We start from the raw sequence: 57,671 nt of genomic DNA on the forward strand, positions 1-57,671 counted from the left end.
TGATCTTGGGCGCGGTGAAGCCGGTCAGCGCGATGTTGCCGGTGAGTTGAATGAGGCGCTGCTCGCCGAGCCGCTGCGTGATGATGTCGCATTCGGCGGCGGTGCGCTGATCGTTCCAGAGAATCGCCGGCCGGATCACCTCGCCCGCGGCATCGAGCGCGACCAGGCCGTGCATCTGCCCGCTCAGGCCGATGCCGGCGATGCGGGCCGGATCGAGGCGCTCGCTCTCCATCACCTGGCGCACGGCCGTTGCCGTAGCGCGCCACCAGTCGTGCGGATCCTGCTCGCACCAGTTGGGCCTTGGCATGTGCAGCGGATACTCGACGGTGCGGTGCGCGATGGCGTTCGCGTCGCGCGCATCGACGAGCAGCACCTTCGCGCCCGTCGTGCCGATGTCGATGCCGAGGAGAAGCGGTGCGTGATTCGATTCGATCACCAGGCGGACCTCCGGCGACGTGATGCGCTTGCAGGCAGCCGGCGACCCATGACGGCTGCCTCACATCGTACCGGAATCGCGGCGCGAAACACCTGCGCGCCATGAGCAGAACGAAAGCGACCCGCCGGGCGGCGGGTCGCGTTAAAAAGTGCATTCGGTTGTGGCACTGGTCGAAGGTCAGCGGGCCTCGAGTCCGACGTACAGGTGCCGCGGATCGGGTCGGTAGTACTCGACGGTTCGCGCGATGAACCCGGCCTTGTACGCGCTCTTGAGGCGGTTGAGCACCGCGTCGTACTGGTAGACGTACATGCCGTCGAAGCGCGAGCCCCACGCCCACGCGAGCGCCGTCTTGCGCGTCGGGTGGCAGGTCATCTCCGGACCGTTGGTGATCGTCACGCCCGGGCCGTTGTCCACCTTCGGTTCAAACGTGACGCCGCCGTCGGTGGAGAGATAGAAGTGCCGCCCGCCGGACGGGTGGCCGGCGTCCGCCTGGTCGAGATCGAGCGCCATGACCCAGACGTAATCGGAATCGACCGAAGAGATGACCGCGTTGAAGAGGTTCACGGGGCCGTTGGTTTCGGAGAGTCCCAGGCAAGGCGTCCAGTTCTGACCGCCGTCGAACGTGACCCAGCCGCCGCTGGTCGCGCCGCCGAACAGGGCGTGATCCAGGTCGTTGGGATCGAAGGCCATGCGATAGGTCAGGTTGCCCGCGGGCGGCGTCACGCCAACGGGGTTCCACGAAACGCCGCCGTCGATCGAGTCGTAGATCTGCCCGCGGTCGGAAGAAAGGCGGACGTGGCTGGGATTGAACGGATCGGCGCCGAGGCCGAGGATGCTGCCGGTCGGCGAGCGGAGCGGCGTGGCGCTGAAGTCCTGGCCATCGTAGTCGACGCGATACAGCGTGCTGCGATTCACGCCGAAGGCGTACGCCCCGCCGCCTGGCGTGGGAGCAATGTTGAGTGGCCACTGGTCGATTCCCAGCGTGGCCACGAGCGACCACGAGCAGCCTTCGTCCTTTGAGGCGATGAGGTTGCCGCCGCTTTCCATGAGCATGAAGCCCGGGATGTCGAGGTTCTTGAGCCCCATCGTCACGAAGTAGTTCGGGTATGGCGTTCCGCGCCAGGTGAGCAGGCGACTGCCGTCGAGCGCGAAGGCGAGAAATGGATTACCGCCCTCGGGGCCGCACGGAGGCAGGGCGGCCAGAGTGCCAGTGGCGCCGGCGAGCGCGATGACACCGGCGGCGACGAGGGACAGATTCTTCAATGGCATATCAGGGGTTCTCCCATCAGAAGGTTGATCGAATGGTGTTCTGGAGGCCCGCCGCAAGCGGACCGGCTCGACGGCGCCGGGCGCTGTCGAACGCTCTTCATTCGCATTTGATGGGAGATGCGCTGCAGATGTCTCGGCGGTTTCGTGGTTTTGGAAGATGTACAGGGATTCACCCTATGCCATCGCCGCGCGACGATGCAGCCGCGCGTCTCATAATGGCCGCTTCACCGGCCGCAGTGACGCGGCGTGGCCCGCCCGCGCGCGGATCAGGTGCGCCTCCAGCCAGCCGCGCGACTCATCCGGGTGCTCGTGCGAGAAGAGAATCGCCTCATGATCCAGCCCGTTGATGCGATCATTGGCGGCCCGCAAGGCATCCATCGAGTTGCGCAGACCGATTTCGACCGGCATGCGCTCCGGGTTGATGTCGATGCCGAAATACCCGGTATAGCCGTACATCTTCATCGTGTACAGCAATGCCTCGGTCTGCTCGGGTGAAAGCACACTGACGTTGAGATCCTGGTCGTAGTTGCCAAGCGGCTGGCTGTTCCAGTGACTGTGCGCGAGCCTACCTTCGCTGAGCGGCCAGCTGAACGCATACGCGAGGTCTTCAAAGCCCATGAGCACGTGGCCGACTTCGGGATTCATGCAGACGAGTTTGTGGCCATCATCGAGCAGGCGGCGATTCTCTTTCGCCTTGAGCATCAACTCAACCTGTTGGCCGAGCAGCACGCCCTCGGGCGTCGTGCCATAGAGAATCCGGCCGCGCGGCTCGTAGGGTTTGGGCTCGAACGCAATGCGCACGCCCGGCTCGGCGTCCATCGCCTCGGCCAGACCTTCGGCAAACCGATCGCGCATCGCCGCAAAGTCCACGCCGAACGGATTCTCATACCCGTCGATGCCCGGCCACACCACGGCAAAGTCCGTGTCAAGTTGACGATTCATCCGCAGCGCACCCTTGGTGCGCTCGATCGCATTGCGCCGCGGCTCTTTGAGCGGGCTCGAAAGCGAACCCCACTCGAACTGCTCATCCCAGAAGAGCAGCGGAATGACGGTCAGCAATCGAATGCCCGTGTCGCGGCTGAACGCCTTCCACAGTTCGACGTTGTCTTCGTTGATCTCGTTGGGGTAATGCGCTTCGAGCGCGCCCAGGCCGTGGTCCGCGAGCGTCGCCGCGATGTCCAGTCGCTCCTCGATGGTGCGATCCGGCTGGTACTTCGCGTGAAAGCGGCTATGTGCCGGCGAGAAAAACCAGATCCCCGCGGAGAACTTGAGATCGAGATTGAACGACTGAAGATGCCTGAGCATCGCCGCCGGGTCCCGACGAACAGCCTGCGAACGCAAATCGAGCATGGGCATGGCGCTTCCTCCTGCCGGCGGCGTCGTGCCGCAAGGGGCGCAGTATACTGGCTGCGGCTGGGCGATTCCGGCGGACGTTTCCGCCCAATCTGACACTCACGTGGAACCGCGCCGCCGCGCGCGGGCGAATGGGAGTTCGTGGCGGGGCCGAATTCTCGAGCCCCGGCCGTGGGGGTCCGCTTTTCTCTTGCGGTTTTTGCGACAATCCAGTATCATGGCCAGGAGCCGGCGGGGCGCGCTTTGCCTCGATGGCGCCTGGCAGGCAAATTCAATCGGAAAGAAGGAGTCGGTCATGGCGGCGACCCTGCAGTCTCATGCGGCCAAGCGAATCGGCAACAGCATGGCGGCGCTGGTCTTCGGTGCCGTGATCGCCGGGCCGGCCCTCGGCCAGGGCGGTCTGCCGTACACGATCGAGCCGCCCCAGGATTCCGTGGACTTCGGCCGCTCCGTCGCGAGCGGCGGCGATATTGATGGCGACGGGCTACCTGATATCTTCGTGAGCGATCCGGCGTACGCGAATCAGAACGGAGTTGTCGGCCGGTGGTTCGTCTTCAGCGGCGCGGATGGGTCGATGATCTGGAGCGTGACGGGCGAGCGGCCGTGCGAGAGCTTTCAGGAGTACAACATCGTGGGCGCGTTCATCGATGATCTCGATGGAGATGAGCGCGCCGAACTGATCGTCGGGGTGCCAACGGCCGACTCGCGCGCCGGCGTCGCGTACGTCTTGTCCGGACGCACCGGCGATCGGATCTTCGAATACGCCGGCGCGGGGCCTGAGCACAAATTCGGAAAAGACGTCACCGGCCTGAGCGATCTCAATGGCGATCGGGTTCCCGAATTCGCCATCATCACTGATGCGCAGACGCCGGGGTCGGTCGTCGTCTACAACGGCGCCACCGGCGTGCCGCTGCTGCAAAGCCCGGCCAGTCGATACCCGGCCAGTCAGGTTCGCGACGGCGGCGACCTCGATGGCGACACGATTTCGGACATCGTGGTCGGTACGCGAAAAATCCCAAGCGGCAATGCGATGGCGGGAGAGGTGTTCGCCTTTTCGGGTCGAACCGGCGAACTGCTGTGGAACAACGTTCAGGCGGACTGGGGGTTCGGATTCAACATCACTACCGGAACCGACTTCACCGGCGACAACGTTCCCGACGTGCTTTCGCGTCGGTGGCCCGACGAGAAGATCGTCGTCATCAGCGGCGCCAGCGGCCACATCGTCGCATCACATATCCCACCGAGCATCGGCAACAAGTGGGGTTCCAACATGGCCCTCGCCGACGTCAACGCCGACGGCAAACTCGACCTCGTTGGCATGCGACTGTCGGACGGGCGATTCGGCCTGGATGTCGTCAATCCGCGCACGGCCCGCATTCTCCACTGGGCGGAGGGATTGAATCCGAGTCATTGGTTCTCCTACTACTTCGGCAACGAGATGGCTGTGGCCGATGTGAACGGCGACGGTTCCGCCGACTTCGTCATCGGCTCAGTCGGAAGCGGCGTGCAGGTGTTCGGCGGCAGCCCCCTGCTGCTCAACCTGGTCAGCCGCATCACGAACTACGACCTTACTCGCGGCGAGCCCTACGGCTTCACCGTCGGCGGGGGCACGCCGGGGCGCACGATGCACCTGCTTGGCTCGATTAGCGGCAACGGGTGCACGTTCATCCCGCAACTGGGCATCTGCATCGATCTCGATCAGTGCATCTACCGACTCGGCGCGGCGGTCACCGACCCCGAGCGCGTGGCCCACTTTTCGGTGCAGGTGCCGCTCAACATTCCACTCGGCCCTGTCTGGCTCCAGACCGTGGATCCCGCCGACCCGAGTCGCGGCCCGATCACCAGCAACGTGATGCGGCTCGAAGTCGTCGACTGAAATTAACTCTTGACGGAGACAACCATGAAGAGCAGACTTCAGCGCACGGCATGGCATGATGGACTGGTGTCCAGCCTTCTTGTTCTCATTGGATCGTCCGCAACGGCAATGGCGCAGGACGGCCTGCCGTACACCATTACGCCACCCGAAGGCGCAGTCAGTTTCGGACGCGTGGTTGCCAGCGGCGGCGATGCGGACGGAGACCAACGGCCCGACATATTCGTCGGCGATCCCGGCGTAATGGAAAACGGCCTTTGGATCGGCCGCTGGGCGATGTACAGCGGCCGCGACGGATCGCTCCTCTGGTCCGCGGCGGGCAATCGGCCGCAGGCTCAGCAGGATGAACCGTACACCCGCGCCGATTTCATCGGCGACATCGACGGCGACGATCGCGATGACGTGATCATCGGCCTGCGCCAGGCGAATGAATCGCGCGGTCTCGTGCAGATCTACTCCGGCGCGACGGGAGTCCTGTTAGCCGAGTACATGGGCGCTGAACCACTCGACCAGATGGGCCGCGATGTCGCGGGCGTGGGTGACATCGATGGAGATCGCGTACCCGACTACGCCTACGTCGCTCGCGCGGAAGATGCGGGTTTTGTCATCGTGCGCAGCGGCGCCACGCGCGAGGTGATTCGACAGATCACCCCACCACCGCCATGGAAACCGCGGCGCATCGTCGATGGCGGCGATATGGACGGAGACGACGTGTCGGACCTCGTCATCGGCACGTTCATTGGAGGCTATCCGGGGGCCCCGACCTACGGCGGGCTGTTCGCCGTCTCCGGCCGCACCGGGCGATACCTCGTCAAGCAGCTCAATCCGCGCGCCGTGAGCAGTTTCGGCTGGTCGATGGCGGCCGGACGAGATCTGAGTGGCGATGGAATACCTGACATTGCCACCTGGCAGCAGTTCTACGAGATCGGCGTCGCCGTGTTTTCGGGAGCGGACGGAGAGCGTCTTGGGCTTATTCCCCTTCCCGACAACGAATACTCGCATTACTGGGGCAGCACGCTTGCGTTGGCGGATGTGAATGGAGACGGGCGAAGCGAAGTCGTTGGCATGTCTCTCGGCATCACGTATTTTGCCGTCGATGCCCTGATCCCATCGACAGCAAGGGTCATCCACTCGGGAGTCGGCGTTTGGGCAAGAGTGATCAACTTGTGGGCGGGAAACGAGATGACGGTCGCCGACGTGAATGGCGACGGGGCGGATGAGTTCATTATCGGCTCGCGCGGCGGCGGCGTGCGCGTCATCGGCGGCAGTCCGCTGCTGCTCGACTTCGCCCAGCGCGTCTTCACCTACGACATCACCCCCGGCCAGTACTACGACTTCACCGTCGGCGGCGGAAAACCGGGCCGCGTGATTCACCTGCTCGGCTCCATCACCGGCAACGGCTGCACCTTCATCCAGCAACTGGGCATCTGCATCGATCTTGATCAACGCATCTACAACCTCGGTCATGCAACGACTGATTCCGATCGCGTCGCACACTTCACCGTCGACATTCCGACCCGCATCCCCCGCGGCCCCATCTGGCTCCAGGCCGTCGATCCCGCCGACCCGACGCGCGGCCCCATCACCAGCAACGTGATGCAGCTCGAAGTAACGGACTGACCAGCACCGCTGACGGAGACAATCATGAAGTACACGCTTCGGCGCTCTGTTTCGCTTGCCGTGTTTACATACGGGGTTCTGGTTCTCATCGGATCCTCCGCATCCGCACTGGCGCAGGACGGACTGCCATACACCATTACGCCACCCGAAGGCGCAGTCAGCTTCGGGCGCGTACTTGCCAGCGGTAGCGATGCCGATGGCGATGACCTCCCCGACATCTTTGTTGGCGATCCGGGCGTCAAACGGGATGGCGAGTGGGTCGGCCGCTGGTCCATGTACAGCGGCCGCGACGGCTCGCTGCTCTGGAGCGTGCTCGGTTCGGAGCCCCATGGCGGGGTATTCGAGCCCGACGCCAGTGTGACCTTCATTGCCGATCTCGATGGCGATGGTCGCGACGATGTGCTTCTCGGCCTGCACGAAGCAAGGCAATTCGCTGGCGTCGTGCAGATTTATTCGGGGCGGACGGGTGAGTTGATTCGCCAGTACGTCGGCGAGCGTGGGGAAGACCTCGGTTACGACGTGGCGCGAATCGGCGATCTCGACGGCGATCACGTTGATGACTTCGCCTATACCGGCAAGCTCGAATCGCGTGGACTGACCTACGTGCGCAGCGGCGCCACAGCTGATCTGCTGCTTGCCATCGACCCGCCGGGCGACTGGTCGACGCGCCGATTGGCTGGAACCGGCGATCTCAATGGCGATCACGTACCCGATCTCATCCTCGCGACCTACCAGGGAGGCTTTGGCAACTTTCTCACAAGCCGGCAGTTTGCCGTCTCCGGCGCCAACGGCAAGGCGCTGTGGCAGGTCATTCAGCCTGTCGGGCTGGTCGCTGGCGCGGGGCTTGCAGCCGGGGTCGACCTCACCGGAGATGATGTGCCCGATGTGGCTTTGTGGGTGTCGAGTCGTGACACGATCATGATCCTTTCCGGCGCAACGGGTGAAACGGTCGTCTCGTATCTGGCACCTCTCCCTGGAACGGACTGGGGACGGACTTTGCTGTTCTGCGATGTGAACGCCGATGGTCGCCCGGACCTCGCCGCCGCACGATACGGCAGCAGCTTCGGCATCGATGTGGTCAACCCGCTCACCGGCCGCGTGCTGCACTCGATCGTCGGAACGGGCGGTGACCTCAACTCGGCGGATCAGATTGCGATGGCCGACGTGAACGGCGACGGAGCGGACGATCTCATCATCGGTTCGGGTGGAAATGGAGTGCCCGTCTTCGGCGGCAGCCCCCTGCTGCTCAACTTTGAGCGGCGCCGCGACAACTACGAAGTTTCCGTCGGTGAGCCCTACGACTTCACCGTCGGCGGGGGCACGCCGGGGCGCACGGTGCACCTGCTCGGCTCCATCACCGGTAACGGGTGCACGTTCGTGCCGCAACTGGGCATCTGCATCGATCTCGATCAGCGCATCTACCGCCTCGGCGCGGCCATCACCGACCCTAAGCGCGTGGCGCACTTTACGGTGCAGGTGCCGCTCAACATGCCACTCGGCCCCGTCTGGCTCCAGGCGCTGGACGTCAACGACCCCGGCCGCGGGCCCATCACGAGCAACGTGATGCAGCTGCAAGTTGTGCAGCCTTAGGAGCGCATCACATGTGCCGCGAGCTCAATTCACTCCGGTCGCGCCTCATCGTTGAGTTGCCTCACGAGGCGCAGCGCTTCTTCAACGTGCGCCGTCGGGCGGAACTGTGAATCGAAGATGTGCCGCACGACGCCGCGGCGGTCGATGATGTACGTCGTCCGGCCGGGCAGCAGGCCGAAGGTGCGCGGCACGCCGAACAGGCGGCGCACCTTGCCGCCGCGATCGCTCAACAGCGTGAAGGGCAGGTGGTGGCGCTGGGCGAAGCTCTCGTGCGACTGGCTCGTGTCGCTGCTGATGCCGATCACCGTCGCGCCGGCGTCGGCGAAGGCTTCGTGCCCGTCGCGAAACGAGCAGGCCTGCCGCGTGCAGCCCATCGAGCCGTCCCTTGGATAGAAAAAGAGCACCACGCAGCCCGAGTCGAGGTAATCGTGCAGGCGCACGGCCCGTCCCTGCGCATCGGGCAGGGTGAAGTCCGGAGCCGGATCGCCGACTTTGATGCGCGGCCGATTGGACATGATGAATTCCTTGTCATCTCGAAGCCCGGGGCGTCCAGTTTCTGACCGGAACGTGCTACCGTGAACTTGCTCGGCCGAGGCATTCAGGATAGGCTCCGGACGAGCGCGGCCTTTCGTCCGGCACCCCCTGCCGGCAACACCGCCCGGGCTGAGCTTTCGGCCCCAACCAATGCGGAACCACCACAGACCTGGCCGCGCAGAAGGAGCCATCTCATGTTTTTGCGCAGGCTGTTCCAATCGTTGTCGCATCTGATGGTGTCTGTTGTGTTGGCGGCGCTGGTCGCGCCCGCGCTGGCTCAGTCCGGCATGCCGCTGGTCATCGAGCCGCCGGGCGGGTCGGTTCAGTTCGGCGTGAGCGTGGCCACGGGCGACGCCGACGGCGACGGCTGGGCGGATCTGTTCATCGGCGACCCCGGCTTTGTCGCCGACGGCGCCACGGTCGGAAGGTGGTTCATTTATTCTGGACGCGAGCGGACCACGTTGTGGAGTCGCGCCGGCGAAGATGTGTTTGACGGGGGCACGGCCTATGCGTCAAGTCTGATGGGAGTGTTCATCGACGACATCAACGGTGACGGCGCGGATGATCTTCTGATTGGTCGCCCCGATGTGAACGGCGCCACCGGAGTGGTTGAAGTGTTCTCCGGCCGAACGGGCGATCAAATCTACCGCTTCCAAGGTGCTTCAGCCGGGGATCTGCTGGGCATCGATGCAACCGGACTGGACGACGTAGACCAGGATGACGTGCCGGACTTCGCGTACGTCGCACGCCACGCCCAGAGCGGGTCGATCGCGGTGCGCAGCGGCCGAACCGGCGAACTGATCGGCGAAGCAGCGCTGCCCTGGCCGCGCCGAATTCGAAACGCCGGTGACGTGAATGGAGACACCGTCGGCGACATCGTCGTCGGCCAGCGCGAGGCGCAGCCCACGTCATACGGTCTGACCATGCTCTCGGGCGCAACACTGGACGAACTCTGGCACTCGGATGCGCCGGGTTGGGGCAATGAAGGAGATTTCGGCTACGCGCTCGCCACTGGTGTCGATCTCACAGGTGATCTGGTGCCCGATGTGATCACGCCGTCAGACGTCCATGGCGAGTTCGTCTACGTCTGCTCGGGCGTCAACGGGCAGGCCGTAGATCAGCTACGGGTGATCCAGGGTTCGACCTCGTTTGTCATCCCCGGCACATTTGCCGACGTGGATGGCGACGGCCGTCCGGAGCTGCTCTTCGAGACCTACAGCGACTTCGAACGGACGGGGATTGATGTCCTCGATCCGATTTCGGACCGCATGATTCACTGGGTGCAGTCCAGCAGCGCGGTCTGGCCATCGTACGGCAACGAAATCGCTGCAGGCGATATCAACAACGACGGTCGCGACGACCTGGTCGTCGGTTCGCCGGCGGGCGTGACCGTGCACGGAGGCAACGACCTGCTGCTGCACCTGTCCGTTCCGAGACGACTCTATGAAGTTGCTCGCGGCTCCGTCGCCGGCCTGCAGGTGTATGTCCGCGAGACGGACCGCCGCGTCCATCTGCTCGGCTCGATCACCGGAAATGGCTGCACGTATGTCCAGCAACTGGGCATCTGCATCGACCTCAATCGCCGCATCCACCATCTTGGCGCTGCGGTCTCTAACGCGCAGGGTGTGGCGGAGTTCGCCGTCGAGATACCGCAGGAAATCCGTCCGGGACCGTTGTGGCTGCAGGCGGTGGATGTAAGCAATGCATCAGGGCCGGCTGCTTCCAACGTGGTTGAACTCGTGATCATGCCGTAACCGCCCCGCGCCTGGCACTTGCGGCCACTGCGCTCGATGGCTACGGTCAGACTGGGTGATGAGCGTGGCTGCATACATCATCGGATCGTTTGTCCACGGAGAGCGCCGTGGCCGCTGATGCCGCGCTCTCGGCGCCGGCGGAGGCGAGCGCGGTGAAGGTGTCGCGGCGGCCGGTGGTGGTGCTGGCGCTGCTCGCGGCCGGGGTGCTCATCGCCAATGTCTTCGAGATCCGCTCGCTCTGGCTTTGGCTCACGCCTGCCGCCGCCGCGGCGGGGATGGTCCTGAGCGCCTTCTGGCGCCGGCGCGAGCCGATTCTCCCCGCGCCGCTGCTGCTGGGCGCGGCCCTGATCGCGCTGAGCGCGTGCTGGGCGACGCTGCTCGAGCATCGCGCGAGCCCGTCATCCATCGCCGCGATGGTGACGGACCGCGATCATCTCTGGCACATCGAAGGGCGCATCGCCAGCCCGCCGACCGTCAAGACGCCCGGGCGGGGCTCGCTGGGTCGCTACGGCTTTCAGGAGCCCATCACGGTTTTCCGATTCGATGTGCAGCAGGCCATCCGCAGCGATGGTACGAGCCAACCCATGGGCGGCGTGGTGCTCGTGCGCGTAAGCGGGCCGGGCTATCACTGGAACATCGGCGACCGGCTGCGCCTCATCGGCATGGTGCGAGCCTTTCCCCCGGCGATGAACCCGGGTGAGACGAATCTCGCCGAAATTGCCCGGGCCCAGGGCCTGGCGGGCCTCTTCGACGTCGCCACGGAAGAGAGCGTGGTCGAACTCGGCGTGGAAAGCGAGTGGGTGTGGCGCCTGCGCCGCTGGCAGAGCGACCTGCGGCAGCGCGCCGCGGGATGGATTCGCCAGGACCTGCCCGAGACCGACGAAACCCAGCGCGATGCGCTGCTGGCGGCGCTGATGCTCGGCGAGCGCGGCCCGGGCCTCGACGGGCTCGACAAGTCGTTTACGCGCGTGGGCCTGGCGCACCTGCTGGCGATCTCGGGCATGCACCTGGCGATCCTCGTGCTGACCGGGCTCATGCTCGTGCGGCTCTTCTCCTGGCCGCCGGCGGTCGAGCGGCTGGTGATCGCGCTGCTGGTGGTGGCGTACCTTTCGATCGTGCCCGCGCGCGTTCCGGCGTGGCGCGCGGGTGTGATGTCGCTGGCGTTTCTGGGCGCGGGCGTGGCGGGCCGGCGGCTGGATCACCTCAACCTCTGGGCCATCAGCGCCATCGTCGTGCTGCTCTGGAAGCCCAGCGAGATCGCGGCGCCTGGCGCGCAGTTAAGTTTCGGCGTGGTGCTGGCGTTCATCACGCTCACGCCGCACCTGCGCCGGCATTTCTTCGGCGAAACGCGCGACACCGAACTGCTCAGCCCCGCCGATGAACTGTTGGAGCAGGGCAAGACCATCGTAACGGCCACCGTGGTCGCCTGGCTCGTGGCCACGCCGCTGGCGGCGCATCACTTCGGCGTCATCTGCCCGCTGGCGCCGCTGGCCACTTTGCCCGCCATGCTGCTCACGCACATCGCGCTGACCGCAGGCTATCTCAAGGCGCTCACGGCCGTGCTGCTGCCCAGCGTCGGCGTACTGATTGCGCCGGTGCTGGCCATCGCGACCGACGGGCTCATCGGGCTGGTTGATCGCGTCGATCGCCTGCCGCTCTCGACCATTCCCGTCCAGCCGCCGGGCGTGCTGTGGACCGTTGCGGTGACGGCGGCTCTGGTGTGCTGGATCCGCTTCCCGGCCGGGGCGTTTGCCAGCCGGTGGCGGCGCTGGGCCATGCCGTGCCTGGTGCTCGCGTTCACGGCGTGGCTGCTGCGGGCCGAGTTGCCGCAGTGGTTCAATCCGATGCGCCAGCGAGACCGAATCATCATGCTCGCGGTCGGCAACGGCTCATGTTACATCGTCGAGAGCGGCGGCGAGGCGGTGATGTTTGACGCCGGCTCGGGCAACTACCTCGGCATCGGCGACTCGACCATCATCCCCGCGGTGCGGCGGCTGGGCATCCTCGAAGTGCAGACGCTCGCGCTGAGCCACGGCGACGTCGATCATTTCGCCGCGGCGATCGAAGTCATGAGCGAACTGCACACGAGGCGGCTGCTCATCACCTCCGACATGATGAACCAGGCCGCGAGCGATCCGCTCGGCCCGATCGCGCTGGTGGTGAATGAGGCCGAGCGGCTGGGAGTGCAACTCATCATCGCCGACGCCGGCTATCAGGCCGACTTCGGCCAGTCGCACTGGACGTGGATGCACCCGCCGGCGGACGGCGTGTACCGCGCGAGCAACGAAGCCTCGATGGTCGTGCGCGTCGAATGCGGCGCGCACCGCCTGCTGCTCACCGGCGACATCCAGGGCGCGGGGCTCGTCGAACTCATGCACAGCCGCGACGCCGGCGAACTGAAGGCGACGATCATGGAACTGCCGCACCACGGCAGCTGGTCGGAGATGAGCGCCGAATTCGTCCGCATGGTCGATCCGCAGATCGTGCTGCAGAGCACGGCCGACGGCCGGCTCATCGGCGACCGCTGGGTGGATGAACTTGCCTCTCGGCAGCGCTACATCACCGCCGTGCACGGCGCGACGGTCATCGAACTGGATCGCGGCCAGCCGCCTCGCGTGCACACCCACCTTGCTCCATCGGAATCTTCCGAGCCGGGTCAGTCGCCTTCGCGGTAGTCGGCAGGGTCTTTGCCCTCTTCGACCAGGCGGACCTTGCGCAGGCGGCGCTCGTGCCGGCCGGCTTCGAACTCGGTCTCGATCCACTTGATGACGATCTTGCGCAGGTCATTGGGACCGACGAGATCGGCGGGGATGCAGAGGACGTTGCAGTCATGATGGGCGCGGCTGATTTCGGCGGCCCAAGAGTCGTAGCCCACGACGGCGCGGATGCCCTTGATCTTGTTGCAGGTGATGCAGGTGCCGATTCCGCTGCCGGTGAGCAGCACGCCGCGGTCGGCCCGGCCGGAGGCGACGGCCAGAGCCACCAGGTAAGCCTGCTCGGGGTAGTCCACGCTCGTCTGGTCGAGGTGGCCAATGTACTGCACTTCGTGGCGCAGCGAGCGCAGGATCTCGACAACCTCCAGCGCGCCCTTAACGCCTCGATGATCGGCACCGACGAATATCTTCACCGCGCCAGTTCCTTCAATCTCGCCTGCAGCAGCCGCTTGATCTCTCGCGCGGTCTGATCGTAGACCTCCTGCGTCTGGCCGATGGGATCCTGGATGTCCTGGTCGGGGTTGAGGCGCCGCAGCTTGGGCGCCGCCGCGGGATCGATTTCGAGCACCTGGTCCAGGTGCGACTGCGACATGCCGATGATGACCGACGCCCACTCGATGAGGTCGCGCGTGAGCGGCTGTGAGCGGTGGGTGGAGATGTCTACTCCGATGTGCTGCATGGCGGCAATGGCCTCGGGCGTGGCGGGGCTGCCCAGCGACGCCCACGCCCCGGCGGACTGAATCTGCCAGTGGCGATCGCCTTCGAGCAGCCCGTGCGCAAGGAGATGCCGGGCCAGACCCTCGGCCATGGGCGAGCGGCAGGTGTTGCCGGTGCAGACAAAAAGGAGGGTCCGGCCTTTCATCGACGTAGCTCCAGCGCCTGGGACTTCCCTGCGACCTTGAACGATATGGCCAGAGGCGGGGTCTTGCGCATCCTGTCTGACGAAGTGAAATGACTGTTGGCTCCGGGCGCGGGCCACGATAGACTGTCTGTAATCGGCCGGCGCGCCGTCGGCCGCAGACGCGCAAAAGACCTGTGTTGCGGAGATTGCCTGGTGGAGTTCGTCCAGTACCGTGAGGTTCTGCCCGGTCTTCAGGAACATGGACTCATCGAGGCCACGGACGAGGCGGGCCTGACGCGCCTTGAGATCGAACCGCAGCCTCGCCTCAAGACGCTGCACGTGCGCGATGCCGCCAGCAAGGTGCAGCCGTATCCCGATGCCGTCGTGGTCGAGCATCCCAAGGCAGAACTGGCCGAGTTCCTCGAGCAGGCGCTCGATCGCATTCACCTGAGCGAAGTGCTGGTGATTCCGGTCGGCCAGTGGCGCGCCGTGATCGATTGCGTCGCCTTCGATCTCGCCGCGGATGAAGAATGGCGGGAAATCGACGCTCTGGCCGCACTGAACCAGAACACCCGCAACGCCCTGGCCGTGACGCGCGGCGAGACGCGGCTGCTCATCGACATGGTCCGCTCGCTGTTCAATAACGGCAGCGAGCCGAGCCAGGATATCGCCATCACTTCGGATGTCGCGCCGCTGCTGGTCGAGGTGTTTCACGACGGCGCCATCAGCCTCACCTGGGATGGCGCGATCATCGATGCCCTGCTCAAGCATCTGAGGGAATAGGCACCGAGGCATCGAATCAGAGGCGTGCCCAGTCAGCCTCCCTTCGGTCATGAGAATCTGGGGTCGAATGACGACGCGAAGGCTCCCGCAGAACCTCAGCCCCGTGGAAGGCTGCGCCGCGGAGCGCTTGGCCCGCGACGCGTACCATCCCCTGGTTCGGCTGCCGACGCAACATCCGGGCGACCCGTTGGTTAAAGAGGCAGCCGACTGCTGAAGGGGACCGAGTCGATGCGCCACGCGCGGGGTTTCACGCTGCTCGAACTGCTGGTGGTGATGGGCTTGATCAGCCTGCTCATCGCCATGCTCATGCCCAGTCTCTCCTGGGCCCGCAAGAGCGCCCGGCGCACCGCCTGCGCCTCCAATCTCCACCAGATCGCCATCGGCCTGACGAACTACCTCGGCGACAGCGACGGGATCCTGCCCTACTTCATCCCGCTCTCGAAACAGAATGGCGAGGAAGACCAGTCGGACATGCTCAAGGCGCTGCGGCGCTACATCGACGGCGATCCGGTCTGGACGTGCCCTGACGACAATACTGGTGTGGCCGAGCAGCTCGGCTCAAGTTACGACTACTGGCCGGGCTGGATCATGTGGGCGCGCGAGTTGTTTAAGGGCGATCCGCCGCGATCCGTGGCCCGGGTGGTGACGAAGTTCTATGAGTTCTCGCCGGAGAAGTATCCGGTGATGGCCGATGCCGAAGGCTGGCACGTGCCGCTGGATGAAACGGGTAAGAACGCGTCGTGGTGGGATGGATCGGTCTCGTCGCTGCGCGACTGGACGAATCCGCGCTGGCGCCAGTGATGATCGAATCTTCGCATGCAGGTGATCGATGAGTTGGCGTGATGCAATCTCCGGCTGGGGCGAGGCGCTGCGAAAGCAGGGCCGCTTTCTGCGCGAGCCGCGCGCCATCTGGGCGATGAGCATCAGCGGCGGCCTCGTGCTTGCGGGCGGGGCCGTGCTGGGCATTCTCGCGATGCTCCCCCTGCCCGAGCCGGATGTGATGGGCGACGATCTGCACGAGGTCGCGACGTTCGCGATGGCGGAAGACTTCAACCGCCTCACGCCTCGGGAGCGGATCAGTTACCTCCAGAAGTTCTTCGATCGATTCCGCGACTTCGACGAAGAGGACGCGGCCGAACTTTCGGAACTGATCGCCGATCTGAACTTCAAACTGCGCGAGCAGATCGAAGAGAACATGCGGCGACTGGCCGTCGATTTCCTCGCCGAGTCGGCGATGGAGTACACGAACGTGCCCGCCGACGAGCGCGAGGCCTTTCTGCGCAACCTGCTGCTGGAGTTGGACAAGATCGGCGACGGCTTCTCCGGCCGGGAGCGCGACATCAGCGACGCCGAGCGCATGGCCGCGATGGAGCGCCAAGGCAAGCGCGAGCAGGAGCACGCCAGCGAAGAGATCGGCTCGACCGTCGATCCGCGCGGGGTGAACATGATCTTCAACCTCTACGAGACCGAGGTCTCGGGCAAGGTGCCCGCCGTGCAGCGCGGCGCCATCGCCCGGCTCATGCTCGATCTCACGAAGATCCGCCGCGGTCAGTCGATCAATCCTCGCAACTGAAGACGGCACGTGCGGCGCTGATTGAGCGCCCTACTGCTCGGTCAGCGCTTTGCTCAGATCGCTGATCGACTTCTTGGCATCGCCGAAGAACATGAGCGTGTTGGGCGCGAGGAAGAGTTCGTTTTCGACGCCCGCGTAGCCTGCGGCGAGCGATCGCTTGCAGACGATGACGGTCTGCGCCTTATCGACGTTGAGAATCGGCATGCCGTAGATCGGGCTCGACTTGTCGTGGCGCGCTGCAGGATTGACGACGTCGTTGGCGCCGATGACCATCGCAATCTCGGCCGTCTCGAACTCGGGATTGCACTGATCGAGATCGAGCAGCCGGTCGTAAGGAATGTCCACCTCGGCCAGCAGCACGTTCATGTGTCCGGGCATGCGGCCGGCGACGGGATGGATGCCGAAATAGACCTCAGTACCAGCCTTCTGGAGCAAGTGGTACAGATCGCGCACGGCGTGCTGCGCCTGGGCGACGGCCATGCCGTAGCCGGGCACGATGATGACCTTGCGCACCCCATCTAGCATCATGGCGAGTTCTTCGGCGTCCACGGTGCGCACGGGCCGGTCGTCGTGCTGCTGGCTGGCGGCGCCGGTGCTGTCATCGGTGCCCACCCCTCCGAAGAGCACGTTGGCGAGGCTGCGGTTCATCGCCTTGCACATGATTGACGTGAGGATGATCCCGCTGGCGCCCACGAGCGCGCCCGACACAATCAGCGCCTTGTTGGGCGGGTCGAGGATGAAGCCCGTGGCGCACGCGGCGATGCCGGAGTAACTGTTGAGCAGGGCGACCATCACGGGCATGTCCGCCCCGCCGATGGCGATGGTCAGCGTCACGCCGAGGATGGATGACAGAGCCGCGATGATCAGCAGCGTCCAGCCGGCCGTGTTGTCCAGGCCGATCCAGAAACTGGCGACGACCGACAGGCCGAACATCAGCGCGTTGCCGATGAGTTGCCCGGTCCACTGGCGCGGCCGGCCGGCGATGAGGCCCTGCAGTTTGCCGTATGCGACCATGCTGCCGGTGAAGGTCACGCAGCCGACGAGCACGCTCAGGCCCATGGTCAGGCCCTGGTCGAAGGTGATGGGCAGCGTGATGTCATCCGAGCGGCGCAGGTATTCGCTGCCGACGACGAGCACCGACGCCAGACCGCCGAATCCGTTGAAAAGCGCCACGAGCTGGGGCATGGCGGTCATCTGGATGCGGATGGCCAGAACAGCGCCGACGGCTGAGCCCACGACCATTCCTGAGATGATCCAGATGAGGCTCATCGCGCTCTGGATGTAGAGGGTGGCGACGATGGCCAGGAGCATGCCGACGCCGGCGGTCATGTTGCCGCGCCGCGCGGTGCGCGGCGAGCTGAGTTGCTTGATGCCGAAGATGAACAGGACCGCCGCGACGAGATACGCGATGTCCTGAGTCAATTCAACCCACAGCGGCATGGGCGTGACGATAGTGGCGAGGTGGAGCATGTGGTGGAATCCAAACCTGCAAGACCCGACGCCGCACTGATATGCGGCCGGCTGTCAAACTCGGGATCACTTCCTCTTGAACATCTGCAGCATGCGATCGGTGACGAGAAAGCCGCCGACGACGTTGATCATCGCAAACACGATGGCGAGAAAGCCCAGGACGGTGACGGTCCAGTGGCCCGGCTCCATGTGAATAATGCAAATGAGCGCGCCGACGATGGTGATGCCTGAGATGGCGTTGGAGCCGCTCATCAGCGGGGTGTGCAGCGTCGCCGGCACCTTCTGGATGATCTCGAATCCGTAGAGCGAAGCGAGCACCAGGATGAACAGCACCGCGATCAGCAGCGCCGAGCGCGTCGTGGGCGTCGCGTCTTGCGCGAGCAGCACTGACATCATGTTCCATGCACCGGTCATGTGGCGGCTCCTTGAGTCGCGGTGGCCACGGCGCTCAGGCCCAGTGCCTGGCGCACGCGAGGCGAAACGATTTCCCCGTCGTGCGTCACAGTCATGCCCGCGACGACTTCATCCTCGAAGTTCAGGGTGAGGTTCCCCTGTTTGTCGGCAATTGTTCCCAGCAGCGTGGTGAGGATACGGCTGAGCATCTGGCTCGCGTGGTACGGGATCGTCGCAGGCAGGCCGGTCAGTCCGATGATGGTGACATGGTGCCTGGTAACGATGCGGCCGGGCTCAGTAAGCGTGCAGTTGCCGCCCGTCTCCGCGGCGAGATCGACGATGACTGAGCCGCGATTCATGCCGCGCACCATGTCTTCATCGATCAGTTTGGGCGCCGGCCGGCCGGGGACGGCGGCAGTGGTGATGACCACGTCGGCCCCGATCACCACGTTGTGCATCTGCTGGCGCTGCTGCTGCTGTTCGGACTCGCTCTGGGCGGCGGCGTACCCCCCCTGCCCTTCCTTCTTTTCGATCTGGAACTCGATGAAACGGGCCCCGAGGCTCTCGACCTGCTCCTTGACCGCCGGGCGGAGGTCATAGGCTTCGACGACGGCGCCCAGACGCTTGGCGGTCGCAATGGCCTGCAGTCCCGCAACGCCGGCCCCGATGATGAAGACCTTGGACGCGTTGATCGTGCCCGCAGCAGTCATCATCATCGGGAACTGCCGGGGCAGGTGCGTCGCGCCGAGCAGCACGCCCTTGTAGCCCGCCAGGCTCGACATGGCCGAGAGAACATCGACGGCCTGGGCGCGGGTGATGCGCGGCACGAGTTCGTAGGCCATGGCCGTGACGGCGGCAGAGACGCAGGCGTTGACGATTTCGGGATTCTGAAGCGGCGCGAGCATGCCGATGAGCACGGCGCCGCGCTTCATGCGCTCGACGTCGCCCGGTGTGGGCGCCCCGACCATCGCGACGACGTCGCTGGTGCTCCACAGCTCGTTCGCGTCGGCGGCGACGGCAGCGCCTTCGTAGGCTTTGTCGTCAAAGCCGGCTTCAAGGCCGGCGCCGGATTCGAGCAGCACCTTGATGCCGACGCGGCTGAGCCGCTTCATGGCGTCGGGAGTCAGCGCGACGCGCTGGTCGCCCGAGCGGCTCTCGTTGGGAATGCCAAGTGTGATCACGTTGCCCTCCCATGAAGGAAAACGGCGATGAAACAGCGTGCCGCGCTATGCTAGGGTGGCGAATCGGCTATGCCAGTCCGCAATAGCCGGATTGGCTGTCTCGGGCGATGATCAGGGTGAGATTACTGTACCCTGGCGGCGGCGATGTTGGAGACCCCGCCCTGCTGTGCCGCCTGAATCCACACGCCGCGCCCGGCCGCGCCCGGCGGAATGCGGCGGGCAAAAGACGCGTGGCCGTTGCTGTCTGCCACCGCGTCGCCGGCGCTGGTCGGATTGCGCAGGCCGAGCGTGACGCCCAGTTGGTTCACGCGCTGCTCGCCCAGACCGGACAGGCTGTAGATGAAATGGACCCGCTGGCCGGGCGTCGCGCCGGTCACATCGAATGTCGTCGTCTGGCCCGCGGTGAGGCTGTCGTAAGCCAGCGTCATCACCGGCGCATCGCCCAGCGCCGTCTCCACGTTGAGTTGGAGGCGCCGCGAGGGGTCCGCGGCATACTCGCGGCTGTGGAAGTAGCCCAGGCGCGAAGCACCGGCGCTTTCGAAGGTGTTCTTGTACATCCAGCCCTGGTGCGACTGGCTCGTGATCTCATCCTGCACGAGAGCGGTCACGTCCCAGTCGATCCAGCCGGTGTAGAAACTGTCGCCCGTCTGGGCCGTGGCCCAGACCTGGCTGGCAAAAGCCGGCTGGTTGGCCCAGGTGACGGTGCTCTCATCCCAGGTGGAGGTGACCTTGTGGACGTTTGTGTCGAGCCCGCCCGCGGCCGGCTCGGTATCGAACTGGTACGCGCTCAGCACAGCGCCGGTAATCGCGTTCGAGTTGCCCGGCAGCAGGTCGAGCAGGTCGAAGCGCACAAAGGTGCGGATGTTGCCCAAGCCCCAGAATGAGCCGCGGCCGATCCAGATCACGTCTGATGAGCCGTTGTTCTCGTTTGGCGCAACGTCGCGGGTGTGGGCGTCGGCGGTCGGATAGAGCGTAACGACGCTCTGGGTGCGGGCTGCGGCGGTGAATGCGTTGGCGGCAAGCAGACAGGTCAAGGCGGTCGTGGGGCGCATGGGTTCTCTCCTCCGGTGGTCGGTTCGTGGTTTGGAATCGTTCTGAGGATACAGGAAATCGAAGGGGAACGCAAGGGTCGGAAGAGGCGGGTGCCGCTGTCGGGTCGGAATACCGTCTTTGGGGCGCTGTCCTATTCGTGCGGACACGCCGCGCTGGAGAGATGAGATGTGCAAGGCGAACCCATCCCGCCAAAGTGATCGCCGCCGGCGGCTCAGCGCATTTCTCTCCAGCCACTGGGCCGAATGCTGCCTCGCGGTGGCCATGCTGGCGGCGATGGCGGTCTCGGGTTGCGATTCGTTCTACATGTGGACCGGCCCCGACGGGCAGACCCGCTACACATCCGATCCGCCCGAGTCGTACCCGGTTGAAGAGCGCGCAAGGGAGCACCCTGCGTTCTGGCGTTAAGCCCGATAACCGGTAACGCCATTCACTCAGTTCGGGTGCATAGTCCGGTCGCGGCTGCGTTAGACCCGCCGCGGGACTGGGAACGGGAAAACTCCTTCCAGCTGCTTGCAATGGCCGGCCGAACGTGTTCTAATACCCGCGATCGGGATCCGCCCCCTCACCAAGGAGCCTGCGATGTTCTCATCCATCGGCCGCAGTTGGGAGTTCGCGAAGATGAGCTACGGCATCATCTGGGACTTCAAGCAACTGATCGTCTTTCCGATCATCTCGACCTTTGCCGCCCTGGCGGTGCTCGCGTCCTTCCTCATCCCGCTCTGGGGCACGGGCACACTGGAGCAGTGGATGGAGTTCATGGACCGCGAAAGCGGCGCCCAGGGTGGTCCGCCGGTGCTGTTCTACGTCGTCGCTTTCGCGTTCTATTTCGCCAACTACTTCGTGATCATCTTCTTCAACGCCGGGCTGACGGCGTGCGCGTTCCGCGTGCTCGAAGGGAAAGCGCCCACGGTGGGCTACGGGATGTCGATGGCCGGCAAGCGCCTGCCGCAGATCCTCGGCTGGTCGCTCGTCTCGGCGGTGATCGGCGTGCTGCTCAAGGTGGTCGAGAATGCCAATGAGAAAGCAGGCCAGTGGATCGCCGCCCTGCTCGGTTCGGCGTGGACGGCGATGACCTACTTCGTGGTGCCCGTAATCGTGCTCGACGGCGCCGGCCCTTACGCGGCGTTCAGCAAGTCGATGTCCACCCTCAAGAGCACGTGGGGCACGGCGCTCGTGGGCAACTTCTCGCTTGGCCTGCTTTCCTTCCTCGTCATGCTGCCGGTCATGCTGATCTGCGGCGTGCTCGGGTTTCTCGCCTGGCAGTCAGGCAGCACGGCCCTGTTCGTGCTGGTCGTCGTGGTCGGCGTGGCGATCGTGGTCATGACCACGGCATTCACGAGCGCGGCGGACGTCGTGTTCAAAGCCATTCTGTACAACTGGGCAACCGGCAAGACGGCGCCGGCGGGCGTGGACACCGTGTATCTGCAGGAGGCATTCCGCTCGAAGAGCTGACAACGCGAACCGCGGCGGCGGCCCGGATCAGCGGCGGCTATGATTCATTCCGGAACTCGCCAGGGATTCGGGCGTCCAACAACCTGTTCTGGCCGCGTGGTTTGTCGCGTGGCGCCCGGTCCGATTCTGCTCTGAAGGGAAGGCCCCATGCTCCAGTCTGCTCGCTTCTCAATCGCCGCGTTGTGCCTGGCCGCCCCCATGGGCCTGCTCACCGTCACGCTGGCCGGCTGTGGCGACTCGGGCGGCGAAAGCGCCGCGGTCGAAGAGGCCCGCTACGTCGTGCCCAGCGATGAGCCCGGCACGCCCATGTCCGATACCGGTTTCATCCGCGTGGACGACCGCATCGCCGGCGGCCGGCTTATTTCGACCACCGCAAGCAAGCTGAATCTCACGGACGAAAAGCCTCGCCGCATCATCGACGGGCGGCAGGTCTTCACCAAGGCCCAGTACACGGCGTTCGTCAACTCGCCGGTGCTCCGCCTCGAAAAGATCTTCAGCCCGGCAGACGCCGTCGTCGTGATGGTGGACGTGGGGAGCGAGTCGCCGTTCCCGCTCAAGTCCGTTTCGAGCGCCGATCGCGACAAGTTCATTCCCGCGCCGGTGCTGCACGATGACATCGGCAACACCTACTGGCCGGTCGGGTATTTCTACAAAGACCTCGACAACGAGACGCTGGAGATCAACATCGACCTGTCGAGGCAGTTCAAGGACCTCAACCGCATTCCGCCGCTCAGCCGCTCCAAGCGACAGGAACTCACGCTCGTGTATCAGGTCAATCTCGGCGTGAACCTGACGGCGATCAGTTACGGCGGGCACGAGAAGCGGACGTTCAACATCGCCACGTCCGACCGGTTCTGACGCCGCTTCAGCCGGGCGCGGGTTTATCAGCCGGCGCCACGCTCGCGCTGAGCAGATCCGCCATGTGGTAGAACCCCGGCGGCTGGCGCACGAGCCACTGTCCCGCCCGCAGCGCGCCCAGCGCAAAGAGCGATCGCGAGGTGGCCCGGTGCGTGACCTCGATGTATTCACCCTCGCCGGCAAAGCGAACGGCGTGTTCGCCCACGACGTCGCCGCCGCGCAACGCGTGAATCTGTTCGCGTTCGACGGCGGCTCCGCCTCGGCGCGCAGCGTCGGCGAGCATGAGCGCCGTGCCCGAGGGCGCATCCTTCTTGCGGCTGTGATGGGCCTCCACGATCTCCACGCGATACCCCGGCCCGAGGCTGCGCGCGGCGATCTCGACAAGCCGCGCGCATGTCGCCACGCCAATGCTGGTGTTGGGCGCCAGCAGCACGGGGATGCGCCGCGCCGCCGCCTGGAGGACCTGCACGATCGACTCGGGCAGCCCCGTCGTGCCCACGAGCAGCGCCGCCCCTTCGCGCAGCGCGATCTGGATGGCGGTTTCGGTCCCCGCGGGCGTCGAGAAGTCGATGACCAGATCACACTTGCCGCCGTAGTTGGGCGTGACGACTGTCGCGTGATCGGCGCTGCTGAACGAAGATTGCCCCAGACGGGTGCTGCGCGGGTGGGCCACGGCTCCGACCAGTTCCCAGTGCTTCTCGTCAGCGCCCGCCAGTTCGCAGATCAGCCGGCCGACCCGGCCGCTGGCGCCCGTCACCACGAGGTTGATGTACTGGCGTTCGCTCATGCCCTTCCTGCCTGTTTCACTTATTCGCTCCGCCTGGTGATGGTGAAGTTGGCGATGTGCGGTCCGGAGATGACCGTCAGACCGGAGAGATGATCGAACGACACGGCCTTGCTGGTGATGCCGCTGCTCAGTTCAACGCTGTCGAGATCGAGATAGCCGAAGATCTTGATCTCCTTGTTCTTCACGCGGTTGATGAGTTCGGTCGGCCCGCTGAGCGTGATCTCGCTGATGACCGGATCGGCCAGCGTGACGTCGTAGTTCTGATCGAGCGGCAGGATGACGAGTTTGATCGGCACCGGGCCGAACGTCGTCTGCGCCTGGCGCGACTTGAGGCGGAACGTCAGGCTCGCGCGGGCGCCCTCGGGCAGCCGCACCTGATTGGCGTTCGTGCCCAGCATGGTGACGAGTTGAACGCGGACGTCAATGGTGTGCGACTGGCCTTCGGCGAGTTGATCGAGGTCTTCGCGGGCGGGCGTGGCCACGAGCCGAATCTGGTTGGGCGCCAGCGGCAACAGCGACTCGGCCATCTCGACCGTCATCGTCTCCGGCTCAACGAGTACGGCGCCCTCGATGGCCAGGTCGCCAAAGTCGCCGGCCACGACGGGCAGCTTCTGCTCGACCCAGCGGTCGATGCTCACGCGGAGCATCTGCATCTGCGACTCGGAAATGGTGATGCCCTTGTTCCTGAACCACGGGTGCTTTTCGAGCACGGAGCGGGCGAGGTACTCGCGCGAGCCCGGCGTGGCGTCGATTTCATCGCCTACGTTGAGGGTGATGCGGTCGCTGGCGAGCTGGATGTTGCGCTGCAGTTCGTCGAGTTGAGCACGGGGGCCGCTGAACTGAAAGACGTACACGCGATTCGGATCAGCCAGGCGCGCGATGAGGTCGCTGCCCTCGGGCGTGCGCAACTGGAAGGTCACCTTGGCCTCAAGCGGCGTGGGCGGATTGGCCTGCTCGGCGTAGAGCCAGATCAGCAGCGTCACGACCGTTACGGTAAAGATGGTCTTGAAGCCCTCGCTCATGCTTCAGCCTTCTCTTCACTGTCCGCTCCGGCGTCGCGCCGTTCGCGACTGGTCTCTTTGGTGGACGACTCATCCGAGAAGCCGGTTTCTTCGATCACGGGGCCATTCGAGTTGGCTTCCGTCAGCAGCCGCTGGGCCAGAAACGTGCGAAGGTGGTCGATGCTCTCCATGCGATTGAGCTGGCCGCGCTCGGCCACGGAGATGCCCCCGGTCTCTTCGCTGACGACGACGGCGAGGCAGTCGGACTCTTCGGTGATACCCAGAGCAGCCCGGTGGCGCGAGCCGAGGCGAGGATCGACGTCGGATCGTTTGGTCAGGGGAAACTGCACGGACGCCGCCAAGACGCGCTTGCCCTGGATGACCACGCCGAGATCGTGCAGGGCGCTGTTGGGCCAGAAGATGGACTGGAGCAGCGGCGCGGAGACTTCGGCGTTGAGTTGCGTGCCGTTCTCCACGATGCCGCTGAGCCCGACGCGGCGCACGATCGCCACGAGCAGGCCGATTCGGTTCTTGCTGTTGAATTCGCAGGCCTGGACGAGCGCTTCGATCATCGGGGCCAGTTCGGAGCGGGAAGCCCGGAAGAAGGTCGCCTCGCCAAGGCGGATGAGGGCCCGGCGGAGTTCGGGCTGGAAGATGACGAGCACGCCGATGGCCGCAAAGCCCAGCGCCTTGTCGTAGAGGAAGTTGAGCCGCTGGAAGCTCTCGCCGTTCTGGGCCAGCACGCGCACGAAGACTGTGCCGACCACGAGCAGCAGGGCGAGGCCCTTGATGATGCCGGCCCCGCCGGTGTCGCGGAGGAACCGCACGATGATGAAAACGACCAGCCAGATGATGGCCAGTTCGATCGCCACCTCGATTTTCGAGTAGTTGTTGAGGCGGGTCAGAAGTTGGCTGAGGTTCTCAAACACGGTGCGGCGTAGAAAAAGGCCCCGCCGGGCGTGAAACCGGCCCGCGTCGGCCGGCCGCTTCACATCCCCGGCTCAGATCTGCCGCCCCTCCAGACAGCCCCGTAAATATAGCCCGCGATCTTGGCTTGACCGTTGACGGGCCTATACTTGCCGCCTCAAAAAAACGAGGCGCTAACGACATTTGGAGCATTCCCGTGTACGCGATCATCGAAGACAGCGGCAGCCAGATCAAAGTCACCAAGGGTGATGTCCTCCAACTCGACCATCGCCATGTCGAGGACGGGGCCGAAATCGTCTTTGACCGCGTCCTCATGACCGGCAGCGGCGAAGGCGACGCGAAGATCGGCCAGCCGTATCTCAGCGGCGCCAAGGTGACGGGCAAAGTCGTCCGACACGAACTGGGCGAGAAGCTCGACGTGTACAAGTTCCGCCGGCGCACCGGCTACAAGCGCAAGACCGGCCACCGCCAGCCCTACATCGCCGTCGAGATCACCGACATCAAGGGCTGACCCGCGGCCAATCCGAACCGAAGCGACTTCCTGCGACCGCCGGGCCTGGGCCCGGCGGTTGTCGTTGCGCCGGCCGAACCCCAGGCCCCTACGCCAGGCGCTGGGCGATCGCCTGGGCCAGCCGGGGCGCTTCGGCCTTGTCGATGGGCCGCGCCGGCCAGTGGTGCGGCAGGCCCGAGCCGTCGGCGTACTTGGGGATGATGTGAAAGTGCACGTGCGGCACGGCCTGGCCCGCGGGCGCGCCATTGTTCTGCAGCACGTTGTACGCCGTAGCGCCCGTCGCCGCAATCACCGCCCCGGCGATGCGCGCCACGGCCCGGCCCAGCGCGGCCGCCACGTCCTCGGGCACCTCGTGCAGTTTCACGTAGCGCTGCCTGGGGATGACCAGCGTGTGCCCCCGGCTGAGCGGGTTGATATCCAGAAACGCGTAGACGTGCTCGTCTTCGTACACGCGGTGCGAGGGAATCTCGCCCGCGGCGATGCGCTCGAAGAGGTGGTCGAGATCGGACATGGTGGACTCCCGATTGGGGCTGTGCGAGGCCTGCGTGAGGATACCCGGGCTCACTAGAATGGCCCATGCCTGAGGTGGACCAGGATGGAGCGGCCCCGCCGCGCCCGCGCGTCGTGCTGCTGGGCGCCAGCAATCTGACGCTGGGCGTGTCAACGATCACGCAACTGGCCCGCGCGCAGGTCGGCGGGCCGTGCGACATGTACATCGCGCTGGGCCACGGCCGATCCTACGGACAGTGGAGCAACATCCTCGGCCGCAAGTTGCCGGGCATCCTCCAGAGCGAGCTCTGGGAGGCGCTGGCCAAAGCCGAGCCGGGCCCGACCTACGCACTGGTCACGGATGTGGGCAACGACATCGCGTATTGCGTGGAGCCCGAAGTCATCGCGCGCTGGCTGGCCGAGGCGGTGGCGCACCTGCGAGCCCACGATGCCAAAGTCGTCATGACCGCCCTGCCGCTGCAGAGCATCGAGCGACTCGGGCCCAAGCGGTTTCAACTCTTCCGCCGGCTCTACTTTCCGCACAAGCCGCTCACCTACGACATGATGCGCGACGCCGTGCAGGTGCTCAACGAGAAAATGCGCGCCATGGCGCACTGCAGCGGCGTGCGCATCGCCGAGCAGAGCGGCGCGTGGTACGGCTTTGATCCGATCCACCTGCGCGTGCAGCACTGGAACGCCGCCTGGGGAGGCGTGCTGGCGCACTGGACCGAGCGTGCCGGCAGCACGTGCCGCGCGACGACGCAGGTGGGCCGCTGGCTCTCGCTGTGCACCGCCACCCCAACCGAACGCATCCTCTGGGGCATCGAGCAGGCGGGCGTGCAACCCGCGCGCACACTCACCGACGGGACGCGGATTTCGGTTTTTTAGTCGAGCGGTGCCAAGGCGCAGGCGTTACAACTGACCCGTCGCACGGCGCCAGAGCCATTCGATTCCCAGCAGCGACAGGAGCAGCGTCAGCAGCCAGGCGCGGTCCCAGATCGGCTCGGTGACGGGCTCGACTTCCGCGGCGACCGCTTCGGCCCGCAGATCATCCAGCACCGTCTGCGGCCGTTCCGCGTCATACACGTGCCCGCCCGTCGCCTCGGCCAGTGCGATCAGCGGCGCGTGGTCGGCGGAGAGATCGAGCCGCTCGCGACTCGGGTCGTGCACGATGAAGCGGCTCGTAAGCGTCTCGGGCTGCATGCCGGGGCAGTCGAGGCGGACGGTGTAGAGGCCCTCCTGTTCGGGCCGAAGCAGCGCGGTCAGGCGCGTGGCCGCGTCGTTGCTCGCGGCGGGTTCGAGCGTCTGCGATGAGCCGTCGGGCCCGATGACGGTAATTGCCGGATCGAGTGCGGCTGCATCCACGTAGCGCGTCTGCACGGTGATCTCTACGCTCTGGCCGGGCTGAACATTCAACCGGCTCAGCGAGAGGCCGACCGACTGGCCCGGCAGCAGTTCACCGCCTCCCGCGAGCCAGCGGACCGCGCGCGTCCAGAAGAGCGGAAACACGGGATCCAAATCGGCGCTCTCCGGCGGGAGCAGCGCCCACTTCCACAGGCCATCGACGAGTACGGCCAGCACCCGGCCGTGGCCGACCTGCTGGGTGGCCACCGCGGCGGGCAGGACGCCCTGCTCATCGCGCGCATCCGTGCGGGCCCAGATGATCGACGCGGCCCTCTCGCGGTCGATGCGCGTCTGCGCGATCATGCCGGGCATCTGCGAGAGGATGAGATCGGTGTTGCCCAGGCCTTCGAAGCTGAGCGGATCGCCCGCGGCCATCGTGCGGCTCGTGCGGAGGCGGCCGGCGCTGACAACCTCCTCGCCCCACTGCACAGGCACGATGGGATCGAGCGCCGCCTCGGCCGCGACGCCCGCCGGCGAATCACCGCCGAACGGCCGGCCGCGCGCGAGCACCAGGCTGCCGCCGTGCTCGGCCACGTACTCCACGAGCATCTCCGCCTTCTCACCAGGGAACCAGCGTTCGATGCCGCGACCGAGAATCACCACGTCGTAGCGGCTCAGATGCTCGGGCACGATCGGCGCCACAAGCGGCGCTTCAGCCGGTTCGTCCGGCGACGGCCCCGCGGTCTCGCTGACGTAACGCGTCATCTCCTCGCGCCGGCCGATGCCGATGACGGTCGTCAGGTCGATCTCGGCGGCGCTGCGCAGCGCGGCGATGAGATACTTCGTATCCCAGTACGGCTCATTCTCAAACAGCACCACGCGAATGTGCTGACGCGTCACCTGCACAAAGGCGTAATTCGCGTTGTTGTCCGTGCGGCTCTCGGCGGGCAGCGGCTCGATGCGCAGGCGAAACTCGCACAGCGAAACCATCGCCGCGTCTTCACCCTCGCCCTGAACCTGCTCGGGCCCGACCGGCGTAACGTCAAAGCTGAGCCGGGCGGGGGAATCGCCGAGCACGATTGCGGCGCTGTCGATGACCTGCCCGTTGCGTTCGAGGATGGCCGTGACGTGCTGACCGCTGAGGCCGACCTGGTTGATTTCGCCGCGCAGCGTGACGGACTGGCCGTCGTGAACGAAAGCGCGATCAGCAGAAAGGCGCACGTTGAGATCAGGCTGCTGGGCCGAGGTGCCGACGGGCACGCTCGAGATGGTGATGCCGCGCCGCCGCGCTGCCGACGCGAGCGTGGAAGCGGCGGCGCCGGTCGTGTCGCGGCCGTCGGTGAGCAGCACCATTGAGCCGATCGCCTCATCCGCCTGCTCGATGGCGCTGATCGCTTCGTGCACGAGTTGCGTCTCACTGCCGCTCGCGGTTACTTCGGCTGCCCCGGAGGCGCCAAGCGCGCGCGAGCCGGAGTCAAACGCCACGAGCCGCACGTGCGCGTGCTGCGCTGCGCGCTCGAGAAACACCGGATCGAGCCAGTGGCGGCGGAGGCGATCGATTCGCGACACCGCCTGGCCGCCGTCGCGTTCATCGGTGACGCACATGCTCGATGACGTGTCCACCATGAGCAGCACGCCCGGCTTGCGCAGCGCGCCTGGGCCGCGCTCGGCGCGAACCGGGTTGAGGAGCACCGCGGCCATGCCGAGCAGAGCGAGCAGGCGCAGCGCACCGCAGCCGGCGGCGTGAAGCCGGGCGCGCTGAGGCGGCCAGATGATGCGCTCGCTCGTGCGCCCCGCGCGGATCGACAGCAATACAGCGCCGGCGATGAGCAGCGCGATGAACACCGGATGCACAACCGGAGCGAACGTGACGGAAGATACTGCGGCGATATGCATCACGCCGCCGCCTCCCGCCGGGAGGCAAACCAGACCGTGCCGCTCTCGACCAGCGCGCTGAATACGACGAGCAACAGCAGCCAGGGCCAGAACTCCGTGCGTCGCGTGGCATCCGCGAATGCATCTCCGGCACCACGATCGGCGTCGGGGGCGCTCCGGTCGGGATCAATGCGCCGCTCGAGCGAGGCAATCGTCGCCTCGTCGGCGGCGGCCAGGTCCGACTCGCGCGGATTGATCACCACCGCAGCACCCGCGAGCCAGCGGCCGCCTGCCTCGTCGAGTACGCGCACCTGGCCGACCCGGTCGAGCCGCTCGAAACGGATGAATCGCCCCGTGTCATCGGTGAACAGCTCGTGCCGCACATCAGGCTCGATGCGGATGGACGCGCCCTCGCGCTCCGGCGGGAGTTCGACGAGCAGGTTCGCGCCGGGGTGCAGCGCTTCGATCGCCCCTTCCCCGCCGGTGAGCCAGGCCATCCACTCGTGCACCAGCGCGGGAAAGACGGGCAGGCGGGTGAGTTCGCTCGAATCGCGCGACAGCGAACCGTTGAGCACCAGCGCCCGGCCGCGACCGAGGCGCCCCACGGCGACGACGGGCAGGCCCTGTCCATCGCGAATGAGCACGGCAGCCCCGGGTGCCGCGGCGGCGCGGGAGACCTGTTCGTGCCGCACTCCAACGATCGAACTCAGCGCCGGACCGTCGAACGAAGCAAGCGCCTCGTGGAGCGCATCGGCGCTGCTCCACTGCACGCTGTGCGGCTGAGGCCGGAGGGAGTCAATCACCAGTGGCAGCGCCGGCTCATCGCCTTGCATGGAGGCGAAGGCGTCGGTTGCCGCAGCCGAATTGGCCGAATCAACGATCCACCAAAGACCCCGGCCCTCGCGCGCGAAGCGATCCACACTCATGAGCCAGTCGAGCAAGACATCGCCCGCTTCACAGATGATGACCGCATCCATCTCGCCCCAGTCGATCGCGTCTGGCCCGGTGCTTGACGCGTCTGTACGGCTCACCACGTACGGCGACTGATCGTCCGGGCGCAGAGCCGCTTGGAGATAGGTCGCGACATCGAGCGGTGCCGGCTCGCCGCCCACGATGAGCACGCGCCGGCTGCTTTGCACGGCAACCGTGGCTTCAATCGCGTTGTCCGCCTCCAGTGCATCAGGCGGGAGCGAGAGGCGCACGCTGACCGCGCCCTGCTCGGCCGGCGTGAAGGGAAATGAAACCGTCGCCGCGCCGCCGGGTTCGATGGTCGCAAGCGCGGCCGGCGTCGGCGAGCCGGCGCCGTCGATCGCGCACTCGACGGTCACGGTGGCCGCGCGCGGCCCGTAGTTGACGATCTGCGCCTGCACGAGGCAGGCTTGGCCGCGCGTCGGACGCGCCGGCGCAATCGAGAGTGATTCAATGGCGATGTTGGTGGCGGCGTCATCGGCAGCGAACGGCTCGACGATGAGTTCGCCGCCTGGGCCGGCTTCAAATGCGGCGAGGTCATTGATCTGCGACGCCTGCGCATCGGTGAACAGGATGATGCGGCGCACGGGGCGCGGGGTTGATTGGCCCGCGCGCTCAAGCGGCCCGGGCAGGCCCGCCGCGAGTTGCACGGCCTGGGCCAGGTCGGCTGAGCCCACCGTCGGCTGGAGTTTATCGAGAGCCGCATCGAGCGCCGCGAAGTTGCCCGTGAGGCGCGGCAGGACCGCCTCGTTCGTCACGCCGGCGACGACCAGGCCCACGCGATCGCGCGCTGCATCGCAAGAACCAATCAGCGCCCGGGCGCGGTCGGCGGCCTGGCGCAGCGGCGATTCGGCTCCTGATGCCCGGCTCATTGAGGCGGACGCGTCGATGACGATCACGAATTCGCGGCGCCCGCCTTCGCCACTGTGCCGCGCGCCGCTCCGCCAGCCCGGCCGCGCAAACGCGATCGCGAGCAGCGCGATCATGGCGATGCGGAGCATGAGCAGCAGCCACTGCGACCAGCGCAGCCGCCGGCCGCGCTGCGCCTGGGCGAGCGCGAGGAATCGGGCGGTGGGCAGAGAGATGGGCCGCGAGCCGCGCCGGCTGAGCAGATGCGCGACAATCGGCAGCGCGACGCCCGCCAGAGCCCAGAGCATCGTCGCGCTTTGCCATTCGAGAAATGCGATGATCATGTTCGCTGTCGCCCGCGGCCGGCTGCCGCACCTGTTCCGTGCTGGATTAAACGGCCGCCGGGCTCGCCGGGCGCACGGCGGCGCCAAGTCCGTCGGCGGCGGGCGGTTGCCGCTCGCAGCCGGTTTCGGTATGATCGCCGCCGGTGGGTGTGATGCAAAGGTCCAACCTGGTGCGGCGTGTGATGATTGCCCTCGCGGCCGCATCGTCGGGCCTGGCGCTCCCTGCCATCGCCGCAGCCGGCGGCGTGCGGCCACTTTCGCTCCGCGAATCTCAACCCATCGGCCCGGGCCTGGCGTCGCGGGCCCTGGCACTGCAGGGCGTCGGCCTGGCGCCCGTTGAGGGCGACGCAACGCTCTCGTGCCTGCGCGCCACCATCTGGCGCGAGGGCGAGGTGCAGCGGATCTACCTCGACGGCTGGGTGAACGTCAGCGTCGGCCCGTACGACTTTACTGCCGAGCGCGGCGTGGTTTGGATCAACCGCCAGGAATACGCCGACGGCACGAACGTCAGCGAGATCGCGCTCTACCTCGAGAACGTCAGCGCCGTCGCCCGGCCATCGGGCATGAGTTCCGAGGGCGATCAACTGCTCATCACCGCGGCGATCACGGGCAAGGTAACGCTCCAGAGCGATGAGTTCAACGAAGACATCGATACCGTGCCGCCCGAGATTCTCGAACGGGGCGAGGCGCGGGTGCTGGCGCAACTGGCCAGTCAGGAGCAGACGCCGCCGCCCGGGCCGCAGGTGAAGCGCATCGCGCCGCCCGAGCCGCCGGCGCTGATCGAGCAGCCCAAGGCAGTGGAGCCTGGCGGGCCCCCGCTGGACTTCTTCCGCCCGCAGGTGGGCATCCCGCCCGAGGCGACCATCGCGTTTCGGATGGACGGCAGGCTTGAGTATCACGTCAGCGAAGACGGGTCCGAAGGCACCATCACGCTGCGCGACAATCTCGTCGTGCAGTATCTTGAGTTGAGCGTCCGCCCGCCGGAGCGCGAGCCGCGCCAACTCACGCTGACGGCCGACCGGGCCGTGATCTTCACCGACCCGATCGCGCCCGAGGACCTGCAGACGCAGCAGATCGACGCGAGTGCCGTGCGCGGGATCTACCTCGAAGGCAACGTGGTGGCGACGGACGGCAAGTACACGATGCGCGGGCCGCGCATCTACTACGAGTTTTCGACGAACCGGGCGATCGTGCTCGATGGCGTGGTGCACACCTACAGCCAGGAAGCGCGGGTGCCGATCTACATGCGCGCCGATGAGATTCGCCAGTCGGCCCACAACGAGTGGCAGGCGGATCACGTGCGGATTTCCACCAGCGAGTTCTACACGCCGCACGTGTCGATCGGGGCCGGGCACGTCACGCTGGAGAAGCGCGAGAACCCGGCCACGCGCGAAACGGAGAACTACATCAAGGTGCGCAACGCGACGCTGCGCGCCGGTGACCTGCCGGTCTTCTGGCTGCCGGGCTACAAGGGGCGCGCCGAGGGCACGCCGCTGCGGCGCTTCACCGTCGGCGCCAGCGGGCAGAACGGCGCAACCGTCAAGACCGAGTGGGACCTCCTGGGCATCATGGGCTGGGAGACGCCGTTCAGCAACGCCGACGCCAGCCTGCTTGTGGATTACTACGCCGAACGCGGCCCGGCGGTCGGCCTCGACGCGGTGTATGGCACGCGCGACTCGCACGGCCGCTTCTTCGGGTATCTCATCCAGGACGACGGCGAAGACCGCCTTTCCTCCGGCGCCGAGCGCGATGTGGAAGATGAAACGCGCGGCATCGCCACGTGGTCGCACTTCGCCCGCCTGCCCGACGACTGGACCTTCATCAGCGAATTCTCCTACATCTCCGATCCAACCTTCGTCGATTCGTTCTTCGATAACGAAGCCGAGGAGCGGCGCGAATACCGGACGCGCCTCTTCGCCCGTCAGCAGCGCGACAACTGGGCGTTCGAAGCGTTTGTCAACTACGACCTCAACAACCTCATCGCGAACGAAGACCTGCTCCAGTCGCAGGGTTACCTCGTCGAAAAGGTGCCCGAACTGGGGTATTACCGCTTCGCCGACAGTCTCTTTGACGGGCGGCTGGTCTGGACGAGCGAGTATCAACTGAGCCGCATGCGGCTGAGTTTCCCCGATCACACGCTGCGCGAGATCGGCCAGGGCCAGGCGGGCTTCGGCATGCCGCCGTCCACGAATCTCTCGGCCGCGGCCCTCATGGCCGGCTACCGCGAGGACTACGTCAACCGCTTCACCACGGGGCAGGAGATTTCGTATCCGTTCGAGGTGGGCATCTTCCGCGTCGTGCCCTTTGGCGTGGGCCGCTTCACCTTCTACGACGACGACTTCAGCGAGTTCAGCCAACGGGCCGAAGCGCAGCGCTACTTCGGCGGCGGCGGCGTGCGCGTGGCCACGCAGTTCTCGCGCATCAACAACACCGTCGAAAGCCGGCTGTTTGACCTGCATCGCATCCGGCACATCATCGAGCCCAGCCTGACCTTCTTTTCAGCTGATTCCGACGCCGGCGTGGGCGACTCTCCGATCTACGACGTGGATGTCGAAGGCATCACCACCGGCACCGTCATGCGTGTGGGCATGCGCAACACCTGGCAGACGCAGCGCGGCGGCCCAGGGCGATGGCGCAGCGTCGACGTCTTCATCCTCGATACCGATTTCGTGCTCAGCACGTCTGAGACACAAGGTGACTATTCCCTGCCTCGCTACTTCGACTACCGCCCCGAACTGTCGCACCTGGGCGACCACTTTGCCGGCGACTTCATGTGGCTCGTGAGCGACCAGTTCGCCCTGGCGGGCAACATGATCTACGACCTCGACCGCGACTCGATCGCCCGCAGCGCTGTCGGCTACCGGCTCGATCATTCGCGCGACCTGTATTCCTACACCGATCTGCGCTACGCCGAGGTGGACGATTCGAACCTGCTCACGACCGGGCTGGGGTACTCACTCACTTCGCTGTACCAGTTCCGCGGCTCGGTCACGTTCGATCTCAATCGCGACGATGCGCAAAGCACGAACCTGGAACTGATCCGCAAGACGCCGCAGATGGACATCATCTTCGGATTCAGTTACGACCAGATCCGCGAAGATACGACCATCAGCCTGAGCCTCTCGCCGCGCGGCAGCGGCGGGCATCGCATCGGCGGCGCGCTCAATCCGCGCGATGAGATTCGCTGAGACTGCAGCGGCTACTCGTCCAGTTCATCGAGCAGGGCCAGGTCCGTGTCGCGCAGATCGTGCTGGGCCATCTCCAGCGCGCGGTTCAGGGACGCAATGAGCCGCTTGGTCGAACTGATCGCCTGATCCATGCTCTGGCGGCTGACGATGCGGCCGGAGAAGGGCGGCGGCTCCTGGCGGTCCACCGCCTGCTGGGCGCTGAGCAGGCTCGCGAGCAGCACCTCGGCCTTGTCGCGCGCCGCGTTGGTCTCGATGACGATCCGCAGGCGCGAGCCGAACCGATTGGGACGCTGAACTTCCATCTCCGCCCTCTCCCGCGGCCGATAAGCCGGCGTGCGCGAACACATCGCGACGCCATCGGCTGCGTTGTCGGTATCGGCGAATTGGCGCAGGAGGTGAACTCAGTTCACGCCGCCGCCGCTTCGGCTTTGCGCCTGCGAACGGTGGCGGGGATTACCGGCTGTTGAACCATCTCGGGAAGCAGCGAACGGATGGTCGCTTCGGCTCCGGCGGCATCGCCGCCCGCGCAGCAGCCTTCGAGCATGCACACGAGGTCCGCGACATATTCGGCCGCGGGCGGCGCCATGGTCCAGATGTGAATTCCCGGATGGCTGGTCGGGAGCATCGACTCACCGTCGCAGGCGAGTTCCTCGAAGAGCTTTTCGCCGGGCCGGATGCCAGTGAAGACGATGCAGATGTGGCCGGGAGTCTGCGGCGATGGCCCCGGCCCCGGGGACGCGTCTTCAACGCGCGGTTCGAGGCCGTGTGCTCGCACATAACGCCGGGCCAGTTCGAGGATGCTGATCGGCTCGCCCATGTCCAGCAGCAGCACCTCGCCGCCCTTGCGGTCTTCAAGCGCCGCGGCCTGGATCACCAGTGATGCCGCTTCGGGAATGGTCATGAAATATCGCGTCATCTCCGGGTGCGTGACCGTCACCGGTCCGCCCTGGCGGATCTGCTCGGCCCATGTCGGCAGGACCGAGCCAGACGAGGCCAGCACGTTGCCGAATCGCACCATGCGGAAGATCGTGCCGCAGTGCTGCTGGTTCATGTGCTGGACGTACAGCTCGGCGAGGCGCTTGGTCGCACCCATGATCGACGTGGGATTGACGGCTTTGTCCGTCGAGATCATCACAAAGCGCTCGCAGCCGCAGTCCGCCGCCGCATCGGCGATGGAGACGGTGCCGAAGAAGTTGTTGCGGATCGCCTCGATCGGGTGATCCTGCATCATCGGCACGTGCTTGTGCGCTGCCGAGTGGAAGATGACCTGCGGGGCGATCTCGCGGCACAGCGCCAGAGTCCGCGAAGCATCGGTCACGTCGTGCAGCAACGCCCGGCGGCTGAGATTCGGCGCCAGGCGCGCGATCTGCCGGTCAATCTCAAAGAGCGCATTCTCCGACCGCTCCATCAAGACGAGTTGCGCAGGATTGAAGGCGGCGCAGCGCCGGGCCAGTTCCGAGCCAATGGACCCGCCCGCGCCGGTAATCAGCACGACACGGCCGGTGATGACTTCGCCGATTGCCCGCTCGTCGATGCGGTGCGGCGTGCGGCCGATGAGATCGGCCACGTTGATCTCGAACTGGCTGCGCGGCCCGACGCCGGCCAGCTGGTCCTCGATCGTCGGAAAGAAACGGTCCGCCACGCCCAACCGCCGCACGCTCGTGCGCAGCGCCGCCACGGCCTCGGACATCGCGGCAGGCAGGGAGATGATGACGGAGTCGATCTCGCCGGGGACGACGAAGCGCTCGAGTTCGTGCGCCAGTCCGAGGATGGTCACGCCTTGGGACTCGATGGCTTGCCGGGCTGCGTCATCCACTTCGCGCCACAGCAGCGCGCCGAAAACGGTCGGCCGAGCCGCATCATCCAGCAGCGCCAACTGCCGGGTGACCTGGAGGATGGCGCCGGCGGTGCCGACGAGCAGGCAACGTTGAGTACAAGGGCCGGACATGTCACTCCTGATCGACAATCCGGCTAGGATTTCAACATTTCGTATCCGCCTTTGGGAGCAATCAGATGTCCGCCCCGGCCCCGCCCGCCATCCACGCATCGATCGTCGCATCCATCGATGCGTACCTGGCGCGGGTGGTCGCCCAGCTCGATGCTCCGGCAAATCTTGCGCAGGCGATGTCCTACGCCCTGCTCCAGGGCGGCAAGCGGCTGCGGCCGGCGCTCGTACTGCTCAGCTGCGAGGCCGTCGGCGGCCGCCAGGAGCAGGCCCTGCCCGCGGCCGCGGCGATCGAGATGATCCACGCCTTCAGCCTCGTGCACGACGACCTGCCCGCCATGGATGATGACGACCTGCGGCGGGGCCAGCCGACCTGCCATATCAAGTTCGGCGAGGCGATGGCCATCCTGGCCGGCGATGCCCTGGCCACGCTGCCCTACCTGCACATCGCGCGGAGCGTCGCCGATGCCGAGGTCCGCTGCCGGTTGATTGATGAACTCTCGGCCGCGACGATGGCGATGATCGCCGGGCAGACGCTCGACACGCTCGGCGGTTTCCCGGAGGATCTGACGTCGATCCAGCGCCTCGAATCGGTCCACCACGCCAAGACGGGGGCCCTCATCCGCGGCGCGTGCCGCCTCGGCGCCATCTCCGGCGGCGCAACCGCAGACCAGTTGCACGCACTGAGCACGTACGGCGAGTCGATCGGCCTGCTCTTCCAGGTCGTCGATGACATTCTCGACGTAACCCAGTCCGCCGAACACCTCGGCAAGCGGGCCAACAAGGACGAGGCGGCGGGCAAACTGACCTACCCGTCGATCCTCGGCCTCGAAGAGTCGCAGCAACTCGCCGAGCGCCTGTGCCGGCAGGGCATCGAGTCCGTGCAACCATTCGGCGATGCCGGCCAGACCCTCATCGAACTCTGCCAGTACATGGGGGTGCGGACGAAATAAGCTATTTCTGACTGGCGGGCCGCAGATGCCCGACCGTCCTCGGTCGGAACGGGAACGCCTCGTACACCGCCCGGACATCGTCGAGCGTGACGGCCTGGATACGGGCGAGTTCTTCTTCGAGCGTCGAGTAACGCTGCAGGTAGGTCCAGACGCGGCCGAGGCGCTTCATGCGGCCGGCGGGCCGCTCTCCGGCGAGAGTCACCGACGTCGCCGTCTTGTTGCGGAGGCGGACGAGATCATCCTCGGTGACGAGGTTGAGACAGCGGGCGATCTGATCGTTGACGATCTCTTCGACCTGCGCGGCGCGCTCGGGCGGGCAGGAAGCAAAGACGTAGTACTCGCCGACCTTGTCGCGGCCGTCGAAGCCGACCTGCGCTTCCTCGGCGATGCCGGGTTCAACGAGGGCCCAGTAGAGCAGCGAACCTTCCTGATCGCCGAGCAGGTTGGCGAGCATCGACGCGGCGTAGCGGCGGTCGTCATCGGCGGCAGGAGCCGGGGCGATCATAAGCATGTAGTGCCGATTGGCGTTGGGGTCATCGAGAGTGAAGTGGTGGTCGCCGAGACGCAGGCCGCCGTAGTGGCGTTTGGTGTCGGTGCGCTTCCATGTGCCGCACCACTTGCCCACGGCGTCGACGGTGGCGTCGAAGTCGAGATTGCCGGCCAGCGCGAGGACGGTATTGTCGGCCGAGTAGCGATCGTTGAAGTAAGCCGCCATGGCGTCTCGCTGGAGTTTGCCGATGGTTTCGTTGGTGCCGAGCACGCGGTAGGCGAGCGGGTGGTTCTGGTAATAGTGCTCCATGGAGGCTTCGTAGAGTCGCCAGAAGGGCATGTCGGCATACATGGCGATCTCTTCGAGGATCACGCCGCGCTCGGTCTGGAAGTCTTCCTCGCGCAGGGCGGGTCGCATGATGTCGGCGAGCAGGTCGAGGGCGGGGGCAAGATACTCGGGCATGACGTGGGCCCAGAAGGCGGTCATCTCCTGGCTGGTGAAGGCGTTGTAGTTGGCGCCGAGTTCGTCGAACTCGCGGTTCACATCGTCGGCGCTGCGGCGGGGCGTGCCCTTGAACATCATGTGCTCGAGGAAGTGGCTCACGCCCATGACCTCGGCCTGCTCATCGCGGCTGCCGGTGCGGACGAAGAAGCCGGCCGCGGCGGTGTAGGACTGTGGATCGACCTCGGCGACGAGTCGCAGGCCGTTGGGCAGTTGGGCCGTCTTGAATTCGCAGGGCATGGGCGTCTCGGCTGAAGGGCGGATGGTTGGATGAGAGTGGCTGGATTTCGCTGCAGATTCTAACCGCCGGACCGCGGACACACGTGTGGTGTCGGTTCCGCCACGGAAATCGCCCACCCGGCGGGGAATTGAACAGTCGGGCGAAAAAGCCGGCTTGATTGTCTGGAATCTGTTCGGTATCCTGTCGCATGGCCACCACCTCCACTCAGCCGCCGTCGGCTGCCCGCAGGGACGCGAGCAGTGTGCCCACCTCGCAGATCCTCAAGACCGTGGAGCGCGTCTGGGGCTATCGCGAACTTCGCCCCCTGCAGGAGCAGGCCATCCGGGCCGGGCTCGAGCAGCGCGACTCGCTGCTGGTCATGCCCACCGGCGGGGGCAAGAGCCTGTGCTACCAGGTGCCGCCGCTGATCAATCGGCGCACCGACGTGGTCGTCTCGCCGCTCATCTCGCTCATGAAAGACCAGGTCGATGCGCTCAAGGCCAACGGCTACCCAGCCGCGGCACTGAACAGCACCATGTCCGTCGAGGAGCGCAAGGCGGTCGGCCGGGCCGTCAAGCGCGGCGAGTTGCGCCTGCTCTTTGTCGCGCCCGAGCGGCTGATGAACGATGGCTTTCTCAAGTTCCTCCAGGACGTGGGCGTGCGCGGCTTTGCCATCGACGAAGCGCACTGCATCAGCCAGTGGGGACACGACTTCCGGCCCGAGTACCGCCGCCTGGCCGAGTTGCGCTCGAAGTTCCCCGGCGCCAGTTTCCACGCCTGCACGGCCACGGCCACGCAGCGCGTGCGCGCGGACATCATCGAGCAGTTGCGCCTGCGCGAGCCCAACGTACTGGTGGGCAACTTCGACCGGCCGAACCTGGTCTATCGCATCGTGCCGCGCGTCGATGCCAATGCGCAGTCGCTCGAAGTCATCCGCCGGCATGAGAACGAAGCGGTGATCATCTACTGCATCAGCCGCAAGGACACGGAGAACCTCGCGGGCTATCTCAAGGCGATGAAGATCGACGCTGCGGCGTATCACGCAGGCATGTCGGGCGAGGACCGCCGCAAGGTGCAGGAGGCCTTCGCGCAGGATCGCCTGCAGGTCGTCGTCGCCACCGTGGCCTTCGGCATGGGGATCGACCGCAGCAACGTGCGCTGTGTGATCCACACCGCGATGCCCAAGTCGATTGAGCACTACCAGCAGGAGACGGGTCGCGCCGGGCGCGACGGACTTGAGGCCGAATGCGTGATGTTCTATTCGCTCGCCGACATGATGCGCTGGGAGCGGCTCATCGCCCAGTCGGCCGAGCAGGCGACCCAGCCGCAGCCCGTGATCGAGGCGGCGGGCGAACTGCTCGGGCAGATCCAGCGCTTTGCAGCGGGCTCCACCTGCCGCCACCGGGCCCTGGTCGAGTACTTCGGCCAGGCGTATGAGAACAGCGACTGCGGCGCCTGCGATGTCTGCCTCAACGAACTCGACACGCTTCCGGACGCCACCGTGGTCGCGCAGAAGATCATCTCGTGCGTGGCGCGCGTCGGCGAGCGCTTCGGCGTGGGCCACGTCGTCGACGTGCTGCTGGGCAGCCGGAGCGATCTGATCAAGCGATGCAAGCACGACGAACTGAGCGTGCACGGGCTGCTCAAGGGCGGCGACAAGAAGCAACTCGTCAGTCTCACCCACCAGTTGATCGACCAGGGCCTGCTCAGCCGCACCACGGGCCAGCGGCCGGTCGTGACGCTGAGCGAAAAGAGCAAGCCGGTGCTGCGCGGCGAAGTTCCCGTCGTGCTCGTCAAGCCGGCGGCAAAGTCAAGCGCCGCGCGGGGCGGAAAGTTCGACAGCGAGTCGTGGGAGGGAGTGGATCGCGATCTCTTCGAGGCGCTGCGCCAGTTGCGCGCTGCAATCGCCGCCGAGCGCGATGTGCCGGCGTACGTCATCTTTGGCGACGGGACACTGCGCGACCTGGCGCGCAAGCGGCCGGGATCCGTGGAGACGATGCGCGGCGCCTGGGGCGTGGGTGAACTCAAGTGCAAGGACCTCGGGCCTCGCTTCGTCGATGTGATCGCCGCGCATTGCAGGGCGAACGATCTGGAGATGGATGTCGGCGTCGATGCGGCGCGCGGTGGGGGATCAAATGCCTCGGGCGGCAAGGGGCTCACGGCCGGCGCGCTCGCGTCGTTTGACCTCTTTCGCGAAGGCAAGACCATCGAGCAGGTCATGGAGACGATGGGCCGGGCGCGGAGCACGGTCACGAGTTACCTCGCGCAGTTCATCGAAGTCGAGGAGCCCGAGTCCATCGACGCGTGGGTCGAGCCCGAGGCGCAGCGTGAAATCGCCGAGGCGATGAAGCGAGCCGGCGCCGACTACCTGCGCCCGATCTTCGACGAACTGCAGGGCAAGTACGAGTATGACACGATCAAACTCGTGCGGGCGTTCATAGGCACCAAGTCGTAGGTCGGGACAAGGCTCTGCGCGGGCCCGGCGGGGGCGGCGTTTCAGTGCAGAGCGACCGAATGACAAGAAGGGCAGTTCGTTTGGCGACACAGCGCTCGTCGTTAGCGCTTTCCGCTCATGGAGACTTCGCTTTCGGCCGCGCAAACTCGCGCGGCGTCTCATCCGGCGCCGGCTCGTCGCTCACCTTGAACACCTCGCCGTCGCGCAGGTACATCTGCTGCATCTCTTCGAGGTTCAGCGGCCGCGCGCCCAGGCGGCCGAAGACCGCTACCTGGTTGCCCGATTCGTCCACGGCCCGATCGCGATCGAGCCCTTTGCTCACGGCCAGCGCGGGGCCATGGGTGTGATACGTTGCGATGAGGCTCGGATTGAGTGGCGGCGAGAACCCGCGGAATTGCGGCGTGCTGTGCGGCCCCATGAGTTCGATCACACGCAGGCCGTTGCGCCCGTCGGCGACGTAGGCAAAGAGCGACGCGTTGGTCATGCCGACCTTCACATCGCGCGCGTCGTCGATCGCGCCGGCAGCAGAGAAGATCTGGTCCAGTCGAGGCTGCTCGGGATTGGTTACGTCGATAATCGCCAGCCCCTGCGAGCCGGCGGCGACAAAGGCATAGGTGCGCGCCACATACACCCGGTGCGCCTCGGCCAGTTCGACGAAGCCGCCCTCCACCACGCGCGGCGCCAGGGGATCGGTGATGTCCAATGCGTGCAGACCGCGGGCGTCCGTCACGAACGCGTAGCGGAACTGCACCGCAACCGACTGCGGACTCTCAAAGACATCGCTGCCCACCACGGCGACGACGCGCGGGCTCAGCGGCTGGTCGATGTCGATCACCACGAGTCCTGCCGGCGCGGTGGCATACACATAATGCCCGGCGAGCGCGAGATGCGTCATGCCGGTGAGCACGCCATCGGGGTTGAAGGCCGTCGCGCCGTCGGCGAGCGTGGCGCGCTGCATGAAGTTGTTCGTCGGGTCGCCGTCGAGCAGCGTGCCGGCGAACGTGAGAATCAGGCCCTCATCGCGATCGCCGATGTACAGGTAGGCGTAGAGCGGATGAATGGGCTGCTCCTGATTGACGAGGTGCGTGTCTTCGGGGGCTCGCTCGTCGAGCATGGTCTTGCGCGGCTTCTCAGGATCGTTCGACAGTCTTGATCGCGCCGGATCGACGCCCAGCGTCGTCGGGCTGGCGATGGCCACGGCGTAACTCGTGTCGAAGCCGAGATTCTGGCCGAGCGGCGACACGGGCGCTGTGACGATGCGTTCGCTGAAGCCCTTGTTGTCAATGTTGGCCACGTCATAGGCGTAGAACCCGCCGGCGCCGCGCGCTGTGTAGAGGTACTCGCCGCGCAATTGCACGTCGAGAATCTCGCCACCCCACGGCGCGCCGTGATGGTGCGCCTCGCGCAGCGCTCGACCACCGTCCACGAACTGCCGGTGCTCATCCGGATACGCAAGATGATGCAGATGCGAGCCGTACACCGCCTGCGGCTCGTCGTGCTCCGTCACGGCGACGGCCTCAAGGCCGTCGCCGCCGGTCGCGACGTAGGCGTAGCGGCCGATGAAGTTGACGAAGTTCGTGCCCTGCAGCAGCAGCTGCGCCATCCACGCGTTGTTGTCATTGTCCTGCGACACGTGGCAGTCGGTGCACATTTTCGTCGTGCCCCGGCCCGACGTGGCGTGCGGGAAGTGCGGGTTGAATGCCTGTCCGCTGAAACCTTCAGCGCTGATCGTCTGTTGCTGGTGGTAGATCCACTCGCGGTTGGCGTTCTGGCTCGAGACGATGACGGCGCTGCTCGAGCGCACCGGCACGACGCGCCCACCCTTGACGCTCGAGTCGCGCCCGAGCATGAAGATGTCATCGCGCAACACCTGGTAGTTGTATCTCGTGTAGTTGCGCGTGAAGAGGTTCTCGTTATGCAGCATCGGCGCCCGCTGGTTGGCTTCCATGGGCAGGTGGCAGCCGAAGCACGAGGTCATCCACGAGGTGTGGCAGGTGTAGCACTCCATGTTGTCGGGCGAGTGGGCGAACTCGAGGTTGCGCCCCTCTTCGACGGTGAGATCGCCCCACGAGCCGTCGCGGCGCATGGTCTTGGCGCGGCGGCTCCGCGCCGCCGCTTCGGGGTTTTCCTTTGCCCAGGCCGAGTCCGGATCGATCGTGTCTTTCGTGAGCGGGATCGTCCACGAGAGGTTCCGATCCGTGGCGGACTGCTGCACGTAGATGCGCCCTCGCTTGCGGATGCGCGGCTGGCCGAAGATCCTTTCCCTGCTGAGATCTCTGCCGCCATCCACAGCCGCCGGCCCGCTGGTGCGCAGCGTGGGCTCGTCGGTGTACGTGCCGTGGCAGTCGATGCAGGTGATTTCGATGGCGTTGCGCACTTCGCCGTAGAGCCGCCCGTCGCCGTGCACATCCTGCTCGAAATGGCAGTCGATGCAGTGCATGCCGGCCTTGAGGTGCACATCGCCCAGGCGCACCGCCTTGTCCCACTTGTCCGGGTCGTTGAAGTCCACGACATGGTCGTTCTCGTCGAGCAGATGGCCCTGGCGATCTTTCTTGTAGACAGCGCGGAAGACCCAGCCGTGGCCGTGGAAGTCGGCGATCTGGTTGTGCTGCAGACGGTCGTTGAGCGTCGAACCATCGCCCTTGCGCGGCTCGCCGCTGCGCTCGAGGAAATCGTCGCCGCTCAACTCACCCGCGTGCGAAACTGCATTGGGATACAAGTTCGCCCACAAGCCATTGAGCGCAGCGCTCTCCGGGTTTCGCCGCAGCGCTGCAATCTCCTGCTCCGGCGTCGGCGCGTGCGAACGATTCGGATAGAAGAACTCGCCGTCTGACTCGTTGTCCCACCACATGTAGCCGAGGTAGGTGTTGGCGTAACTCGTGCCGGGGTGCACGTGGCAGGTGATGCACTGGCTGCTGGGGATCGCGCGGCTCAGAACGTGCGATACCGGATGGCCGGACTCGTCCGTGGGGATATTCGGATCACTTTGCGCTGCGGCCAGGCCCATGTTGCCATGCGCCGCGAGCATCGCGCCCGAGTGCATCGGATCGCGGTCGTTGGCGTAGAGCACGTGGCACGTCGTGCATCCGGATGAGCGGTAGTCGCCGGGGTGGTCGTTGGTGCCGAGGAAATTGAGCGTCGGATCGAGCAGTCGCGTCTTCTGCAGGCCGATGAACACGGGATCGGTCCGGTTCGCCGTGCCCAGGCCGCGCGGCGAGAGACCCTTGTCGGGCCGGCCGCCTTCGACGAGCGGGTTCGGATTGCCGATCTCGGCGGGGCTGGCGTTGGGCGTGGCGCCGCCGGGGGCGGGCAGTTTCGTGCCGCGTTCGAAGATGCGCAGAATGTTGCCGGGCTGGCTGATGTTCCACACGGGCAGTGGGCTGAGATAAGGCGCCACGCCGCGCGCCGCTTCCTCCTCGCTCACCGGCCGCGTGCGCACCTGGTCATCTTCGATCTCAATCACACCCTGGAGGCGCTGCGGCAGGCCGAAGGCGGAGTAGCTCTCGCCGTAATTGGGCGTTTTGTTGGGAATCGAGCCGTTGTTGTAGAGCGCCGCGCCCCAGAGTTGCGCGCCGTGCGCCATCATGGACCGCTTGACCTTCTCGACGATTTCGAAGTGGCACGAACCGCAGGAGTACTCGGCGACGCGCAGATCGCCGGGGTTGATGAAGCGAATGAACTCGGGCGATTCCTGGTTGAGCAGCGCGCCGGTGATTTCGGGGTTGCGCGAGCCGTGCAACATGGCGGGATCGCTCTCGCCATGATGCGAGCCGAATTCGGCATCATCGTGCCGGCCGTACCATGCCTGTGCGTTGCGCGGCTGCACGTGGGCGCGCTGCATGGCGTCGAGGTAGGCGGGGTCGGTGATGGGTGTGCCCGGTTCACCCGGCCGGCCGGGCGAATCAAGAGGAGAGGTGACGGACGGATCGCCGCCGTGGCAGCCGGAGCACCCGACCGGCATCGGCGAGCGTGTATTACCATGCATGGTGCGCGACGCCTTGTCGTACTCACCGTGGCAGGTCATGCAGCCGCCGGATTGCTCAAGGCTCCAGTCTTCGGCGCTGTAGGGGCCGCTGCCATCGGGTCTTGGCGGGGCGTCCTCAGGCGTGCGCTGCATGCGGCCGTCGAGTTCGCTCTGCGCCTCGGCCGGATCGGCCATGCGCGCGATGAAGGCGCGGTCGTACGGCTCGCCGCCGCGCCAGTGTTTCGCATGTTCGCACGCGGCCAGAACGAGGACAAATCCGCCGAGCGCTGCAATGCACGGCGCCAGCAAGGTGAACGTCTTGCGTGTGCTTCTTGTGCGTCTTCGCGGCAGGTTGCTTTCGCGGTGTTCCATCGCCCACCCGTCAGAATGCAAGCGTCACTCCGGCGAAGACCTGCCAGAGCGTGTCGTCGCTTTCGTAGATGTCGGTGAATCCGTCGCCGGGGAAAAAGAGCGAGCCGCCCAGCGTGAGGATGATGTTGTTGTTCAGCGCCGGGCGGTACTGCGCGCTCAGGTTGAGTTCCTCGCCGATGTGCGAGCCGATGCCGTTCTGGTTGAGCACAAGTTCGAGCGTGTCGGTGCTGGCGAACCACAGGCTGTTGGCGTTCAGGCTCGCGCGGAGCTTGGGCGTGATCTCGGCATCCACGCCGGCGTTGATGAGCGCGATGCCGGGGTTGACGAAGTTCGACTGCCCCTCGACCTTCGTTCCGGCCAGGTCGTTGTAGAAGCTCCGCGCGCTGGTAAGGTCCACACCAAACAGTCGCAGCGCCTGGCTCTGGTAGAAACTCCCCGGCCCGCCGGCAAAGAACGGGTTGTCGAAGATTCCGTCGAAACCTTCGCCGCGGCCATCGGTCGGATCGCCATCGCCGCTTGCGTAGAGCAGGGAGACCTTCGGCCGCAGCCAGTCCATGTCATACGAGAGTTCGATGGCGCCCAGGAACGCGCTGATATCGACATCGCGCCCGGCGATCGGGTTGCGCCGGTCCTGGCCGAGCACGTAGTAGAGCGCGTGATTGACGTTGATCCGGCCGATGTGCCCATCGCTCGCCCAGCCCAGGTAGTACGCGTCAATGTCCTGGCTGGTGACGCTGCCGATCAGGCTCGGTCGCACGAGGAATCCGTTCTCGTCGTAGCGCAGGTCCGAGCGGTCGTGGTTCCAGTGCAGACTGAACTGCGTTGTATACCCCTTCCAGATGAAATCCTGGATGTAGAGGTTGGCGATGAACACCTGCTGATCGCGCCACTCGAGTTTGTTGAGTTGGCTGTTGGTGTCCTTCTCGGCTTGGTTGAAGAGCGCGAGGTTGTACTGGATGCGGTTGGATTCGAGGTTGCCCAGCAGCCGCACGCCGTCGGAATTGTCGTTGAAGACAAAGCCGCGGAAGTCGGAATTGAACTGCTGCCGGCCGATGCGAAGGGCCGCGATGTCGAACTGCGGGCTCGTGTCGCCCAGGTGGAGTTCGCCGAACGCCTCCTGCAGTGCGACAAAGTGATCATCGCGCACCTCGCCGCGCCTCGTGTCGATGAACGCGGCGTTGTGTTCCTGGAGTTCCAGGTGATTCAGATTGATGACCGGCGTGATGCGCACGAGCCAGTCCACGGGGCGAAACGCGGTGTACCCCTGGAAGACTTCGAGACTCAAGATGAAGTTCTGATTGACGAAGAACTGCTCGCCGTCGCCGAAGAAGTCGAACGAACCGGGATTGCCGGCGCTGGCGCCCGAGGGCGTGGGTAGTTTGCGGGCGGTGATGAACGTATCGGAGATCGCCGACACGTTGAGGAAGATGTCATCGCCGATGATCGGATAGTCGCCCTTGAGGATGTTGCGGTCGTACGGGTTGAGCCCGTGGCCGCGCGTGTAGGGCGAGTCGCCTCCCGACCAGTTCATGAGCAGATCGTCGGTCGCGGCCTGCCGGCCGTAGCGGTCCCAAGGCAACCAGCCGATGCGCCAGCGGTCGGGGACGGGCACGGCCGGTTCGCGGAGCATCCACTCGGCGATATCGGATTCGCCGGCGTGGCCGAGCGGCTCAAGGGGCACCGCGGGCAGCAGTTCTTCCTCCGCCCGCTGGATTTCGGTTTCTGCCGGCGCAGGTTCCTGCGGTTGGGATTGCGGCTCAGCGGTGGGCTGTTCAGGGGGATCCTGGTCGGCCCCCGCGCCCGCCGTCACCGAGGCTGGCGCCACAGCGCACAACGCGGCTGCAGCCGCGCACCTGGCGCACCACAGCCCGCTTCCACCACGCTCGAAGTCCCATGCCACGCAATGCAAGATATCCGAGGCAACCGCCTCCAGCAACCCCGCAGGACGCACTCGGATCGGAGAGTTCAGGAATCACTCCAGTGATGGCCGCTGGACAAACGACAATGATGAGGCCATCATGCCTTTCATCGGCAGTCTTTCGATCCGTGGGTGAGCCGGCAAAATGGCCGGGAGGATGGGTCCGATGCGACAAACGTCAGGGCGAGCCCGTCGTCGATTCGTCCGCACTCCACAACCGAACCTCGGCGCGCTGCGACCGGTGTTCCAGCCGCTCGAGCGACGAGCGCTGCTCTCGGCCGCCGTGCTCGACGCGGGTCTGCGCCGCTTCGAGTTTGCCGACGCCAATGGTGATCTCGTGCAGGTGCGGCTCATGGGCCGCGGCTCGGCCGAGGTGACCCTCACCGGCGATGCCGCCGACCACGCCGACCTCGACGCCATCCGCATGACCGGCGTTGACGAGAGCACCTCGCTTCGCATCACCGTGCGGGTGGGCGAGGGCGGCGACGGCTCGACGACTCTGGCTTCGCTCCACTCCGACGGATCGCTCAATCGCCTCGATTTTCGGCGCGTGACGCTCGTCGGCGCGGGCATCCACCTCGCCGGCTCGATCCATCGACTCGACCTCACCGGCATCAGCGGCGATCCGAACCGTCCCGCCGGCGTGCGCGTCGGCGGCGATCTCGGCGCCGCGCGCGTGCTCGGAGACATCGTGGCCGCAGATGTGACCGTCGGCGGCCAGGCCGGCGCCATCATCGTTCGCGGTGGCAGCTTCGCCGGCTCATCCATCGATATTGCGCAGTCGCTGGATCGACTTGTAATCGTCGACCGAGCGGGCCTGAGCGGGCAGATGCTCGACTCGTCGCTGACCATCGGCTCGACACTGGGCCTGTGGCGGGCTCACGAAATCTCCGGCGTAGACGGCCGGATCGGAGCCGACCTGGCCCGCCTCGTCGTTCAGGGCAATCGCGGCGCGACATCCGGCAGCATCGATCGCACGCGCCTGGCAATCGGCGGCGAACTCGGCCACGTGCGCGTCGCCACCGATCTCCAGTCAGACTCGATCATCGCGGCAGAGGCTGGGATCGGGATGATGAACATCCGCGGCTCCGTGCGCGACTCGATGCTCCTCGCGGGCACGCGCCTCGACGCCGATCTCTCTCTTGACGGGGCAACCTTCGCGGCGGCGCCGATTGACCACATCACCATCCGCGGCGACCTGCTCGATTCCATCCTCGCATCCGGCGGCGATCCGGGTGAGGACCGCCTCTTTCGCGATCATGAGATCCTCGAAGGCGGCTCGATCAACCGCCTGACCATTGGCGGCTACGTCGCGGGTGTGCACAGCGACCACATCAACCCGGGCGTCTACGCCGCCAGCATCGATCAACTTCGCGTGCACGGCTACCGGCTGGAGGGCAAGCCCGATGATCTCCGCGCCGGCATCATCGGCTCGGCCGTCATCGACCCATTGCCCGACGCCGCCACCGCGCTGACTGAAGAAGATGTTCGCATCATTCTCGAGCAGATGATCGCCCGCGCGACGCAACTCGGCGTCAACGCCACGCTGGCGGTCACCGATCGCGAAGGCAACATCCTCGCGACCGTGCGCATGACCGATCCGTCGCTCACCGCCGATCCGGGCACATCGACGATCAGCGGCGGAGGCAGCGGCGGGCTTGAGGGCGTGACCGTGGCGTCGTCGATCACCGCGGTGACCAAGGCGGGGACGGCGGCGTTTCTCTCGACCACCGGCAACGCGTTCACCACGCGCACCGCCGGGCAGATCATCCAGCCGCATTTCCCGCCAGGCGTGCAGTTTCAGGATTCCGGGCCGCTGTTTGGTGTGCAGTTCTCATCGCTGCCCACCAGCGACATCAATCGCCTGCCCCTGGGCCTCTCGGCCGATCCGGGTGGCGTACCGATCTATCGCGGCGGGCAACTGCTCGGCGGCGTCGGCGTCGAACTCGACGGGATGTACACCTTCGACCCCAGCCCCATCGGCGGCCGGGCCACGCTCGAGGAGCGCATCGCCGTCGCGGGGCAGATCGGTTTCAAGGTTCCCGGCGCCATCCGCGCCGACCGCATCTTCCTCGACGGCATCCGGCTCGACTTTGCCAACATCGCGCCTCCTTCTCTGGCCTCGCTGGGCGTGCTGCCCGATCTTGATGCGCTCGAAACGGGCGGCCTGCTCGACGTGCTCGTCACGCCGACCACCAGCCCGGCCACGATGTTCACGCCGACCACGCTGGGCAGCGTCATCGGCGAGACGATCGACTCCTTCGCCACCGGGCGCATCGAGGCCATTGCGCTCGGCGAGGGTTCGACGGTCTACGCGGTGCGCACGGCGGCCGGCAGCGAGCGTGAACTGATCAGCATCGACGTGCCTTCCGGCGCTGTCACGCTCGTTGCCAACATCTCCGACGGCGGGGCGAACGAACTCGCGCCGGGACAGTATGTTACGACCATGATCTTCGACGACGGCGGCACGTCCGGCGCCCCGGCCGACGACAGCGTGATCATCCTCAACGGCGCTACCGGCGATGCGCGGCGGATCGACCTGGCGACCACGGCCGTCGGCGCTCCCCAGGCGCTGGCCGTCGCCGAGGCGCTCATGCGCGATGCGGTGGTCTACGACGATGGCGGCAGCCGCGACATGGTCGGAATCTCGAAATCCACCGGCCAGATGTACCGCATCGACACGGCCGACTTCACTGACGCGGGCAATTACACCGAGCTGACGACCGCCCTCGACGGCCGCATCCAGTCGTTCACCTTGTCCACGGCCGGCGGCGCGATGGAGGCGTACGCGGTGCGAGCGCTCGGCTCGGCGCGGCAACTCGTGCGCGTCGCGCTTGACGACTCGGGCGTGATGCTCGTGGCGGACCTGGCCGCCTCGACCGGCGGCGCGATCCGCAACGGGCAATCGATCTCTGCGCTCATGTACGACGATCTGGGCACGCCCGACGCCGGCGACGATCTGCTGATCGCACACAACGCGACGACCGGGCGCCAACTGTCGCTGCTCGCCGCCGACGGCTCCCTGATCGGGCAGCAGCGCCTCCGCGATCGCGCCGCCGTGCTCGAACAGGGGCGCCTGCTCAGCACGGGCGGCGAAGACTATATGCTCGGCGTCAGTTCGCGCAGCGAACAGGTGTTCGCGAATATCTTCGAAGATGTCACGGTGCTGACCAACCTGCTCCAACTCACCCAGCCGGACAATTCCATGCTCACTCTCGACGGCGTCATGGTGGGCGGCGAGCAACTGACAGGCGCCGATGTCGAGACGATCCTGCAGCAGGGCATCGAGTTCAGCCAGACGCTGCGCGCGGCGATCCGGCGCGACCGGCCGCAGATCGCCCAGGTCACCGTCAGCGTCGTCGACGTAGATGGCAACCTCCTCGGTTCGTTCCGTTCGGCCGATGCGCCGGTGTTCGGGTTTGACGTGTCGGTGCAGAAGGCCCGCACGGCGGCGATGTTCAGCCGCGACGACGCCGGGGCGCTGCTCAGCGCGGCCGAAGGCGGCGCGTTCGCCACGTTCGTGGACAACGCCGCGACCCTGGGCGTCATGCTCGACGGCAGCGTGGCCATGTCAGACCGCACCGGTGGATTCCTTTCGCGGCCGTTCCTGCCCGATGGCCTTCCCGGCACGATGCCCGGCCCGTTCAGCGCCCAAAGCCCCGACGAGTTCAGCATCTTTAACACCGGCCTGCAGGTCGAACTGCTCACCACCAACCTCGTCGCCTTCCTCGCCGACTTCGATGCCTACGGCGACGAAGGTCTCGCGCTGCAGGCTTTTGAGGATGGCGTCATCGGCGGCGGCGGCGTGACCGACATCTCGCTGCCGGCCCGCAACGGCGTGCAGATCTTCCCCGGTTCCGTGCCACTGTACAAGAACGGCGTGCTGGTCGGCGGTGTGGGAGTTTCCGGCGACGGGATCGAGCAGGACGACTTTGTCGCGTTCATGGCCGCCGCCGGGTATCAGGAATTTGGCCCTGATGTGCGCCGCGCCGACGAGGTGCTCATCCACACGAATAACGGCTCTTTTCGCCTGCCATACGTGAAATTCCCACGCCAGCCCACCGGTGGCTATTGATGCAATTCTCTCAGCGGATATCCGGCTTCGCCTATCATGTTGAATCATGAAGACGAAGCAAATCCTCCGCGTTCTCTCCCGCTCCATCGCACTCGTTGCGGCCGTCACGTGCTCGCTCACGCTCGCGCCTGCGGCGCTTGCCCAGACGAAGTCGGGCGATCGCTACAACGACCTGATCATCGAATACCTCGCTCTCGAGCCGCAGGTCGCCGTGAACGAAATCGGCGACGGTCCGCAACGGCCGGAAGGCGACGAAGCGCGTCTCACGGCATTTCTCTTCAACCTGCGCGACTCGGAGGTCTACGCCGCGATCGACTGGGCTGGCGCCGCCGAGCGGCAGGAGATCGGCTACATCCAGCCGGGCGAGTCCAAGGCGGTGACCATCTCGATCGCCCCGGCGGACATCCCCTACGACCAGCCCATCATCGCGCAGGTCTACAACATGGAAGCGCACAAGCTCGAAGAAACCGATCGCGCCACGCTGCACGGCGAGAAGGCCATGCGCATCGCACTGCTCGTCGAGCGTCGCACCTGGGACGAGGGCAACAAGAAGTTCGGCTCCTTCACGCGGCACATGCGCGAGTCGTTCGAGGGCCTGCACAACCTGTTCGCGTCAACCTCGGCGCCCGAGGAGGCGGGGCTTGAGCGGCAGGCGATCACCGACCGCTTCCGCATCGAGCGCGTCGAACTTTTCGATCGTCCCGTCGAATCGACGGACACGCAGACCCGGCCGGCGATTTTCGATTCCCATCCGAACTACGACGTGGTCATCGCCTGCGATGAGAATGGCCCGCTCAGCGGCTACTGGCCGGAACAGCACTCCATCGGGTGGAATCTCTCGGCGGCGGGACAACCGGGTGGACTTACCTCCGACGCGGCCGAGGCCGATCTCTGGAAGTCGCTGCTGCAGTTCCGCGGCGTGCAGGATTACGCGGCGTACCGCATCGAAGCCGGCGCCCTGCCGGGTCGGTGGAACGAGGCGATCGAGGTGCCCGAGCCATTCGCCGGTGACCTGATGAACCGCCCGGGCCAGTCGCCTCGCGTCGGCGCGCTCGCCGCGGCGATCGCCAACAGCAAGGCGGGCATATCGCGATTGAATCCACCTGATGATCCAAAGAAGCCCTACGGCCACGTGTGGCGCTGGGTGCCGCCCAGCGTGAAGATGCGCGTCATCGACGCGGACGAGCAGCCTGTCGCCGGGCTGAAAGTCACGATCTTCCGCTCGATGCCGACTGCCGAAGGCTCGGCCACCCAGGGCGTGAGCGCCGAGCGCCCGCCCAATGGAACAACGGAAACGGACGCCAACGGTGAGGCCGTGATTCGCGGCGACTTCCTCGGCGCCCGCAGCGCATCGGACCAGCGCAGCCGCTGGCTGCTGGTCGAAACGCAAGACGGCGCTGGTGTGCGGCGCTTTGCGATTTTGTCGGGGCTCTGGCTGAATGCCGCCTACGCCGCCGGTTCGAAGGACGAGGCGCTCTGGACGGTGCGCCTGGACGAGATGCGCCGGATCAAGTAAGCTGCCACCGCCCGGTGGTGCCCGCTCGAGGCTGATACGATTCTGATCGTCAGGCGATCGGTTCGCCGGCCCGGTGGAATCATGCAGCGAACTCACCATGACATCCAGGATCCCTCCCGTCGCCGCCTGCGCAGAAGGCGCAAGCAGCGCCGCCGCCGCGCCAAGGCCGTTTCAGTACTGCCGTCGCTGTTCACGCTGGGCAATCTCATCGCGGGTTTCGCGGCGATCCACTTCGCCGCCAAGCCCCTGGCCGTGGCCTTCAACGTCGGCGAGGTCGAATGGACCACCCTCACCGTCGCCGGCCTGCTCGTGTTCTTCGGCATGTTCTTCGACGCGGTGGACGGCTATGTCGCCCGCCTCACGCGTTCGACCTCCGACATCGGCGCCCAGCTCGACTCGCTTGCCGACATCGTGACCTTCGGCGTGGCGCCGGCGTACATGACGCTGCAACTGGTGAGCAAATACTACTTTGACGCGGAAGACTACTACATCATCAGCCCGACGCGCGATGAGATTTTCGCCCGCGTGCTCTGGGCCATCGCGGCGGTCTACGTCGCCTGCACGGCGTTGCGCCTGGCGCGATTCAACGTCGAATCGGGTTCAGCGCTGGTCGAAGACCACATGATGTTCCGCGGCCTGCCCTCGCCGGGCGCGGCGGGGTGCGTGGTCAGCCTGATCGTGCTGCACCAGTTCTACGTCGAGGCGGCGGACTTCCCGTGGATGGCCCGCGTCACCGGCCTGGGCATGGCCTTCATTCTGCTGCTGTGCGGCCTGGCGATGGTCAGCCGCATGCCCTACGCGCACGTCATCAACATGTACGTGCGCGGGCGCAAGCAATTCCGATACCTCGTTCGACTCGCCATCATTCTGGTCTTTGCCGCATTTCTGCCAGTGATCGCGTTCGCCATTGCCTTTACCGCGTACGCGCTCAGCGCGCCAGCACGGGCGCTGCTGCGCGTCTGGTCAAAGCGGATGCGACACGCCGGCGTCCCCGCACCGGCGGAGTCGGCCTGACTGCGGCTGCATCAGCGCCGTGGCACCTTTTCGCCATCGAGATCCCGCCGGTTCACGACCGGCGCGTTCCACACGCGCCACATGTTGCGCCCCTGGAAGCGCAGGATCGACTTGAGGTGCGTCTTGAGGCGCGAATGAAACACGCCGCGTTCCTCGCGCTCGTAGAAGTGCGTCACCACGGCCTTGGGCTGATACCAGTTCTCGTAGCCGGCGCGCTTGGCCCGGAACGCGAGGTCGTAATCCTCGTACTGGTAGAAGTAGCCTTCGTCAAAGCCGCTGATGGAGCGGGCAACGCTGTTGCGCACGAGCATGGCCGCGCCGTAGACGCAGTCGATGGGCATGAGGTCATCATGGCTGATGTTCCGCATGTCCACGCGCGCCGGCACGCCGGTCCACTCGAAGAACCGGCGATACTTCGTGCCTTCGATGAGGATGTGGTGCAGGCGCGGGAACGGCCGGCAACTGAGTTGCAGCGAGCCGTTGCGGTAGACGAGTTTCGGCGCCACGATGGCCGCGGCGGGCCTGGTCTCGGCCGTGTCGATGAGCGTGTCGATCGCGCCGTCGTGCACGAGCGTATCCGAGTCGAGGATCATCGTGTACTTGGCGCTGCTGTTCCAGAACAGCCGGTTGCGCCCGCCGGCGACGCCGAGGTTCGAGCCGTTCTCGAGGATGTGCACGAACGGGTACTTCTCGCGAATCATTTCGCACGTGCCGTCCGTTGAGCCATTGTCCGACAGCAGGTACTCGTAGCGGTACTGCCGGCTCGACGAGAGGATGGAAGCGAGCAGGTCATCGATGAGTTGCTTGTCGCGATAACACAGCAGGCCGATGGAGACGTCAAAGTCGTAGCGCCGGCCATCGGGATCGGGCGCGCACTGCGGGCCGATGGCGCCGGCGGGGTCGGCGCGGCCGGGGAGGCTCGCAGGGGCGTTGGGCACTTCAACGGGCATGGGGCCGCTTTCGCTGTTATCGGTGAGCGGTAAGGATAGGCTGTTTTCCCGGTGCTATCGGCCATGGAGCCGCGGTGATTCAGCCGGAAATCGCCGTCTGCCACGCCTCGCGCAGGCGACGGGTGATCGGGCCCGGGATGGCGTCGGCGATGGCTTCCGCCTCCACGCCCACGACGGGGAGCACGCCCCAGCTCGAATTGGTCAGGAACGCCTCGTCGGCGTTCAGCAGGGCGTCGATGTCGAGCATCTGCCTGCCCGTGCCGATGTCCATCTCCGCGGCGGCGTCGATGATGAAGGCGCGAGTGATGCCCGGCAGGACCGGCGCATTCAGCGCGCCCTGCGCCTCCTCGCCGCGCGCAATCGGCGTGAGCAGCGTGCCGTCCTTGACTACAAACACGTTGCTCACCGAGCCGGACATGAGGTGGTTACTCACGCTGAACCACAGCGCCTCGGCCGCGCCGCTTCCGGCCGCCTGCTGCAGCGCCCGCAGGCGCGGCCAGTAGTTGAGCGTCTTGTGCCCCGCGTCCGGGTCGAGCGGATTGAGCCGCCCGTCGGCGATCGAAACCCGCACGCCGCGCTCAAAGAACGACTCCGGATACTCCGTCGCCGGCTGCGCCACGATGAGAATCGTCGGATCGACCGGCGCCTGATGCTGAGACTGCAGCAGGTTCAGATCGCCGCCGGTGATGGTCAGTCGGATGCGGCTGCGCGGCAGACCGGCCTCGGCGGCAACATGCTCCACCGCCTCAGCCAGAGCACCGGCGCGGAGCGAGTCGCTCAGGCGCAGCTGCCGGGCCGACCCGACGAGGCGTTGGAGATGCGCATCGACGCGGAACACGCGCGGCCCCACGCCGAGCATCGTCTCAAACAGCCCAATGCCATGCTGCAGCCCGGCGTCAAAGACGCTGATCGTTGCCTCATCGCGCTGCACGAACCGCCCGTTGAGCCAGACTCTCATACCGACGAGGTTAGGCGCGGCGGCGGACTGCGAAGGCGGGTCTCGTCCGCCTATGCTCAGTCCGGTTCGCCACCGCCTGGGCGGACAGACATTTCGTGGGTCTTTGAGCATGAATTACGCCGCGGGCGCATAGGCCACGCCGGCCATCTCGGCGGACAGATCCGTCACGCCGAGATCCGCCGCGCCGCCGACGCAGGATCAACCGCTCCGGCCGCCGTGCCGGGCAGCCGTGAATCAAAGGGCGACGAGGATGAGGATCACTGATCGACTGACCAGCGGCAAAGTCCTCCGCCGCATGCTGCTTGGCGTTGCGGTTCTCTGCCTCGCGCTCGGCGCGCTCGCGTTGAACTCACTTCGCGACTCCAGAGGCGTAGCGCCTTCGGCCCCCGTCAACTACCACGAAGCACTCTCGGCCCTGGCGACCTCCACCCAGCCCGGCGGCGGCGCGAATGGCTGGCCCGAACTCGCCGCCGCGCTTGAAGAGTTCAGCGAGATCCTTGAATCCGACATCGAGGGCATCGACGCAAACGCAGACGTTCTCCGATCGATTCGCAGGTTTGATCGCATTCGCATAGGGCCGTACGAGCCCCATCTGCCTGATCCGGAGCGACAACTCATCGACCTCGTTCGCTCATCTGGAGTGCTCGATCGCATCGACGCGGCGTTATCGAAGCCGCGCGTGGTGCGCGAGGACTATGGCGACCCATCCGTGATGATCATGAACATCCTGCTGCCCGAACTGCCTCAATCCAGAGACCTGGCGCGCCTCAACGCCGCGCTGATGCGCATCGCGGCTCAAGATGGCGACGGTGAGACCTTCATCGCCGCGATCGAGCGGAACCTGCGGCTGGCGCAGGCGATCTCCAGAGAGCCGCTTTTCCTCTCTCATCTCGTGGCGTTATCCATCGGCAGCCTCACACTGAGTGAGATCGGCTGGACACTTCAGGAGGCGACGCTCGGAGACGAGATTCTGGCGGCGGCGATGCGCAGCATTGAAGCGCACGCCGCGCTGAGCGACATCTCACTGGCCGTCGCAGGCGAGCGCCTGATGGTTCTTGACACGATTCAGCGATGTCACACGGACGATGGCCATGGAAGCGGCCTCTTTCTCGGCGAGGTCTTTTTCGAAGAAGTCTCGGATGACTTTGAGCCTCTGTATCGAGCGATGCAAGCTGTCGGCGAAGAGTGTCCCACGCGGCGGGAAACGACGCAAATGGCCCAAGACCACTTCGACTCCGTCGTTCGCTACGTGACCTCGTCCCGCCTCGAACGGGCAGCCGCGGACGGATACCCCAGCGACGCCGTCGAG

General features: G+C 65.9%; 43 protein-coding genes (2 of these 43 cut by a window edge). 20 read left to right on the top strand and 23 right to left on the bottom strand.

Features of this window, described 5'->3' with window-relative positions:
• From xylB to IT430_10600, 3 genes are all read right to left on the bottom strand, one after another.
• On the bottom strand, window positions 1-436 hold the start of the coding sequence (gene xylB / locus IT430_10590; protein MCC6908378.1) for a xylulokinase. Its footprint begins 1,088 nt before the window's first position; only the first 436 of its 1,524 coding nucleotides appear in the window; it begins with the start codon at window positions 434-436; its stop codon lies off the left edge, out of view.
• A 177-nt stretch (window positions 437-613) separates the two neighbouring features.
• Window positions 614-1,705, bottom strand: coding sequence for a hypothetical protein (locus tag IT430_10595; GenBank protein ID MCC6908379.1), 1,092 nt, complete (start codon window positions 1,703-1,705; stop codon window positions 614-616).
• A gap of 210 nt (window positions 1,706-1,915) precedes the next feature.
• Complete coding sequence (locus tag IT430_10600) at window positions 1,916-3,061, bottom strand: TIM barrel protein (GenBank protein ID MCC6908380.1); 1,146 nt, start codon at window positions 3,059-3,061, stop codon at window positions 1,916-1,918.
• Between the two features lie 292 nt (window positions 3,062-3,353).
• Here IT430_10600 and IT430_10605 point away from each other — a divergent pair, with 292 nt between their 5' ends.
• Genes IT430_10605 through IT430_10615 form a run of 3 tightly spaced genes read left to right on the top strand, consistent with a single transcriptional unit; the run spans window position 3,354 to window position 8,141 of the window.
• Window positions 3,354-4,934 (top strand): VCBS repeat-containing protein, encoded by a 1,581-nt coding sequence (locus tag IT430_10605; protein MCC6908381.1) that lies wholly within the window; start codon window positions 3,354-3,356, stop codon window positions 4,932-4,934.
• A 24-nt stretch (window positions 4,935-4,958) separates the two neighbouring features.
• Complete coding sequence (locus tag IT430_10610; protein ID MCC6908382.1) at window positions 4,959-6,551, top strand: hypothetical protein; 1,593 nt, start codon at window positions 4,959-4,961, stop codon at window positions 6,549-6,551.
• A gap of 24 nt (window positions 6,552-6,575) precedes the next feature.
• A complete protein-coding gene (locus IT430_10615; GenBank protein ID MCC6908383.1) occupies window positions 6,576-8,141 on the top strand; it encodes a VCBS repeat-containing protein in 1,566 nt (521 codons plus the stop codon).
• 29 nt (window positions 8,142-8,170) lie between these two features.
• On the opposite strand, the gene IT430_10620 is transcribed toward IT430_10615, so the two are convergent.
• Window positions 8,171-8,656 (bottom strand): peroxiredoxin, encoded by a 486-nt coding sequence (locus IT430_10620; GenBank protein ID MCC6908384.1) that lies wholly within the window; start codon window positions 8,654-8,656, stop codon window positions 8,171-8,173.
• Between the two features lie 213 nt (window positions 8,657-8,869).
• On the opposite strand from IT430_10620, the gene IT430_10625 reads away from it, so the two are divergent.
• Together IT430_10625 and IT430_10630 are read left to right on the top strand one after the other, a co-directional pair.
• Window positions 8,870-10,429: a VCBS repeat-containing protein gene (locus IT430_10625; protein MCC6908385.1), complete on the top strand. Its 1,560-nt coding sequence runs from the start codon at window positions 8,870-8,872 to the stop codon at window positions 10,427-10,429.
• Between the two features lie 107 nt (window positions 10,430-10,536).
• Window positions 10,537-13,104, top strand: a complete 2,568-nt coding sequence (locus tag IT430_10630) for a ComEC/Rec2 family competence protein (protein ID MCC6908386.1) — start codon at window positions 10,537-10,539, stop codon at window positions 13,102-13,104.
• Here the strand turns inward: IT430_10630 and IT430_10635 are convergent.
• Both IT430_10635 and IT430_10640 read right to left on the bottom strand, forming a co-directional pair.
• Window positions 13,086-13,556 (bottom strand): RpiB/LacA/LacB family sugar-phosphate isomerase, encoded by a 471-nt coding sequence (locus IT430_10635; GenBank protein MCC6908387.1) that lies wholly within the window; start codon window positions 13,554-13,556, stop codon window positions 13,086-13,088. The genes IT430_10630 and IT430_10635 overlap by 19 nt on opposite strands.
• Window positions 13,553-14,005: a low molecular weight protein arginine phosphatase gene (locus tag IT430_10640; GenBank protein MCC6908388.1), complete on the bottom strand. Its 453-nt coding sequence runs from the start codon at window positions 14,003-14,005 to the stop codon at window positions 13,553-13,555. Before IT430_10640 ends, IT430_10635 begins: the two co-directional genes overlap by 4 nt.
• Window positions 14,006-14,197: 192 nt before the next feature.
• On the opposite strand from IT430_10640, the gene IT430_10645 reads away from it, so the two are divergent.
• The 3 genes from IT430_10645 to IT430_10655 all read left to right on the top strand — a co-directional run bounded on the left by IT430_10645 (window position 14,198) and on the right by IT430_10655 (window position 16,340).
• Window positions 14,198-14,767 carry a hypothetical protein gene (locus IT430_10645; protein ID MCC6908389.1) on the top strand — a complete coding sequence of 190 codons (570 nt, stop codon included), beginning with the start codon at window positions 14,198-14,200 and terminating at the stop codon, window positions 14,765-14,767.
• A gap of 228 nt (window positions 14,768-14,995) precedes the next feature.
• The gene (locus tag IT430_10650) at window positions 14,996-15,568 is read left to right on the top strand and encodes a type II secretion system protein (protein ID MCC6908390.1); all 573 of its coding nucleotides are present in this window, start codon (window positions 14,996-14,998) and stop codon (window positions 15,566-15,568) included.
• Between the two features lie 28 nt (window positions 15,569-15,596).
• Window positions 15,597-16,340, top strand: coding sequence for a hypothetical protein (locus IT430_10655; protein MCC6908391.1), 744 nt, complete (start codon window positions 15,597-15,599; stop codon window positions 16,338-16,340).
• Window positions 16,341-16,370: 30 nt separating this feature from the next.
• Here the strand turns inward: IT430_10655 and IT430_10660 are convergent, their stop codons facing one another.
• From IT430_10660 to IT430_10675, 4 genes are all read right to left on the bottom strand, one after another.
• The gene (locus IT430_10660; protein ID MCC6908392.1) at window positions 16,371-17,810 is read right to left on the bottom strand and encodes an NAD(P)(+) transhydrogenase (Re/Si-specific) subunit beta; all 1,440 of its coding nucleotides are present in this window, start codon (window positions 17,808-17,810) and stop codon (window positions 16,371-16,373) included.
• A 66-nt stretch (window positions 17,811-17,876) separates the two neighbouring features.
• Window positions 17,877-18,224 carry an NAD(P) transhydrogenase subunit alpha gene (locus tag IT430_10665; GenBank protein MCC6908393.1) on the bottom strand — a complete coding sequence of 116 codons (348 nt, stop codon included), beginning with the start codon at window positions 18,222-18,224 and terminating at the stop codon, window positions 17,877-17,879.
• Window positions 18,221-19,384 carry a Re/Si-specific NAD(P)(+) transhydrogenase subunit alpha gene (locus IT430_10670; protein ID MCC6908394.1) on the bottom strand — a complete coding sequence of 388 codons (1,164 nt, stop codon included), beginning with the start codon at window positions 19,382-19,384 and terminating at the stop codon, window positions 18,221-18,223. The genes IT430_10665 and IT430_10670 overlap by 4 nt, the downstream gene beginning before the upstream one ends.
• 122 nt (window positions 19,385-19,506) lie before the next feature.
• The gene (locus tag IT430_10675) at window positions 19,507-20,436 is read right to left on the bottom strand and encodes a DNRLRE domain-containing protein (GenBank protein ID MCC6908395.1); all 930 of its coding nucleotides are present in this window, start codon (window positions 20,434-20,436) and stop codon (window positions 19,507-19,509) included.
• Between the two features lie 166 nt (window positions 20,437-20,602).
• Between IT430_10675 and IT430_10680 the strand changes: the two genes are divergently transcribed.
• From IT430_10680 to IT430_10690, 3 genes are all read left to right on the top strand, one after another.
• Window positions 20,603-20,842 (top strand): hypothetical protein, encoded by a 240-nt coding sequence (locus IT430_10680; GenBank protein ID MCC6908396.1) that lies wholly within the window; start codon window positions 20,603-20,605, stop codon window positions 20,840-20,842.
• Window positions 20,843-21,016: 174 nt separating this feature from the next.
• Window positions 21,017-21,889 carry a hypothetical protein gene (locus tag IT430_10685; GenBank protein MCC6908397.1) on the top strand — a complete coding sequence of 291 codons (873 nt, stop codon included), beginning with the start codon at window positions 21,017-21,019 and terminating at the stop codon, window positions 21,887-21,889.
• Between the two features lie 147 nt (window positions 21,890-22,036).
• Window positions 22,037-22,747 (top strand): hypothetical protein, encoded by a 711-nt coding sequence (locus IT430_10690; GenBank protein ID MCC6908398.1) that lies wholly within the window; start codon window positions 22,037-22,039, stop codon window positions 22,745-22,747.
• Window positions 22,748-22,754: 7 nt separating this feature from the next.
• Here the strand turns inward: IT430_10690 and dapB are convergent, their stop codons facing one another.
• The 3 genes from dapB to IT430_10705 are packed head-to-tail and all read right to left on the bottom strand — an operon-like array spanning window position 22,755 to window position 25,464.
• Window positions 22,755-23,534, bottom strand: coding sequence for a 4-hydroxy-tetrahydrodipicolinate reductase (gene dapB, locus IT430_10695; GenBank protein ID MCC6908399.1), 780 nt, complete (start codon window positions 23,532-23,534; stop codon window positions 22,755-22,757).
• 20 nt (window positions 23,535-23,554) lie between these two features.
• A complete protein-coding gene (locus tag IT430_10700) occupies window positions 23,555-24,556 on the bottom strand; it encodes a hypothetical protein (GenBank protein MCC6908400.1) in 1,002 nt (333 codons plus the stop codon).
• Window positions 24,553-25,464 (bottom strand): TIGR00159 family protein, encoded by a 912-nt coding sequence (locus IT430_10705; GenBank protein MCC6908401.1) that lies wholly within the window; start codon window positions 25,462-25,464, stop codon window positions 24,553-24,555. The genes IT430_10700 and IT430_10705 overlap by 4 nt, the downstream gene beginning before the upstream one ends.
• A 194-nt stretch (window positions 25,465-25,658) precedes the next feature.
• Between IT430_10705 and rplU the strand changes: the two genes are divergently transcribed.
• Window positions 25,659-25,973, top strand: a complete 315-nt coding sequence (rplU, locus tag IT430_10710) for a 50S ribosomal protein L21 (GenBank protein MCC6908402.1) — start codon at window positions 25,659-25,661, stop codon at window positions 25,971-25,973.
• 88 nt (window positions 25,974-26,061) lie between these two features.
• Here rplU and IT430_10715 read toward each other — a convergent pair whose 3' ends face one another.
• On the bottom strand, window positions 26,062-26,484 hold the full coding sequence (locus tag IT430_10715; protein ID MCC6908403.1) for an HIT family protein: 423 nt from the start codon (window positions 26,482-26,484) through the stop codon (window positions 26,062-26,064).
• A gap of 65 nt (window positions 26,485-26,549) precedes the next feature.
• On the opposite strand from IT430_10715, the gene IT430_10720 reads away from it, so the two are divergent.
• Window positions 26,550-27,350 (top strand): hypothetical protein, encoded by an 801-nt coding sequence (locus tag IT430_10720; protein ID MCC6908404.1) that lies wholly within the window; start codon window positions 26,550-26,552, stop codon window positions 27,348-27,350.
• Window positions 27,351-27,374: 24 nt separating this feature from the next.
• Here IT430_10720 and IT430_10725 read toward each other — a convergent pair whose 3' ends face one another.
• Together IT430_10725 and IT430_10730 are read right to left on the bottom strand one after the other, a co-directional pair.
• Window positions 27,375-29,705: a VWA domain-containing protein gene (locus IT430_10725; GenBank protein ID MCC6908405.1), complete on the bottom strand. Its 2,331-nt coding sequence runs from the start codon at window positions 29,703-29,705 to the stop codon at window positions 27,375-27,377.
• Complete coding sequence (locus IT430_10730) at window positions 29,702-31,843, bottom strand: VWA domain-containing protein (protein MCC6908406.1); 2,142 nt, start codon at window positions 31,841-31,843, stop codon at window positions 29,702-29,704. The genes IT430_10725 and IT430_10730 overlap by 4 nt, the downstream gene beginning before the upstream one ends.
• A gap of 143 nt (window positions 31,844-31,986) precedes the next feature.
• On the opposite strand from IT430_10730, the gene lptD reads away from it, so the two are divergent.
• Window positions 31,987-35,031, top strand: coding sequence for an LPS assembly protein LptD (lptD, locus tag IT430_10735; GenBank protein ID MCC6908407.1), 3,045 nt, complete (start codon window positions 31,987-31,989; stop codon window positions 35,029-35,031).
• Between the two features lie 11 nt (window positions 35,032-35,042).
• Here the strand turns inward: lptD and IT430_10740 are convergent, their stop codons facing one another.
• Complete coding sequence (locus IT430_10740) at window positions 35,043-35,333, bottom strand: hypothetical protein (GenBank protein MCC6908408.1); 291 nt, start codon at window positions 35,331-35,333, stop codon at window positions 35,043-35,045.
• A gap of 104 nt (window positions 35,334-35,437) precedes the next feature.
• Window positions 35,438-36,979 carry a polysaccharide biosynthesis protein gene (locus tag IT430_10745; GenBank protein MCC6908409.1) on the bottom strand — a complete coding sequence of 514 codons (1,542 nt, stop codon included), beginning with the start codon at window positions 36,977-36,979 and terminating at the stop codon, window positions 35,438-35,440.
• Window positions 36,980-37,044: 65 nt separating this feature from the next.
• Here IT430_10745 and IT430_10750 point away from each other — a divergent pair, with 65 nt between their 5' ends.
• Window positions 37,045-37,929, top strand: a complete 885-nt coding sequence (locus tag IT430_10750) for a polyprenyl synthetase family protein (protein MCC6908410.1) — start codon at window positions 37,045-37,047, stop codon at window positions 37,927-37,929.
• A 1-nt stretch (window position 37,930) separates the two neighbouring features.
• Here IT430_10750 and IT430_10755 read toward each other — a convergent pair whose 3' ends face one another.
• A complete protein-coding gene (locus IT430_10755) occupies window positions 37,931-39,160 on the bottom strand; it encodes an insulinase family protein (GenBank protein MCC6908411.1) in 1,230 nt (409 codons plus the stop codon).
• Window positions 39,161-39,402: 242 nt separating this feature from the next.
• Here IT430_10755 and recQ point away from each other — a divergent pair, with 242 nt between their 5' ends.
• Window positions 39,403-41,595, top strand: a complete 2,193-nt coding sequence (gene recQ / locus IT430_10760; GenBank protein ID MCC6908412.1) for a DNA helicase RecQ — start codon at window positions 39,403-39,405, stop codon at window positions 41,593-41,595.
• A 115-nt stretch (window positions 41,596-41,710) separates the two neighbouring features.
• Here recQ and IT430_10765 read toward each other — a convergent pair whose 3' ends face one another.
• Window positions 41,711-45,931 (bottom strand): hypothetical protein, encoded by a 4,221-nt coding sequence (locus IT430_10765; protein ID MCC6908413.1) that lies wholly within the window; start codon window positions 45,929-45,931, stop codon window positions 41,711-41,713.
• Between the two features lie 10 nt (window positions 45,932-45,941).
• Complete coding sequence (locus IT430_10770) at window positions 45,942-47,831, bottom strand: hypothetical protein (protein MCC6908414.1); 1,890 nt, start codon at window positions 47,829-47,831, stop codon at window positions 45,942-45,944.
• 184 nt (window positions 47,832-48,015) lie between these two features.
• On the opposite strand from IT430_10770, the gene IT430_10775 reads away from it, so the two are divergent.
• From IT430_10775 to IT430_10785, 3 genes are all read left to right on the top strand, one after another.
• The gene (locus tag IT430_10775) at window positions 48,016-51,924 is read left to right on the top strand and encodes a heme-binding protein (GenBank protein MCC6908415.1); all 3,909 of its coding nucleotides are present in this window, start codon (window positions 48,016-48,018) and stop codon (window positions 51,922-51,924) included.
• 46 nt (window positions 51,925-51,970) lie between these two features.
• Window positions 51,971-53,440 carry a hypothetical protein gene (locus tag IT430_10780; protein ID MCC6908416.1) on the top strand — a complete coding sequence of 490 codons (1,470 nt, stop codon included), beginning with the start codon at window positions 51,971-51,973 and terminating at the stop codon, window positions 53,438-53,440.
• An 81-nt stretch (window positions 53,441-53,521) separates the two neighbouring features.
• Window positions 53,522-54,454, top strand: a complete 933-nt coding sequence (locus IT430_10785) for a CDP-alcohol phosphatidyltransferase family protein (protein MCC6908417.1) — start codon at window positions 53,522-53,524, stop codon at window positions 54,452-54,454.
• Window positions 54,455-54,465: 11 nt separating this feature from the next.
• On the opposite strand, the gene IT430_10790 is transcribed toward IT430_10785, so the two are convergent.
• Entirely contained in the window at window positions 54,466-55,404 is a 939-nt protein-coding gene (locus IT430_10790; protein MCC6908418.1) for a glycosyltransferase family 2 protein, read from the bottom strand.
• Window positions 55,405-55,483: 79 nt separating this feature from the next.
• A complete protein-coding gene (locus IT430_10795) occupies window positions 55,484-56,362 on the bottom strand; it encodes an aminotransferase class IV (GenBank protein ID MCC6908419.1) in 879 nt (292 codons plus the stop codon).
• Window positions 56,363-56,612: 250 nt separating this feature from the next.
• Between IT430_10795 and IT430_10800 the strand changes: the two genes are divergently transcribed.
• Window positions 56,613-57,671: the 5' portion of a hypothetical protein gene (locus tag IT430_10800; GenBank protein ID MCC6908420.1), read on the top strand. Its footprint extends 414 nt past the window's final position; only the first 1,059 of its 1,473 coding nucleotides appear in the window; its start codon is at window positions 56,613-56,615; its stop codon lies off the right edge, out of view.

The sequence above is a fragment of the Phycisphaerales bacterium genome (genome assembly GCA_020852515.1).
In the GTDB taxonomy this organism is placed as follows: Bacteria; Planctomycetota; Phycisphaerae; order Phycisphaerales; family UBA5793; genus UBA5793.

Excerpts from the sequence above, each read along its gene's own strand:
- IT430_10595 (MCC6908379.1), bottom strand. The coding sequence starts at position 1,705 with ATGCCATTGAAGAATCTGTCCCTCGTCGCCGCCGGTGTCATCGCGCTC.
- IT430_10600 (MCC6908380.1), bottom strand. The coding sequence starts at position 3,061 with ATGCCCATGCTCGATTTGCGTTCGCAGGCTGTTCGTCGGGACCCGGCG.
- IT430_10605 (MCC6908381.1), top strand. The coding sequence starts at position 3,354 with ATGGCGGCGACCCTGCAGTCTCATGCGGCCAAGCGAATCGGCAACAGC.
- IT430_10610 (MCC6908382.1), top strand. The coding sequence starts at position 4,959 with ATGAAGAGCAGACTTCAGCGCACGGCATGGCATGATGGACTGGTGTCC.
- IT430_10615 (MCC6908383.1), top strand. The coding sequence starts at position 6,576 with ATGAAGTACACGCTTCGGCGCTCTGTTTCGCTTGCCGTGTTTACATAC.
- IT430_10620 (MCC6908384.1), bottom strand. The coding sequence starts at position 8,656 with ATGTCCAATCGGCCGCGCATCAAAGTCGGCGATCCGGCTCCGGACTTC.
- IT430_10625 (MCC6908385.1), top strand. The coding sequence starts at position 8,870 with ATGTTTTTGCGCAGGCTGTTCCAATCGTTGTCGCATCTGATGGTGTCT.
- IT430_10640 (MCC6908388.1), bottom strand. The coding sequence starts at position 14,005 with ATGAAAGGCCGGACCCTCCTTTTTGTCTGCACCGGCAACACCTGCCGC.
- IT430_10650 (MCC6908390.1), top strand. The coding sequence starts at position 14,996 with ATGCGCCACGCGCGGGGTTTCACGCTGCTCGAACTGCTGGTGGTGATG.
- IT430_10655 (MCC6908391.1), top strand. The coding sequence starts at position 15,597 with ATGAGTTGGCGTGATGCAATCTCCGGCTGGGGCGAGGCGCTGCGAAAG.
- IT430_10660 (MCC6908392.1), bottom strand. The coding sequence starts at position 17,810 with ATGCTCCACCTCGCCACTATCGTCACGCCCATGCCGCTGTGGGTTGAA.
- IT430_10665 (MCC6908393.1), bottom strand. The coding sequence starts at position 18,224 with ATGACCGGTGCATGGAACATGATGTCAGTGCTGCTCGCGCAAGACGCG.
- IT430_10675 (MCC6908395.1), bottom strand. The coding sequence starts at position 20,436 with ATGCGCCCCACGACCGCCTTGACCTGTCTGCTTGCCGCCAACGCATTC.
- IT430_10680 (MCC6908396.1), top strand. The coding sequence starts at position 20,603 with ATGTGCAAGGCGAACCCATCCCGCCAAAGTGATCGCCGCCGGCGGCTC.
- IT430_10685 (MCC6908397.1), top strand. The coding sequence starts at position 21,017 with ATGTTCTCATCCATCGGCCGCAGTTGGGAGTTCGCGAAGATGAGCTAC.
- IT430_10690 (MCC6908398.1), top strand. The coding sequence starts at position 22,037 with ATGCTCCAGTCTGCTCGCTTCTCAATCGCCGCGTTGTGCCTGGCCGCC.
- dapB (MCC6908399.1), bottom strand. The coding sequence starts at position 23,534 with ATGAGCGAACGCCAGTACATCAACCTCGTGGTGACGGGCGCCAGCGGC.
- IT430_10700 (MCC6908400.1), bottom strand. The coding sequence starts at position 24,556 with ATGAGCGAGGGCTTCAAGACCATCTTTACCGTAACGGTCGTGACGCTG.
- IT430_10715 (MCC6908403.1), bottom strand. The coding sequence starts at position 26,484 with ATGTCCGATCTCGACCACCTCTTCGAGCGCATCGCCGCGGGCGAGATT.
- IT430_10720 (MCC6908404.1), top strand. The coding sequence starts at position 26,550 with ATGCCTGAGGTGGACCAGGATGGAGCGGCCCCGCCGCGCCCGCGCGTC.
- IT430_10730 (MCC6908406.1), bottom strand. The coding sequence starts at position 31,843 with ATGATCATCGCATTTCTCGAATGGCAAAGCGCGACGATGCTCTGGGCT.
- IT430_10740 (MCC6908408.1), bottom strand. The coding sequence starts at position 35,333 with ATGGAAGTTCAGCGTCCCAATCGGTTCGGCTCGCGCCTGCGGATCGTC.
- IT430_10745 (MCC6908409.1), bottom strand. The coding sequence starts at position 36,979 with ATGTCCGGCCCTTGTACTCAACGTTGCCTGCTCGTCGGCACCGCCGGC.
- IT430_10750 (MCC6908410.1), top strand. The coding sequence starts at position 37,045 with ATGTCCGCCCCGGCCCCGCCCGCCATCCACGCATCGATCGTCGCATCC.
- IT430_10755 (MCC6908411.1), bottom strand. The coding sequence starts at position 39,160 with ATGCCCTGCGAATTCAAGACGGCCCAACTGCCCAACGGCCTGCGACTC.
- IT430_10765 (MCC6908413.1), bottom strand. The coding sequence starts at position 45,931 with ATGGAACACCGCGAAAGCAACCTGCCGCGAAGACGCACAAGAAGCACA.
- IT430_10775 (MCC6908415.1), top strand. The coding sequence starts at position 48,016 with ATGCGACAAACGTCAGGGCGAGCCCGTCGTCGATTCGTCCGCACTCCA.
- IT430_10780 (MCC6908416.1), top strand. The coding sequence starts at position 51,971 with ATGAAGACGAAGCAAATCCTCCGCGTTCTCTCCCGCTCCATCGCACTC.
- IT430_10785 (MCC6908417.1), top strand. The coding sequence starts at position 53,522 with ATGCAGCGAACTCACCATGACATCCAGGATCCCTCCCGTCGCCGCCTG.
- IT430_10790 (MCC6908418.1), bottom strand. The coding sequence starts at position 55,404 with ATGCCCGTTGAAGTGCCCAACGCCCCTGCGAGCCTCCCCGGCCGCGCC.
- IT430_10795 (MCC6908419.1), bottom strand. The coding sequence starts at position 56,362 with ATGAGAGTCTGGCTCAACGGGCGGTTCGTGCAGCGCGATGAGGCAACG.